Source organism: Streptomyces sp. NPDC050164 (assembly GCF_044459945.1).
Taxonomy (GTDB): Bacteria; Actinomycetota; Actinomycetes; order Streptomycetales; family Streptomycetaceae; genus Streptomyces; species Streptomyces coeruleorubidus_A.
On sequence record NZ_JBITJK010000027.1, the window covers coordinates 1 to 56,012 of the forward strand.

Genomic DNA, 56,012 nt, shown 5'->3' on the forward strand with positions numbered 1-56,012 from the left:
GCTCCGCGACGGCACCTTCTACGAACCCCGCCTCCCCGAAGCAGCCATCGCATGACCAACCCAGGCTTGACGAAGGACATAGAGGCACCCCCCCCCGACGAGGTGGCCGCCGTGCTGGCATGGTTCGAACGAAAATCCCTGCCCAGGTCCGCGCTGGCCGACCGTATGCAGGTACGCGCCGCCCTGGACGCCTTGACCAAGAAACTGGACGGCACCACGGCAGCGGCGTCGACCATCCGCCGGAAGCGGGCCATCTTTCACAACGCTCTCGGCTACGCCGTAGACGCCGGACGCCTGACGGACAACCCCCTGCCACAGGTGCAGTGGAAGTCTCCGGAGCAGGTAGCGGAGGAACTGGACCCCGCCTCAGCGCCGGACCCCCGACAGGCTCTCACCCTGCTCGATGCCGTGCGTACGCAGAGCCCCCGTGGGCGACGCCTGGTCGCGTTCTTCGGCTGCATGTACTACGCGGCGGCGCGGCCGGCGGAAGTCATCGGCCTCCGTCTCCAGGACTGCGACCTGCCCCGCCGGGGGTGGGGCACTCTGCGCCTCCGGGAGACTCGCCCGCGCTCAGGGTCGGCCTGGACGGACAGCGGTGAGGCGCACGATCGGCGAGGGCTCAAGCACCGGGCCCGGAAAGCAGTCCGCACCGTGCCGATCCCGCCCGATCTCGTGAACCTGCTCCGGTGGCACGTCACGGCGTACGGCGTCGCCCCCGACGGGCGGCTGTTCCGGACGCAACGGGGCGGGCTCATCCAGGACACCGGATACGGCGAGGTGTGGGCGGAAGCCCGTGCGCGTGCTCTCACACCCGCTCAATGCGCGTCGCTGCTGGCAAAGCGTCCATATGATCTTCGCCACGCCGCCGTGTCCACGTGGCTCAGCTCCGGCGTGGAACCACAGGAGGTGGCCGCGCGCGCCGGCCACAGTGTGGCCGTGCTGTTCCGCGTGTACGCGAAGTGCCTGGACGGCGGCGCCGCCACGGCGAACGCCCGGATCGAGCGGGCACTGAAGAACGGCAGCTAGGAGGGCCGGAAGCTGCCCCACACCTGCCCCACACGGACTGGTCAGCACCCGAATCAGGGTGAGACACACTGGGAAAAAGCACCCATAACGATCAGGTCGGGTCCGTGAACACCGAAAGGGCCTGCGATCAGCATTGCTGCTGGTCGCAGACCCTTTCGGTCTTGTGGCGGCGCCAGGATTCGAACCTGGGAAGGCTGAGCCGGCAGATTTACAGTCTGCTCCCTTTGGCCGCTCGGGCACACCGCCGGGGTTGCTGCCCGTCGAACCGCCTTCTTCGCGGTGCTCCGTGGCAACGACGTAAACAATACCTGATGTGGAGGGGTGCTTCGCCACCCGATTGATCGGCGCCCGGAGGGCGGGGGGTGGCTAGGCTTGTCCGGATGCGGCCCGGGATCTGAACAGACCCGGCGGCCGCCCACGTACGCCGGTACGCACGATACGCACCCCGATACAAGGAGCCACAGGACATGGCCGACTCCAGTTTCGACATCGTCTCGAAGGTCGAGCGGCAGGAGGTCGACAACGCACTCAACCAGGCCGCCAAGGAGATCTCGCAGCGCTACGACTTCAAGGGCGTGGGTGCCTCGATTTCGTGGTCCGGCGAGAACATCCTCATGGAGGCGAACTCCGAGGACCGGGTGAAGGCTGTCCTCGACGTCTTCCAGTCCAAGCTGATCAAGCGTGGCATCTCGCTGAAGGCTCTGGACGCGGGCGAGCCCCAGCTCTCGGGCAAGGAGTACAAGATCTTCGCGTCGATCAAGGAGGGCATCTCCCAGGAGAACGCGAAGAAGGTGGCGAAGATCATCCGCGACGAAGGCCCGAAGGGCGTGAAGGCGCAGGTGCAGGGCGAGGAGCTGCGGGTCAGCTCCAAGAGCCGTGACGATCTTCAGGCCGTCATCGCCCTGCTGAAGGGCAAGGACTTCGACTTCGCCATGCAGTTCGTGAACTACCGGTAGGTCCGGTCGGGTCCTCGGGGCTCCCGGTCTGCTCGGGTGGGCTCCCGGTCTGCATGGTTACGAGAAGGGTGGGCACCCTGCCGGGTACCCACCCTTCTCGCCTGCTGGCTGCGGTCCATGGGCGCGTGCCGGGCACGGGCCGTGTAGTGGCGCGTGCCGGCTGCGGGCGGTGGGTGCATACCGGTCGTGGCCGTGGGCGCATACCGGCCGTGGACCGTGGGTGCCGTCAGTTGCGTGAGTTGCCGAACAGAAGACGGTAGGCGATCAGGAGGACAAGCGATCCGCCGATCGCCGCGGCCCAGGTCGTGCCGTCGTAGAAGTCCTTGGTGATCGGGTGGTCCATCCAGCGGGCCGATATCCAGCCGCCGATGAACGCGCCCGCGATGCCGATCAGGGTCGTACCGATGAGGCCGCCCGGGTCGCGCCCCGGCAGCAGGAACTTCGCGATGGCTCCGGCCAACAGTCCCAGGATGATCCAGCTGATAATGGTCATGCCGTGAACCTGCCCTTTCACGCTGTGCCCGCACTTTCCGGCCATGTGATCTTGCTCCCGGCAGGCCGTGCTCGTGCGTTGTGCGTCGTACGCCGGGCGTACCGCGTGCGTCGTCCTTGTCGCACGCGTTCACGCCGTCTTGGTCGGGAAGACGCCCTGGCGGTGCCCGTCGGTTGCGCTGATCAGTAGGGTGCGACGCATGACAGCCTCCGCTTCCGAACTGCGCCGCACCCTCGGCGTCGGGGACGCCGTCGTCGTCGGACTCGGCTCGATGGTGGGAGCCGGGATCTTCGCCGCGCTCGCGCCCGCGGCGCACGCGGCCGGCTCCGGGCTGCTCCTGGGGCTCGCCGTCGCCGCCGTGGTCGCGTACTGCAACGCCATGTCGTCGGCGCGCCTCGCCGCCCTGTATCCGGCCTCGGGCGGTACCTACGTGTACGGGCGTGAGCGGCTAGGGGAGTTCTGGGGGTATCTCGCGGGCTGGTCGTTCGTGGTCGGGAAGACGGCCTCCTGTGCGGCGATGGCGCTCACCGTGGGCACGTACGTCTGGCCGGGGCAGGCGCACGCGGTGGCGGTCGCGGCCGTGGTGGCGCTGACCGCGGTGAACTACGGCGGTGTCCAGAAGTCCGCGTGGCTGACGCGGGTGATCGTGGCGGTGGTCCTGGCTGTCCTCGCTGCCGTGGTGGTCGGGTGTCTGATGTCGGGCGAGGCCGATGCCGGGCGGCTGGACATCGGGGCCTCGGACGGTGCGGGCGGTGTGCTTCAGGCGGCTGGCCTGCTGTTCTTCGCGTTCGCCGGGTACGCCCGGATCGCGACCCTCGGTGAGGAGGTACGGGACCCGGCGCGCACCATTCCGCGCGCGATCCCGCTGGCGCTGGGCATCGCGCTGGTGGTGTACGCGGGTGTGGCGGTGGCTGTCCTTTCGGTGCTGGGGTCGGATGGTCTCGGGGACGCGGCGGCGCCGCTGGCCGACGCGGCGCGGGCGGCCGGGATGCCCTGGCTCGTGCCGGTGGTACGGATCGGTGCGGCCGTGGCCGCGCTGGGGTCGCTCCTCGCCCTGATCCTGGGCGTCTCGCGGACGACACTGGCCATGGCCCGGGACCGGCATCTGCCGGGCGCGCTGGCGGCCGTGCATCCGCGCTTCCAGGTGCCCCACCGGGCGGAGCTGGCCGTGGGCGCGGTGGTCGCGGTCCTGGCCGCCACGGTGGATGTCCGGGGCGCGATCGGGTTCTCCTCCTTCGGGGTGCTGGCGTACTACGCCGTGGCCAACGCGTCGGCCTGGACGCTGGATTCGGCGCCGGCGGCACGGGTGGTGCCGGTGGTCGGGCTGGTCGGGTGTGCGGTACTGGCGTTCGCGCTGCCGGGTGTTTCCGTGGTCGTGGGCGCGGGTGTGCTGGCGGTGGGGGCGGTTGCGTACGGCGTGCGGCGGGTGGTGCGGGCGGGGGCTGGGAGGGCGTAGAGCTGCCCTCTTTGCCGTGGTCGGGGGGCTTTTGCTGCGGTCCCGGTTATTGGCTGCTGCCAGGGCCCGCTCGGTTGCTGTCGGTCAAGGGCCTCTCATCGGGTCGGCCCGCTCGGGATGTGAAGTCCAACTGCGGCGGCATGCGTTGTGAGACTTGGCCGTCGCTCGGCTCGGCAACTGCTCGATCGCGGTCATGGATTCATGATGCAGGCCGCCACCGACAGCCGGTCGGGCCTGTGGATAACCCGTGGTCTGTGGAAGCCGGACGGCGTCGCCCCGCCGTCAGCGCACCGCGAACGGCTCGTTCGTCCGGACGATGTCGCGGCCCAGCGGGAGCAGCGAGACCGGGATGAGCTTGAAGTTGGCCACGCCGAGCGGGATGCCGATGATCGTGACGCACAGCGCGATGCCGGTGACGATGTGGCCGAGGGCCAGCCACCAGCCCGCGAGTACCAGCCACAGCACGTTGCCGACGCAGGACGGCGCGCCCGCGTCGCGGCGCTCGACCGTCATGTACCCGAAGGGCCACAGGGCGTAGACGCCGATGCGGAAGGCCGCGATGCCGAACGGGATGCCGATGATGGTGATACAGAGGAGCAGGCCCGCGGCCATGTAGGCGAGGAAGAGCCAGAATCCGCTCAGGACGAGCCATATGACGTTCAGGACGGTCTTCACTGGTTCCCACCTGCCATCTTCTCGAGCCGGGCGATGCGGTCCGCCATCGGCGGGTGTGTGGAGAACATCTTCGAAAGACCCTGGCCGGGCCGGAACGGGTTCGCGATCATCATGTGGCTGGCGGTCTCGAGGCGCGGCTCGGGCGGCAGCGGGAGCTGCTTGGTGCCCAGTTCGAGCTTGCGCAGGGCGCTGGCCAGGGCGAGCGGGTCGCCGGTGAGCTGGGCTCCGGAGGCGTCCGCCTGGTATTCCCGGGAACGGCTGATGGCCAGTTGGATGACGGAGGCGGCCAGCGGGCCCAGGATCATGATCAGCAGCATGCCGAGCAGGCCGGGGCCGTCGTCGTCGTCCGAGCGTCCGATCGGGATCAGCCAGGCGAAGTTGACCAGGAACATGATCACGGAGGCGAGGGCGCCGGCGACCGACGAGATGAGGATGTCGCGGTTGTAGACATGGCTGAGCTCGTGGCCGATGACGCCGCGCAGCTCGCGCTCGTCCAGGAGGCGCAGGATGCCTTCGGTGCAGCACACGGCGGCGTTGCGCGGATTGCGGCCTGTGGCGAAGGCGTTGGGCGCCTCCGTCGGGGAGATGTACAGGCGCGGCATGGGCTGGCGCGCCTGTGTCGAGAGCTCGCGGACCATGCGGTAGAGCCCGGGGGCCTCGAACTCGCTCACCGGGCGGGCTCGCATCGCGCGGAGGGCCAGCTTGTCGCTGTTCCAGTACGCGTAAGCGTTGGTGGCCAGCGCTACCAGGACGGCGATGACGAGCCCCATGCGGCCGAAGAAGCTGCCGATGACGATGATGAGTGCGGACAGTCCCCCGAGGAGGACTGCTGTCCTGAGCCCGTTGTGCCGGCGGTGCACGGTACGCCCTCCAAGTGGTGCGGCAGGGGGACCCTTCCTTGCTGATCTGCGGTGCCACTGGTGCCGTGATGTTCACGTCCAGTGGACCTTCCCGTACTGGTCAACGCCAGGCGGGAGGCACTAGTTCCCTTGTGCGCGCGGCGGGCGCTGTGGACCGCCCGGGTGAACGGCGCCGGGAAAACGGCACGCGCGCGTGGAGGGCCGGGTGCCCCACGCGCGCGTGGCGAATGCGCCTGTTGTTCAGAACAGGGCGGTGTCGGTGAAGCGCAGGACCAGCTGGGGTGCGCCGGACAACACGATGCCGAGGACTCCGGTCAGGGCGATCGCGGCGGTGAGCGGGGCCGGGACGCGGTGCTTCTCGGGTTCGCCCTCGGGGGCGCGGAAGAGCAGGGCCGTCCACTGGAGGTAGTAGAACAGCGCGATGACGACGTTGACGGCCATGATCACGGCCAGCCAGCCGAGGCCTGCGTCGACGGCCGCCGAGAAGACGGTGACCTTGGCGAAGAGGCCGATGATGCCCGGCGGCAGCCCTGCGAGGCAGAGCAGGAAGAACGCCAGGAGCAGCGCGGACAGCGGGCTCGACGCGTACAGGCCGCGGTAGTCGGAGACGCGGTTGAGGGATTTCGTCCGGCCGACGAGGGCGGCCACGGCGAAGGCGCCGAGGTTCACGGCGCCGTACATCAGGGCGTAGGCGACGGTGGAGCCGATCGACTTCTCGGCGTCGCCGGAGTACGCGGCGGCCGCGATCGGCACCAGGAGGTAACCGGCCTGGCCGACGGACGACCAGGCGAGCAGGCGTACCGCGCTGTACGCGCGCGTGGCCTGCTGGCGGAGGGCTCCGACGTTGCCCACGGTCATGGTGAGCGCGGCCAGGGCCGCCAGGGCCGGGCCCCAGACGTCGGCGTACGACGGGAGGGCCACGACCGTGACGAGGATCAGGCCGCTGAAACCGACCGCCTTGCCGATGACCGACAGGTAGGCGGCGATGGGCAAGGGCGCCCCTACGTAGGTGTCCGGCACCCAGAAGTGGAAGGGCACGGCGGCCGTCTTGAAGGCGAAGCCGACGAGGGTGAGGACGACGCCGGTCTGGGCGAGCGTGTGGAGCTGCCCGTCGACGTTCTGGATGCGGTCGGCGACCTGGATGAGGTAGAGGGTGCCCGTGGAGGCGTACACGAAGCTGATGCCCATCAGGCTGACCGCGGTCGCGGTGACCGAGGACAGGAAGAACTTCAGGGCCGCTTCGGAGGACTTCCGGTCGCCGTACCTGAGGCCGACCAGCGCGAAGGCGGGCAGGGAGGCGACCTCCAGGGCGACGATGAGGGTCGCGAGGTCGCGGGAGGCGGGCAGGAGGGCGGCGCCGGCCGCGGAGGACAGCAGCAGGAACCAGTACTCCCCCTCGGGAAGCTCCTTGCGGGCGTCCTTCAGGGCCGTGACCGACAGGAGGGCGGCGAGGAGGGTGCCGCCGAGGACCAGGAACTGGATGACCAGGGTGAAGCGGTCGGCCGTGTAGCTGCACACGGTGGCGTCGCCGGTCAGGCAGAAGGTGCTGCGGTCGCCGGCCAGGAGGGGCAGCAGCATCAGCGTGGCGGCGGCCAGGCCGGCCACGGACGTCCAGCCGAGCAGCGTCTTGCGGTTCTCGGCGACGAACAGGTCGGCGACCAGGACGACGAGTCCGACGACCGCCGCGATGGTGGGCGGTGCGATCGCGAGCCAGTCGACGGACTGGACCAGCGACGCGGCCAGGGGCTGGGCCGGGGAGCTCATCGGGTGCCTCCTGCGAGGAGCTGCTGGACGGCCGGGTCGCTCAGGCCGAGGAGGGCCTTGGGCCACAGGCCCGCGACGACGGTGAGGACGACGAGCGGGGCCCAGGCCGCGAACTCGTACGAGCGGACGTCGGTGAGCTTCGGCGCGTCCTGGGGCAGGGCACCCATGCAGACGCGGCGGACCACGATCAGCAGGTAGGCGGCCGTCAGCAGTGTGCCGAACGCGCCGATCGCCATGAAGGTGAGGAACGCGGGACGGCTGAGGCCTGCCGCCGGCTGGAACGCGCCGAACAGGGCCAGCATCTCGCCCCAGAAGCCGGCCAGGCCCGGCAGACCGAGCGAGGCGACCGCGCCGAAGGCGAGCAGGCCGCCGAGGCGCGGGGCCTTGCCGTAGAGCGCGGCTCCGGTCTCCTCGGCGAGGGTGTCGAGGTCGGTGGTGCCGGTGCGGTCCTTCAGCGCGCCGACCAGGAAGAAGAGCAGGCCGGTGATCAGGCCGTGGGCGATGTTGGCGAACAGGGCGCCGTTCACGCCGGTCGGGGTCATCGTGGCGATGCCGAGCAGGACGAAACCCATGTGGCCGACGGAAGAGTAGGCGATGAGGCGCTTGAGGTCGCCCTTCGCGCCCTGCTTGGCGAGAGCCAGACAGGCCAGGGATCCGTAGATGATGCCGACGACGGCGAGCGCTGCGAGGTAGGGCGCGAAGGTGCGGAAGCCGTCCGGCGTGATGGGGAGGAGGATCCGGACGAACCCGTACGTACCCATCTTCAGCAGGACACCGGCCAGCAGGACCGAGCCGACGGTCGGCGCGGCGGTGTGGGCGTCGGGCAGCCAGCTGTGCAGCGGCCACATCGGCGTCTTGACCGCAAGGCCGATACCGATCGCCAGAACCGCGATGACCTGCACGGATGTGGTCAGCGACCGGCCGTTGTCAGTGGCGAGTGCCATCATGTCGAACGTGCCCGCCTTGATCCCGATCAGGAGCAGGCCGAGCAGCATGACCACGGAGCCGAGCAGTGTGTAGAGGATGAACCGCCACGCGGCCTGGCTCCGGCCCTCGCCGCCCCAGCGGGCGATGAGGAAGTACATCGGGATGAGGACCATCTCGAAGGCCAGGAAGAACAGCAGCAGGTCGAGGACGGCGAAGGTCGCGAGCGTGCCGGACTCGAGGACGAGCAGCAGGGCGACGAAGGCCTTCGGGGTCGGACCCGCGGGCATCTTGAAGTACGAGTAGAGCGCGCAGAGGAAGGTCAGCAGCGCGGTCAGGACCAGAAGGGGGAGGGAGATGCCGTCGATGCCGAGGTGGATGCGTACGTCGAGTGCGGGAATCCAGCTGATGTCCGTGCTGGCCTGCATCTTCGACGGCTGGTCGTGGTCGAAGCCGAGCGCGAGGACGATCGCCGCGATGAGGACGGCGCCGGTGACGGTGACGCCGTGCCGGAGCACGGCCTGCTCGGGTGACTTCCCCTTCAGCCCGGGCGGGGCCGGCAGGAGAGCCGCGGCCGCGCCGAGGAGCGGCCCGACGACGACGAACGCCAGAAGGAACTGCATCACGGACTCGTTGATATCGATCACGCCTGCTCACGCTCCCGTGGCGACGAGGACGACGGCGACCGCGAGGACGACGGTGCCGGCGAGCAGCGCGCTCACATAGGTCTGGACGTTGCCGGTCTGGGCGCGCCGTACGGCGGCGCCGAGCCAGCGGGGCAGCGCACCCGCGCCGCGTACGTAGGTCTCGACGACCTCCCGGTCCAGGAACCGGACGAGGCTCGCCCCGGCCTGGACCGGTCGGACGAAGAGGGCCCTGTACACGGCGTCCATGTGAAAGCCGGCGGCCGCGTGGCGGTGCAGCGGGCCGAGCAGGAGCCGTCCGGGGTCGGCGGGGTCGGGGGCGTAGGCGATGTCTCCGTAGGCCGGCTTGTGGGTGGCGATGGCTTCCGCCTCGACCTGGGCGGCGTCGCCCTCGGGGTGGGCCGCGACCGCGCCCAGCGGGACGCGTGCGGTGAGAGCGGTGGTGTGCCGCCAGGCGCCGTAGGTGACGATGCCGCCGACCAGGGCCACGCCCGTGCCGAGGACGGAGGTGGTGAGGGTCGGGCTGAGGTCGCGGCCGTCGAACCAGTCGGGCAGCAGGCGGAACGCGAATCCGCCGAGGGCCAGGGACGGGGCGGCGAGCACCCACAGCACAACGGTCATCGTCAGTGGCTGCCTGCCGTGGTCGGGGGCTTCGGCGCCCCGGCCGCGGAAGGCCAGCAGCCACAGGCGCATCGCGTAGGCGGCGGTGAGCACGGCCGTGAGCAGGCCGGCGACGAGGACGATCCAGCCCGCGGCGGCGGGGGCGTGCTCGGTGTGACCGGTGACGACGTGTTCGGCGACGCCGAGGACGGCCTCCTTGGAGAAGAAGCCGCTGAACGGCGGGATCGCGGCGAGCGCGAGGAGCGCCACGGTCATCGTCCAGTAGGCGTCGGGGACGCGGTCGCGCAGGTTCCGCATGCGGGACATGGCGGCCAGCGAGTTGGTGCCGGCGGCGTGGATGATCACGCCGGCCGCGAGGAACAGCAGCGCCTTGAAGGCGCCGTGGGACAGGAGGTGGAAGACGGCGGCTCCGCGGTCGCCGACGGCGAGGGCGCCGGACATGTAGCCGAGCTGGCCGATCGTCGAGTACGCGAGGACGCGCTTGATGTCGTCCTGGGCGAGCGCGGCGAGGGCCGAGCCGGCCATGGTGACGGCGGCCATGACGGCGAGGACGACCATCGCGGCCTGGGAGGCCTCGAACAGCGGCAGGAGACGGGCGATGAAGTAGACACCGGCGGCGACCATCGTCGCGGCGTGGATCAGCGCGGAGACGGGGGTCGGGCCCGCCATCGCGTCGGGGAGCCAGGTGTGCAGCGGGAACTGCGCGGACTTGCCCGCCACGCCCGCCAGGAGCAGCAGGGCGATCAGCGTCGGGTGGTCGAGCGAGCCGCTCGCGACGGCGCCGAGGACCTTGGTGATGCGGAACGAACCGGCGTCGGTGGCCAGGGCGAACAGGCCGATGAGGAAGGGGACGTCGCCGAGCTTGGTGACCAGGAAGGCCTTGAGGGAGGCGGCGCGGGCCTCCGGGGTCTCCCAGTAGTGGCCGACCAGGAAGTAGGAGCAGATGCCCATGACTTCCCAGCCGACCAGCAGCACGATCAGGTCGCCGGAGTAGACGACCAGGAGCATCGCGGAGGTGAACAGGGAGACGAGAGCGGCGTACGAGGGGTAGCGCGGGTCGTCGCGCAGGTAGCCCGTCGAGTAGATCTGCACGCAGGAGGCGACGAGGCCGACGAGGACGGCGACGAGGGCGGCGAAGCCGTCGATGTGCAGGGCGAGTTCGACCGGGACCGAGCCGGTGGGGGTGAGTTCCGTGGCCGCGTTGACGGCCGCGTCACCGCCCTGGCGTACGGCGACCAGCGCGGCGAGCACCAGGGAGGTGAGCGTCGGCAGGACGGCGAGCGGGCGGACGAAGCCGGGTGCCGTGCGGCCGAGGAGCAGGCCGGCGACGGCACCGAGGAACGGCAGGAGGGGGACGAGGACGGCGAGGGTGGTCGTGGTCACGCGGTGGCCTCAGCCTTCTGGGCCTTGTCGGACTGCTCGGCCGTGAGGGCGTCGTGGTCGGTGTCGTCGGGGTCGTGCCGTTCGGCGGTGTCGCGGAGCTTGTCGATGTCCGCGGTGCCGCGGTTGCGGTGGACGGCGAGGACGATGGCCAGGCCGATGCCGATCTCGGCGGCGGCGATGGCGATGGTGAACAAGGTCAGGGCCTGGCCGGAGTGCAGGGTCTCCTCGGCGGTCTTGCTGAGCCAGACGTCGAAGGCGACCAGGTTGAGGTTGACGGCGTTGAGCATCAGCTCGACCGACATCAGGACCAGGATCGCGTTGCGGCGGGCGAGGACGCCGTACAGGCCCGTGCAGAAGAGCAGGACGGAGAGGACGGCGGGATAGGCGAGGTGCATCAGCGGGCCCCTTCCTGCTCGCTCCGGGGGGCCGGGGTGCTCTCGGCCGCGGTCGCCGTGGCGGCCTTCGCCTTGCGGGACAGGACGATCGCGCCGACCAGGGCGGCGAGGAGGAGGACGGAGAGGGCCTCGAAGGGGAGGACCCAGTTCTGGAAGAGGCTCGCGCCGGTTGCCTTGGTGGAGCCGGCGGCGGGGCCGTCCAGGTCGATCCAGGTGGTGCGGAAGGCGTCGACGACGACCCAGACCAGGGCGGCAGCGGCGGCGACGGCCACGGTGAGGGCGGCCCAGCGGTTGCCGGAGTCGGCGTCCGGGGAGCGGCCGATGGGGGCCCTGGTGAGCATCAGACCGAACAGGAGGAGGACGACGACGGAACCGACGTAGATGAGGACCTGCACCCAGGCGATGAACTCGGCCGTGAGCAGGAGGTACTCGACGGCCAGACCGCCGAGGGTCACCACCAGCCACAAGGCGGCGTGCACCAGCTGCCGGGTGGTGACGGTGACGAGCGCGGCGCCGAAGGTGACCAGGCCGACGAGGAGGAAGGCGATCTCGACGCCCGTCGGGGAAAGGAAGCCGTGGGTTTCGGCCGCGGCGTCGGTGGCCGGGCCGGCCATGAGGAGGCCTGCGGCTGTGGCGAGGGTCATTCCCGGCCCTCCTGCCCCGGCCTGGGCTGATCGGTCTGCTGCTTGGAGTCGCCCTGCGGGCGGGTCGGTCGCTCGGCTGCCCGGGCCTGCTCGTCGGCGTGCGGTTCGGTGGCGGGCGGGGCCTGCTGGGCGGCCAGCTTGTCGGCGGTCTTGCGGGCGGTGGCGAGTTCCTTCGGTTCCTCCGCGCCGGGGTCGAGGGCCGGCGGGGCCGGGACGGTCCACATCCACTCGCGGAGCTTGTCGCGCTCGTGGGTGAGGTCGCGGATGTCGGTCTCGGCGTACTCGAACTCCGGGGACCAGAACAGGGCGTCGAAAGGACAGACCTCGATGCAGATACCGCAGTACATGCACAGGGAGAAGTCGATGGCGAAGCGGTCGAGGACGTTGCGGCTGCGTTCGCGGCCGCCGGGGGTCGCCGCCGGGACCGTCTCCTTGTGGGAGTCGATGTAGATGCACCAGTCCGGGCACTCGCGGGCGCACAGCATGCAGACCGTGCAGTTCTCCTCGAACAGGCCGATCACACCGCGGGTGCGGGGCGGGAGGTCGGGCTGGGCGTCCGGGTACTGCGCGGTGACGGACTTCTTCGTCATCGTGCGGAGGGTGACGGCCAGGCCCTTGGCCAGGCCACTGCCAGGGATGGGGGCCATGGTTACTGGATCACCACCTTGACGATGCCGGTGAGGGCGATCTGGGCGAGGGAAAGGGGGACGAGGAGGGTCCAGGACAGTTTCTGGAGCTGGTCCTCGCGCAGGCGGGGGTAGGTGACGCGGAGCCAGATCACGATGAAGGCGAGGACGGCGGTCTTCAGCAGGGTCCAGACCCAGCCGAGGCCGTCGGCGCCCCAGGGGCCGTGCCAGCCGCCCAGGAAGAGGACGGTGGTCAGGCCGCACAGGACGACGATTCCGGCGTACTCGGCGAGGAGGAACAGGGCGAAGCGGAGGCCGGTGTACTCGGTGTACGCGCCGAAGATGATCTCCGAGTCGGCGACGGGCATGTCGAAGGGCGGGCGCTGGAGTTCGGCGAGGCCGGCCACGAAGAAGACGATCGCGCCGACGATCTGCCAGGGCAGCCACCACCACTCGAAGGCGTCGAGGATGCCGGGGAGCGAGACGGTGCCGGCCGCCATCGCCACCGAGGCGGCGGTCAGGAGCATCGGCAGTTCGTAGGCGAGGAGCTGGGCGGCGGTGCGCAGGCCGCCGAGGAGGGAGAACTTGTTCGCGGACGCCCAGCCGGCCATGAGCGAGCCGAGGACGCCGACGCCCATGACGGCCAGGACGAAGAAGACGCCGGCGTCGATGACCTGGCCGACGGCTCCCTCGTCCGGGCCGATGGGGATGGCGAGCAGGACGAGGAGGTAGGGCAGGAGGGCGACGGCGGGGGCCAGTTGGAAGATACGGCGGTCCGCGCCCGCGGGGACGACGTCCTCCTTCTGCGCGAACTTCACGCCGTCGGCGATCAGCTGGGCCCAGCCGTGGAAGCCGCCGGCGTACATGGGGCCGAGGCGGCCCTGCATGTGGGCCATCACCTTGTGTTCGGTCTGGCCGATGATCAGGGGGAAGGTGAGGAAGACGACGAACACGATCAGGAGTCGCAGGATGACGTCGAGCACGTCGTTCACCGCGGGCCTCCTGTGGGGTCTTCGGGGTTGTCGGTGGGCTGCCGGTTGTTCGCCGGTTTCGGGGTGTCGGGGGTGTCCGAGGGCTCGGGAGACTCCGCAGGCTCGGGGTTATCCGGACTGCGCGATGTCTCCGTGCTGTCGGGCGCCTTCGCACCGTCCGTCGACTTCGGGGGGTCCGGTGACTCCGAGGTGCTGTTCGGGGTCTTCGGGTCACCCGACGGCTCGGGAGTCGGCAACGGTCCGGCCTCGGGCGACGGTTCGGGAGCCGGTTCTTCGAAGGCCGGGCGGGCGTGGTGCCAGGGGGCGTCCGTGCTGCGCGGGGGGCGCGATGCCCTGCCCGGCCGGCTGCCTCCGGGTTCGGACGCGGCCCGCTGGCTGGCGGAGCCCTCCGATGTGCGCGCACGGCGCGGGCCGGCAGAAGCACCTGGCTGTGTCCGCTGCGACGCCGAGCCGTCACTCGCGCTGCGCGCCCGGCGCGGCGCCGTCGAGGTGGCCGGGGTACCGGGCTCGGCGTCCGGCGACTCCGGCTCGGTGTCCGGCGACTCCGGCTCGGTGTCCGGTGGCTGGGAGCCGGTCGCGGTCGCCGCTGGTTCGGCTTCGGTGGCCTGGGATTCGGGACCGGAGGCGGTGGATTCAGGACCGGTGGACGTCTGGCTTACCGAGCCCTCCGCCGCCGTGCGGGTCCGCCGCGGGGCGGCCGGGGACGAGGGAGGCGTATCGCCCGTCGTCCCCTGACTCGCCGAGTCCTCCGTCACCGAGCGGTCGCGACGCGGCCCCGCCGAAGCCGGAGCAGCCGACTCCCCGGGCGCGGCCTGACTGGCCGAGCCCTCCGCCACCGAACGGCTGCGGCGCGAGGGCGTCGGAGACGGCGTACCCGCGTCACCGGCAGCGGCCTGGCTCGCCGAGCCCTCCGTCGCCGAGCGGGTTCGCCGGACCGGGCGTTCGCCCGCGGGGCGGGCGGTGGCTCGGGGCGGGCGGTCGGCTGGCGTGCGGCCGGGGCCGCGGGCCGGGGCTGGGGGGAGTTGGCCCTTCAGGGGGCCCCATTCGTTCGGGTCGGGGACGCCGGGGGGAAGCATCTGGCGGCGCTTGGGGCCGCCGTGTTCCGACTCGCCCGGTTCCTTCGCGCCGGGCCAGGCCTTGGCGACGCGTGCGGCCAGCACGAAGTCCTTGCGCAGGGGGTGGCCTTCGAAGTTCTCGGGGAGGAGCAGGTGGTCCAGTGCCGGGTGGCCTTCGAAGGTGATGCCGAACATCTCGTGCGTCTCGCGTTCGTGCCAGGCGGCGCCCGCGTAGACGCCGACCGCCGAGGGCAGGGCGGGGGCCTCGTGCGGGACGGTCGTACGCAGGAGAAGACGTCGGAGCGGGGACAGTGCCGCGACGTGGGCCGTGACGCGAAAGCCCGTGCCCGGTTCGTCGACCGCGCTCAGCCAGTCGAAGTACGTGCAGCCGAGGCGGTCGCGTGCGGTCTCCAGGGCGGAGATCCAGGTCGTCGGCGGTACGTCGACGGTCAGGACCTCGTACGACTCCTCGGCCGTGGCGTCCGTGCCGAAGAGTTCCTCGACGTCGGCGGGGAGCCAGCCGGCCGCGGTCATCGTCCCTCCTCCGATGCCGAGGGCGAAGGCGAGGGCGAAGGCGAGGGCGAAGGCGAGGGCGAAGGCGAGGACGGGGCCGGCGGTCGCACCAGGCCGCTCTGCAACGCCGCCGCCGAAGGCCGCCCCGCGCCCGTGCTGCCATAGCGCTCCCCCAGCGACTCGCGGGCGATCTTCTCCTGGAGCTTGAGGATGCCCTGGAGCAGCGCCTCGGGCCGGGGCGGGCAGCCGGGGACGTAGACGTCGACGGGGATGATCTGGTCGACGCCCTTGGTGACGGAGTACGAGTCCCAGTAGGGGCCGCCGCAGTTGCTGCACGCGCCGAAGGAGATGACGTACTTGGGTTCCGGCATCTGCTCGTAGAGGCGCTTCACCGCCGGCGCCATCTTGTCCGTGACCGTGCCGGACACCACCATCAGGTCGGCCTGGCGCGGGCCCGGCGCGAAGGGGATGACGCCGAGCCGGATGAAGTCGTGGCGGGCCATCGACGCCGCGATGAACTCGATCGCGCAGCAGGCGAGACCGAAGTTGAAGACCCAGAGCGAGTAGCGGCGGCCCCAGTTCAGGATCACCTTCATCGGCTCGGGCGCGAGTCGCGCGAGGGCGCCGAGCCGCTTCGGCTCCGGAAGCAGCACGGGCTCGGGGCTGGAGGGGGTCACGTCCATGCCAGCACGCCCTTCTTGTATGCGTAGAGCAGGCCCACGGCCAGGAAGCCGAGGAAGATGAACATCTCCACCAGGGTGGTCGCGCCGTAGCCGGGGGCTGCGAAGACGGTCGCCCAGGGGAACAGGAAGATCGAGTCGACGGCGAAGATCACGTACAGGAAGGCGTAGACGTAGTAGCGGACCTGGGTGTGGGCCCAGCCCTCGCCGACGGGGTCGACGCCGCACTCGTAGGTCAGGAGCTTCTCGGGTGTGGGGACGACGGGCCGCAGCAGGCGGCCGGCCCCGAAGGCGACGGCGACGAACAGCACACCGACGACGGCGAGCAGCCCGACGACCGAATAGGACTGGAAGTAGTCCGCCGCGACGACGGTCGTGGTGACGACGGTCGGTTCCGGCACGTCCGTCCCTCGCTCCCTGAAACTCGGACTGGATCCTGCGACGGTTCCGCGGCTCCGGGGCACGGCCGGGAACAACGGACGCCGCCGTTCGTCGAACAACGAACGCCGCCGTTCGACGATCTGTACGCACGGGAGTCTAGGCCCTGATAAAGGCAGGGTAAGCAGCCCGTCACGCCCTGGCATGCGGGGGTGGGGTTTACCTCAGTTGATGCTGGCGGTCTGCCTCATGGTGCGGCTGCCCGCCGCCGGGCACGCTAACGCATATGACCGAACGCATCCCGTCCTCCGGCACGAGCACGGCCACGTCGGCGGCCAGCCAGGACGACCGCCCGCCACCGCCCCGTCTCGCCTACGACCGGCACACCTGGAAGGAGATCGCGCACCTCCTGGCGAACCTCCCCGTCGCGCTGCTCGGATTCACCTACGTCGTGACGGTGCTGTTCACCGGCCTCGGGCTGACGATCACGGTGATCGGGTTCCCGCTGCTCGCGGCCGGGCTCATGGGCGCGCGGCTGCTGGGCCGGATGGAGCGGGCGAGGGCCAGGGCGCTGCTCGGGGTGCGGGTGGACGAACCGAGCCGGCTGCCGCTGCGGGGCTCGAGCGGTTTCCTCCCGCAGCTGTGGATGTTGCTGAAGGACCCGGTGGGCTGGCGCACGGTGCTGTACGAGTTCATACGGCTGCCGTGGGGCGTCCTCACCTTCGCCATCACGCTGACCTCGTTGTTCGTGCTGTGGCCGGTGCTGCCGTTCATCGCGCGGGGCCTGGCCAACGCCGACCGGGCCATGGTGCGCGCGCTGCTGTCGCCCTCCGACGAGCTGGAGCGGCGCATCGCCGAGCTGGAGTCGGACCGGGGGGTCGTGGTCGACACGGCCGCCGCCGACCTGCGGCGCATCGAGCGGGACCTGCACGACGGGGCGCAGGCCCGGCTGGTCAACCTGGCCATGGGGCTGGGCCTGGCGAAGGAGAAGGTCCTGGAGGACCCGGACGCGGCGGCGGCGATGGTCGAGGAGGCGCACGGCGAGGTGAAGCTGGCGCTCCAGGAGCTGCGCGACCTGGCCCGCGGCATCCACCCGGCGGTGCTGACCGACCGTGGTCTGGACGCGGCCCTGTCCGCGGTCTCCTCGCGCTGCACGGTCCCGGTCAAGGTGACGGTCGACCTGCCGGCGCGGCCGGCCGCGGCCATCGAGGGCATCGCCTACTTCACCGTCTCGGAGCTGCTCCAGAACGTCAGCAAGCACAGCGCGGCGAGGTCGGCGTCGGTGGATGTGTGGCGGAGGAACGACCGGCTGCTCATCCAGGTGTGGGACGACGGCCGCGGGGGCGCGAGTCTCGACGGCGGTACGGGGATGAAGGGCCTGGCCGAGCGCCTGGACGCCGTCGACGGGCTGTTCGTCCTGGAGTCCCCCGAGGGCGGCCCGACGACGGTCACGGCGGAACTCCCCTGGCGCGACCGCACGGACGCCTCCGGCGCGGACAACCGCTAGGTCCTGCCACCGACCAGGTGCTATCGCCACCAGGCGGCGGGGCCGGTGGCCGGAGGAGGCCGGACCGTGGCCGCAAGCGCGAGGCGAAGGCCGGGGCGGGGGGCGAAGCCCCGAGGCGGGGGCGAAGCCCGAGGCGCGGGCCCCCCTGGCAACAGCGCGGGGCCGTGCCCGCACACGCTGGGCCGAAGCCGGGGCGCGAGGCCAAGGCCGCGGACGCGGAGCCCCGGCAACAGCACGGGACCGCGGCCGCACACGCCGGGCCAAGGCCACACGCCCGAAGCCAAGGCCGGAGCGCGAAGCCAAGCCCACACGCGCGAGGTAGGGAAAACCCCCCGTCCAAGACGCCGACGGACTCCATGGTCCGCCGACCTGCGGCGGAGCAGGGTGGAGGTACGGGACCACAGCCGCAGGACGAGGAGAAGGACGACGCCGATGGCCACGGAGTACGGACAGGGGTACGGGCTCGACGGCAGGCCCGGGTTCCCCGGGAGCACCGAGCGGCGGCACCGGCTGCCCGCCGCGCTGCGGGCGCCGGTCGAGGGCCGCACCTGGCGCGAGCTCGGATATGTGCTGCTCAGCCTGCCGATCAGCATCCTGCTGTTCACCTACGCGGTCACGATGGTGTCGCTGGGGGCGGGACTGCTGGTGACGTTCCTCGGCATACCGGTGCTTGCGGCGGCGCTCGCCGGGTGCCGTGGCTTCGGGGCGCTGGAGCGGCTGCGGGCGCGGGCGCTGCTGGGCATGGAGGTGGCCGACCCGGAGCCGCTGCGGATGAAGAAGCCGGGCGCCATGGCGTGGATGGGGGCCGTCCTCAAGAGCGGCGCCTCGTGGCGGGCCCTGCTGTACGCGGTGCTGCATCTGCCATGGGCGGTGTTCTCGTTCGTCTTCGCCGTGAACGTCTGGGTGCTGGGCTGGGCGCTGCTGACGTACCCACTGTGGTTCTGGGTGTTCCCGATGTACGCCGGCCAGGACGGGATCCAGCTGTACGGCGACGAGACACACCGGGTCTACCTCGACAACCCCTTCGAGATCACGGTGACCGCGCTGGTGGGCCTGCTGCTGACGATCGCCACGCCGTGGATCGTGCGGGCGCTGACGATGGTGGACCGGCTGCTGGTGCACGGACTGCTCGGGCCGTCGCGGCTGGCCTCGCGGGTGGTGGAGCTGGAGTCGGACCGGGGGGTCGTGGTCGACACGGCGGCGGCCGACCTGCGGCGCATCGAGCGGGATCTGCACGACGGGGCGCAGGCGCGGCTGGTGGCGCTGGCCATGGATCTGGGGCTGGCGAAGGAGAAGCTCCAGGAGGATCCGGAGACGGCCGTGCGGATGGTGGACGAGGCGCACGGTGAGGTGAAGACGGCGCTCCAGGAGCTGCGGGACCTGGCCCGGGGGATCCACCCGGCGGTGCTGACGGACCGCGGGCTGGACGCGGCGCTGTCGGCGGTGGCGTCGCGGTGCACGGTGCCGGTGCAGGTCGAGGTCGACCTGGCGGAGCGGCCGGCGCCGGCGATCGAGGGGATCGCGTACTTCACCGTGTCGGAGCTGCTCCAGAACGTCAGCAAGCACGCGCGGGCGACCTGGGCCGGCGTGGAGGTGTGGCGGACGGAGAACCGGCTGATGCTCCAGGTCGTGGACAACGGCGTGGGCGGGGCCGACACGTCCCAGGGATCCGGGCTGGCGGGGCTGGCGGAACGGCTCGACGCGGTGGACGGGATCCTGGTGGTGGACTCGCCGGCGGGCGGGCCGACCCGGGTGACCGCGGAGCTGCCGTGGCGGGGCGCGCACGTGAGGTGACCTTCGGTCGAGGGGCCGGGGGGCGACGCCCCTCCCCCTGAGGGCTGTGCCCGGCCTGGGTCTCCGCCCCCTGGAGCCCGGCCTTCGCCCCCACCCGCAAGCCTTCCCGATCATCCACCAGCCTTCCCCACCACCCGAATCGGCCAGATCGGTCGGACAACAAGCCGGTCCAACCCCCATCCAGCGCCCGATCCTGAAATGCTGGACCCGTCGCACGGGTGGGCGCGGAGCCGTTGTGGGCTGCGGACGGGCGGCGTCGGGCTGCGGGGGGCCGAACATCGTGGAGGACAGGGTGCGGGTGGTCATCGCCGAGGATTCAGTGCTGCTGAGGGAGGGCCTGACCCGGCTGCTGACCGACCGTGGGCACGAGGTCGTCGCCGGGGTCGGTGACGGCGAGGCGCTGATCAAGACCATCACGGAGCTGGACGCGCAGGGCGATGTGCCGGACGTCGTGGTCGCCGACGTACGGATGCCGCCGACGCACACCGACGAGGGGGTGCGGGCGGCGGTGCAGTTACGCAAGGCGCACCCGGGGCTCGGCGTGCTGGTCCTGTCGCAGTACGTGGAGGAGCGCTACGCCACGGAGCTGCTCGCGGGGTCCAGCCGGGGTGTCGGCTATCTGCTGAAGGACCGGGTTGCCGAGGTGCGGGAGTTCGTGGACGCGGTGGTGCGGGTGGCCGAGGGCGGTACGGCGCTCGACCCGGAGGTCGTCGCGCAGTTGCTGGGCCGCAGCCGTAAGCAGGACGTGCTCGCGGGGCTGACCCCGCGGGAGCGGGAGGTGCTGGGGCTGATGGCCGAGGGGCGGACGAACTCGGCGATCGCCCGGCAGCTCGTGGTCAGCGACGGGGCGGTCGAGAAGCACGTCAGCAACATCTTCCTGAAGCTGGGCCTCTCCCAGAGCGAGGGGGACCACCGCCGGGTGCTGGCCGTGCTGACGTACCTCAATTCGTGAAAGTCCTGACATGCGAGTCAGAGTGCCCGATCGTCTCAAAGTCGTGTCCAACATGCGAATGACCCGCAGAAGGCGACCCTTGCGGTCGTAGTGTTGATCCTGGGAATGCCTGCGGGAAGGCCTTCCCGGACAGCCGCCTCGAAGGAGGTCCAGTTCAGTGACCAGCCAGGTCAGTAGCCCAGCGGAGCAGGCCGACGAAGCAGTCCTAGGAGAGCAGCGCAAAGCGGCGGGCGCGAAGGACGTTCGCCGCCTCGACCGGGTGATCATCAGGTTCGCGGGGGACTCGGGTGACGGTATGCAGCTCACCGGTGACCGTTTCACCTCGGAGACCGCGTCGTTCGGCAACGACCTGTCGACGCTGCCGAACTTCCCGGCCGAGATCAGGGCGCCCGCCGGGACCCTGCCGGGCGTGTCGTCCTTCCAGTTGCACTTCGCCGATCACGACATCCTCACGCCCGGCGACGCGCCGAACGTGCTGGTGGCGATGAACCCGGCCGCGCTGAAGGCGAACATCGGCGACCTGCCGCGCGGCGCCGAGGTGATCGTCAACACGGACGAGTTCACCAAGCGGGCGATGCAGAAGGTCGGCTACGAGACCAGTCCGCTGGAGGACGGGTCGCTGGACGGCTACCAGGTCCACCCCGTGCCGCTGACCACGCTCACCGTGGAGGCGCTGAAGGAGTTCGACCTCACCCGCAAGGAGGCCGAGCGCAGCAAGAACATGTTCGCGCTGGGCCTGCTGAGCTGGATGTACCACCGGCCCACCGAGGGCACGGAAAGATTCCTCAAATCGAAGTTCGCGAAGAAGCCCGACATCGCGGCGGCCAACATCGCCGCCTTCCGGGCGGGCTGGAACTTCGGCGAGACCACCGAGGACTTCGCCGTCTCCTACGAGGTCGCCCCGGCGGCCACGGCGTTCCCGCCGGGTGTCTACCGCAACATCTCCGGCAACCTCGCCCTGTCGTACGGGCTGGTCGCCGCGAGCCGGCAGGCGGATCTGCCGCTGTACCTGGGGTCGTACCCGATCACTCCGGCGTCGGACATCCTGCACGAGCTGAGCAAGCACAAGAACTTCGGGGTGCGGACCTTCCAGGCCGAGGATGAGATCGCCGGTATCGGGGCGGCGCTGGGCGCGGCCTTCGGCGGTTCGCTGGCCGTGACCACGACGAGCGGCCCGGGTGTGGCGCTGAAGTCGGAGACGATCGGTCTCGCCGTCTCGCTGGAGCTGCCGCTGCTGATCGTGGACATCCAGCGCGGTGGTCCGTCGACCGGTCTGCCCACCAAGACCGAGCAGGCGGACCTGCTGCAGGCGATGTACGGGCGCAACGGCGAGGCTCCGGTCCCGGTGGTCGCGCCGCGTACGCCGGCGGACTGCTTCGACGCCGCGCTGGAGGCCGCCCGGATCGCGCTGACGTACCGCACGCCGGTGTTCCTGCTGTCCGACGGTTACCTGGCCAACGGCTCCGAGCCGTGGCGCATCCCGGACCTGGAGGAGCTGCCGGACCTGCGGGTGCAGTTCGCGCAGGGCCCGAACCACACGCTCGACGACGGCACCGAGGTGTTCTGGCCGTACAAGCGCGACCCGCAGACCCTGGCCCGCTCCTGGGCGATCCCGGGCACGCCGGGTCTGGAGCACCGGATCGGCGGCATCGAGAAGGAGGACGGCACGGGCAACATCTCCTACGCCCCGGCCAACCACGACTTCATGGTGCGCACCCGGCAGGCGAAGGTGGACGGCATCGAGGTCCCGGACCTCGACGTGGACGATCCGCACGGAGCCAGGACCCTCGTCCTCGGGTGGGGCTCGACGTACGGGCCGATCACGGCCGCGGTGCGGCGGCTGCGCCGGGCCGGGGAGTCGATCGCGCAGGCGCATCTGCGCCACCTCAACCCCTTCCCGCGGAATCTGGGCTCCGTACTGGAGCGCTACGACAAGGTGGTGATCCCCGAGATGAACCTCGGGCAGCTCGCCACGCTCATCCGGGCGAAGTACCTGGTGGACGCCCACTCGTACAACCAGGTCAACGGCATGCCGTTCAAGGCGGAGCAGCTCGCCGCGGCGCTGAAGGAGGCCATCGATGGCTGAGACGTCCACACAAGGCACGGGCACCATCGAGGCGCTTTCCCTCGTCCCCAAGGCCGAGGGCAGGCAGTCGATGAAGGACTTCAAGTCCGATCAGGAAGTGCGCTGGTGCCCCGGCTGCGGCGACTACGCCATCCTCGCCGCGGTGCAGGGCTTCATGCCCGAGCTGGGGCTGGCGAAGGAGAACATCGTCTTCGTCTCGGGCATCGGCTGCTCCTCCCGCTTCCCGTACTACATGAACACGTACGGGATGCACTCCATCCACGGCCGCGCCCCGGCCATCGCCACCGGTCTGGCCAGCTCCCGCCGCGATCTGTCGGTGTGGGTCGTCACGGGTGACGGCGACGCGCTGTCCATCGGCGGCAACCACCTGATCCACGCGCTGCGGCGCAACGTCAACCTCAAGATCCTGCTGTTCAACAACCGGATCTACGGTCTGACCAAGGGCCAGTACTCGCCGACCTCCGAGGTCGGCAAGATCACCAAGTCGACGCCGATGGGCTCGCTGGACGCGCCCTTCAACCCGGTGTCGCTGGCGATCGGCGCGGAGGCGTCGTTCGTGGCGCGGACGGTCGACTCCGACCGCAAGCACCTGACGGAGGTGCTGCGGCAGGCCTCCGCCCACCAGGGCACGGCCCTGATCGAGATCTACCAGAACTGCAACATCTTCAACGACGGCGCCTTCGACGCCCTCAAGGACAAGCAGCAGGCCGAGGACGCCGTGATCCGGCTGGAGCACGGCAAGCCGATCCGCTTCGGCAGCGACCTGGCCAAGGGTGTCGTACGGGACCAGGTGACCGGTGATCTGAAGGTGGTCGCGGTGACGCCGGACAACGAGGACCAGGTGCTCGTCCACGACGCGCACGCCGAGTCCCCGACCACGGCGTTCGCGCTGTCCCGCCTCGCCGACCCGGACACCCTGCACCACACGCCGATCGGTGTGCTGCGCTCCGTCGACCGGCCCGTCTACGACACGCAGATGGCCGACCAGCTGGACAACGCGATCGAGCAGCACGGCAAGGGCGACCTGGCCGCGCTGCTGGCGGGCGGCGACACCTGGACGGTCGTCGGCTGAGCACGACCACGCCGTACGGCATCGAGGCCCGGGACTGCTAGGAGGCGGCCCGGGTCTCGTCGTACGCCCGGCGGGCCTTCTCCACGTCGTCCATGCGCCGGTGCGTCCACTGCGAGAGGGCCCGCACCTGCTCGGCGGCCTCGCGGCCCAGGTCGGTGAGGGAGTAGTCGACGCGGGGCGGGATCACCGGCTTGGCGTCGCGGTGGACGAGGCCGTCGCGCTCCAGGGTCTGGAGCGTCTGCGTGAGCATCTTCTCGCTGACGCCCCGGCCCCCGTAGTCGCTGATCGCCCGGCGCAGCTCGCTGAACCGGTACGGCCGGTCCAGAAGCTCGATCAGCACGAGCACGCCCCAGCGGCTGGTGACGTGCTCCAGCACCAGCCGGTACGGGCACAGGGCCTCACCATCACTTACTGCCATGCCAGTACCTTACTTCAAAGTGGGCACTTTCCAGAAGTTGGCGCCTCTCGTAGGGTTAGTGCCATCGCACCCCACAAGGAGAGCCATCACCATGAGCATCGTCGTCACCGGAGCCACCGGAAACCTCGGCCGTCACGTCGTGGAGCAGCTGCTGGAGAAGGTCCCCGCCGAGCAGATCACCGCGGTCGTGCGCAACGCCGAGAAGGCCGCCGACTTCGCGGACCGCGGGGTACGGATCGCGCTGGCCGACTACAGCGCGCCCGCCTCCTTCGACGGCCTGTTCTCCGCCGGTGACAAGGTGCTGCTGATCTCCGGCAACGAGTTCGACAAGGGCCGTGTACAGCAGCACAAGGTCGTCATCGACGCCGTCAAGGCGGCCGGTGTGGCCCTGCTCGCCTACACCAGCGCCCCGGGCACGCTGACCGCCGCGCTCGCCGACGACCACCGCGGCACCGAGGAGCTGCTGCTGGACTCCGGCGTGCCCTACACGCTGCTGCGCAACGGCTGGTACCACGAGAACTACACCGAGAACCTCGCCCCGGTGCTGGAGCACAACGCGGTCGTGGCCGCCGCCGGCGAGGGCAAGGTCTCCTCCGCCGCCCGCGCCGACTACGCCGCTGCCGCCGTCGCCGTGCTGACCGGCGAGGGGCACGAGAACAAGACGTACGAGCTGGGCGGCGACACCCCGTGGAGCTTCGCCGAGTACGCGGCCGAGCTGAGCCGCCAGACCGGCAGGGAGATCACCTACAACCCGGTCTCGACCGAGGTGCTCACCGGGATCCTGACCGGCGCCGGCCTGCCCGAGCCGCTGGCGCAGACGCTGGCGGGCGTGGACGCCTCCATCGAGAAGGGCGAGCTGGTCGTCTCCACCGGCGATCTGTCCCGGCTGACCGGCCGCCCGACCACTCCGTTCTCCGAGGCCATCGCCGCGGCGCTCAAGGGCTGAACTCCCCCCGGCGGGCCCTTGAGCCGCCCCACCCCCGGCTGTCATGACCGTATGCCGATACGGGCATGACAGCCGAGGGCGCTCGGCGTTACCGTCGTGCGCGGAACACCACGTACGGAGGCGGAGGAGGAGCCCGTGAGCGGCAAGCCGAGGGGTGAGCGGCACATAGGAGTGCTGAACGGCTTCGCGGCCTACGGGATGTGGGGACTCGTCCCGCTGTTCTGGCCCCTGCTGAAGCCCGCCGGTGCGGGGGAGATCCTGGCCCACCGGATGGTGTGGTCGCTGGTCTTCGTGGGCGCCGCCCTGCTCGTGCTGCGCCGCTGGGCCTGGGCCGGCGAGCTGCTGCGGCAGCCGCGCAGGCTGGGCCTCGTCACGGTCGCCGCGACCTTCATCACCCTCAACTGGGGCCTGTACATCTGGTCCGTGAACTCCGGCCACGTCGTCGAGGCCTCACTCGGGTACTTCATCAACCCGCTGGTCACCATCGCGATCGGTGTACTGCTGCTGAAGGAGCGGCTGCGGCCGGTGCAGTGGCTGGCGGTCGGGACCGGCGCCGCGGCGGTCGTCGTGCTGACCGTCGGCTACGGCCGGCCCCCGTGGATCTCCCTCGGCCTCGCCTTCTCCTTCGCCACGTACGGGCTGGTGAAGAAGAAGCTGAACCTCGGCGGCGTGGAGTCGCTGGCCGCCGAGACCGTGATCCAGTTCCTGCCCGCGCTCGGCTTCCTGGTGTGGCTGACCGCACGGGGCGACTCCACCTTCACCACCGAGGGCGCGGGGCACGCGGCGCTGCTCGCCTCGGCCGGGATCGTCACCGCCCTGCCCCTGGTCTGCTTCGGCGCGGCGGCCATCCGTGTGCCCCTGTCCACGATCGGTCTGTTGCAGTACCTGACGCCGGTCTTCCAGTTCGTGCTCGGCGTCTTCTACTTCCACGAGGCGATGCCGCCGGAGCGCTGGGCCGGGTTCGCGCTGGTGTGGCTGGCACTGACACTGCTCACCTGGGACGCCCTGCGCACCGCCCGCCGGGCCTCCCGCGCACTCACCAGCGAGATCAGCGCGCCCAGCGCCACCAACGCCACCGGCACGATCAGCGCCGCCCGGAACGCCGACAGCGTGGCCTCGGGGCCGGACCCGGTGGACGCCAGGCCGTAGACCGCGGTCACCGCCGCGATGCCGATGGCGGAGCCGAACTGCGTGGCGGTGGTCAGCAGCCCGCCGGCCAGGCCCTGCTCCGACTCGGCGACCCCGTCCGTCGCGGCGATCGTCAACGGCCCGTAGGCCAGGGCGAACGCGAGGCCGGACAGCAGCAGCGTCGGGAACATCATCGCGTAGGACCAGTCCATGCCCACCGGCAGGAACAGGGCGTAGGCGGGCACCGCCAGGAGGAATCCGCCGAGGATCACCCGGGCGTTGCCGAAGCGGGCGACCAGTCGCGGGGTGAGCGTCGGCGCGAGGACCGCGTCGACACCCATGACGATCAGGGCGACGGCGGTCTGGAGGGACGACCAGCCACGCAGTTCCTGCAGGTAGAGCGTGACGACGAACTGGAAGCCGAAGAAGGCGCCGAGGAAGAGCAGCGCACCCAGGTCGGCGCGCACGACCGGGCCCTGCCGCAGGATCCCGAGGCGGACGAGCGGGTCCGGGCAGCGACGCTCGAACGCGACGAAGGCACCGGCCAGGAGCAGGGCCGCGAGCCCCGAGACCAGGGTGAGCGGCCAATCGTGCAGGCCGTGTTCCAGGCGTACGACGGTGTAGGCGGCCAGCAGCATGGCGCCGGCGGCGGTAATCGCGCCGGGCAGGTCGAAGGTGCGTCCCCGCGCGGGTGGGGCGTCCTGCCGGGGCACCAGGCGCACCGCCGCGACGAGCAGGGCGGCGGTCAGCAGCACAGGCGCGAAAAACACCCAGCGCCAGCCGAGCTCGGTGAGCAGGCCGCCGATGACCAGGCCGAGGGAGAAGCCGGCCGCGCCGGTCCCGGCGAAGACCAGCACGGCCTTGTTGCGCTTCGGCCCCTCCTCGTAGGACGTGGTGATCAGGGAGAGCGCGGCCGGGGTCATGAACGCGGCGGCGACGCCGGTGACGAACCGGGCGACGATCAGCATCCAGTCGTCCGTCGCGAGGCCGCCGAGTCCGGAGAAGGCGAGGAAGACGGTCAGCCAGAGCAGGAACATCCGCCGCCGGCCGAGCAGGTCGGCGGCCCGGCCGCCGAGGAGGGTGAAGCCGGCGTATCCGAGCACGTAGGCGCTCAGCACCCAGGCCGCCGTGCCGGTGGCAAGGCCCAGATCGGAGCGGATGGCCGGGATCGCCACCGCCATCATCGCGACGTCGGCGCCCTCAAGGAAGATCGTCCCGCACAGGACGAGCAGCAACGCCCAGGCACGCGTGCCCATCGGTCAACACTCCTCTGGTCAAGTTCGGTTACGCAAATGAGGGTCGGTTCCCTCTTGTAACCACGACCACCCTGCGGCAGCATCGACAGATATGGAAGAAGGCACTTCGAAGTCACCGAGTAACTGCGAGAGCACCGTGGACCACGGCGACGCGGATCCCTTCCAGTGGGACACCCGCGAGGACTGCCAGGTCCGGCAGATCCTCGACCGGATCGCCGACAAGTGGTCGCTGCTCGTCATCGCGCTGCTGGAGAACCGGCGGCTGCGCTTCACCGAGCTGCGCCGGGAGATCGACGGGGTCAGCCAGCGGATGCTGACGGTGACCCTGCGGTCGCTGGAGCGCGACGGCCTGGTGAAGCGGACGGTGCACCCGGTGGTGCCGCCGCGGGTCGAGTACGAACTGACCTCCCTCGGCAGGACGCTGCACACCACCATCCAGTCCCTGGTGACCTGGACGGAACGGCACCAGGAGGAGATCGCGGCGGCCCGCAGCGCGTACGACGCCCGCGAGGCGCGGGCTACGGCTTCCTAGGGAGGGCCCGGGCCCGGTGTGCCCGGGCCTTCTCCCGGTTGCCGCAGTGCTCCATCGCGCACCAGCGGCGGCGGCCCGGGCGAGAGGTGTCGACGAAGAGCAGGTAGCAGTCGTGCGCGCCGCACTCGCGGACGCGGTGTGCGTAGGGGCCGGTGAACAGGTCGATCGCGTCCCGGGCGATCGTGGAGAGCAGGTGGGCTCCGGTGGCGCCCGGGGCCCAGGCGCGGGTGCCGTCCGGCTCGATGCGGGCGGCGAGCGGGGGCCCGGCCGCGGCGGCGTTGACGACGCCCAGGTGGTCGGCTCGCAGCGGGCGGCCGTGGGCGCGGTCGGCGGCGAGCTGGAACACGGCGTCGCGCAGGGCGCGGACGCGCTCCAGCTCGTCCTCGGTGACGGTGATGTCCAGGCCGTCCGGGAGGCGGCTGCGTGCGGTCCAGGCGACCAGGTCGGCGGGCTCGTGCAGCACCTCGTACCGCGCGAACTCCCCGGGGCCGCCCGTCGTCAGCAGTTCCAGGCACAGGGCGCCGGGGTCGAAGCGGAAGGTTCTTCCCTCGTACGAAGTCAGCGTCAGTCCCGGCGTTTCCGTTGCGCGCTCATTCACGTAACCAGTATAAGTGGTTACATGGCAGACAACGCTCCGCACCCCCTCCACTGGAAGATCGTCATCGACGCGAACGACCCGCACGCACAGGCCGACTTCTGGGCCGCCGCGCTGCGCTACGAGGTCGAGGACAACAACGCGCTCATCGAGAGACTCCTGGGCTCCGGCGCCGTACCGGCCGAGCTCACCGTCGAGTTCCACGGTCGGCACGCCTTCCGGGACGTGGTCGCCGTACGGCATCCCGACGACCCGTACGACAAGGAGAGCGGGACCGGACTGGGACGGCGGCTGCTGTTCCAGCGCGTACCGGAGCCGAAGACGGTCAAGAACCGGCTCCACCTGGACTTGCACCCCGATCAAGGGACGCGCGAGGACGAGGTCGTACGCCTGGAGGGGCTCGGGGCGAGCGTGCTGCGGCGGGTGGCGGACCAGGGCACGGCATGGGTCGTGATGGAGGATCCGGAGGGAAACGAGTTCTGCGTGCACTAGTGCGGCGACAACCCAACTATCTGGCCGCTTAGCGCTCTTGACGGTAATTCAGCCGGGGCTTCACCATCCAGGCACCCCATTCACCTGTGAATCCGGAGCCCCCACATGAAGCTCTCCGTTTCCGCGCGTGCCGTGGCGGCCGGTGCCGTGGCGACCGCCATGCTCCTGACCGGCGGTGCCGTGGCGGACGCCGCGTCCGCTCCCCCGAGACCGGCCGCCGCGCCCGACCTACCCCTGGCGGGCGTCAAGGCCCACCTGTCCCAGCTCCAGTCCATTGCCACCGCCAACGGCGGCAACCGCGCGCACGGCCGCCCCGGCTACAAGGCCTCGCTCGACCACATCAAGGCCAAGCTGGACGCGGCCGGGTACACCACCACGGTCCAGCAGTTCACCGCCTCCGGCCGCACCGGCTACAACCTGATCGCCGACTGGCCCGGCGGCGACGCCAACCAGGTCGTGATGGCCGGCTCGCACCTCGACAGCGTCTCCTCCGGGCCCGGCATCAACGACAACGGCTCCGGCTCGGCCGCCGTCCTGGAGACCGCCCTCGCCGTGTCACGGGCGCAGTACAAGCCCACCAGGCACCTGCGGTTCGCCTGGTGGGGTGCGGAGGAAGTCGGCCTGGTCGGCTCCCGCCACTACGTCAACCGGCTGGCCACCGGGGACCGTTCGAGGATCAGCGCCTACCTGAACTTCGACATGATCGGCTCCCCGAACCCCGGCTACTTCGTCTACGACGACGACCCGGCGATCGAGAAGACCTTCAAGGAGTACTTCGCCGGCCTCGGCGTCCCGACCGAGATCGAGACCGAGGGCGACGGCCGCTCCGACCACGCGCCCTTCAAGAGCGCGGGTGTGCCGGTGGGCGGCCTGTACACCGGGGCGAGCCGGACGAAGACGGCGGCGCAGGCGGACAAGTGGGGCGGCACGGCCGGGCGGGCCTTCGACCGCTGCTACCACTCCTCCTGCGACACCACCGCCAACATCGACGACACCGCCCTCGACCGCAACAGCGACGCCGTCGCGTACGCGGTGTGGGAGCTGTCGCGGTAACGGCGCCTACTGGTTGCGGGCGCGTTCGGTCAGGCGGCCCATGCGGGCGCGGGCCGACTCCAGTTGCTCGATCTCCTCGGCTGCGGGGCCGTCCTCGGCGGCGAGTTCGGTCCACAGGCCGATCAGGTCCCGGCCCAGCTCCAGTCCCACCACGGGGTCGCGCACCGCGCGCCAGGCGGTGGCCGCGCTCTGCACGTTGCCGTAGGCGGCCTCCGCGTCGCCCGTGCGGCGGCGGGCACCGGCCAGGTCGAGGGACAGCCGGAAGGCCCGGACCGGGTCACCCGCCAAGTAGGCGATGTACGCGGTGAGTTCGCCCAGCCGGAGCACCTCGGGGTGCTCCGGCCCGAGCGTCCCGGACGCCTCCGCGACGGTCCGGTCCGCCAGCCCGGCCGCCGTGTCGATCCGGCCTTCCTTGACGGCCTCGTTGATCCGCGCGATCGGCTCCGCGAGGAGGGCGGGGGCGGCGGGATCGCCCGGGGCGCCGAGGGGCTCGTCGCCGAGCACGGCCTCCGCGACGGCGTCGAAGCCCCGGGCGGGAGTCGGCTTGGCGTCGGCTTCGGCCGCGAGCAGCTCCGCTTCGGACATCGGCTCGGGCTCCCGCCTGCGGTGGGGTACCGGGCCGGTTCCGGGGAGGGGGAGCGGCCTGGCGTCCATGAGCGGGGGCGGCCCGAACTCGCCGGTGGGGGGTGTGACGGTGCCGGGAGGGGTGACCGGGCCCGGGGGCGTGGAGGTGCCCGAAGGCGTGGATGTGCCGGGCGGCTGGGGCGTGTCGGGGGGCGTGGGCCAGGCCGGTGGTGCGTCTTCCGGTTCGGTCTGCAGCGACTCCGGTACGGGTCGCGGCTCGAACGTCGGTGGGAGCTGATCGTCCGGCTGCGGTTCGGGCACCGCCCGCAGCGGGAACGTCGGTGGCGTGCCACGGCCCGGCTCCGGTACGGGGCGCAGGACGTGCGTGGCCCTGTCGCCGCGCGGGTGCTGCCGCTCCGGCGCGGGCGGCGTCGGTCCGGGCGGCGGAACGGGCGACTCCGTCACCGCGCCGGCCGCAGGAGTTTCCGTGGCGACGGCGTCCTTTGGCGGGGCCGTGCGGACCGGCTCGGCGGTGAAGCGGCTGGAGCCGTCCGGGTCGACCTGGAGCGGCACGACGTAGCCGATGCGCTCGTCGTGGACCGTGGCGAGGACGGGATGGCCGGTGGCGAGGGCGATGTGGTGGAGGCGGTTCAGAACGGCCTGCTGGATCTCCTCGCCGGGGGCCGCGAAGACGGGGACACCGCCGACCGACGCACCGTCACAGACACCCCCCGCGCCTGCTCCCGACCCCGCTCCCGCCGGGTCCGTTCCGGCCCCGGGGACACGGACGTCGATCGGCGCCGCCGGGGTCGCCGCGCGTGCGGCCTGCTTCTGTTCCCGCTTCTTCTCGCGGCTGAGTCGAGACATCGTCCCCTCAATCGGCGTCGTACCTACTGTCGAGTGTGTCCGCTCGCATCCGTTTCTCACGTCACCGCGGTGTCACAGGCTCGTCCCAAGGGTTCCGGGACCCGGCATGGATCGTTCCGGTTGGCATGAGGATCGAGAGTACGAGGGAGGAGAGGGGCATGCAGACAGGCATGCGGCAGGGACCGGAGATCTGGATCCGCGGCCCGGTGACGACCACGCAGGAGCCGGGGCCGCCAGGGCCCGCTCACACCCATGCCGCCACGCGGCGTTTCTCCTGGGTCGGCACACACGGCGGCGCGGGGGTCTCCACCCTCGCCGCGGTCTACGGCGGCCATGACAGCGGCCGCGCCTGGCCCGGGCCGGGCGACCCGCCGTCCGTGCTGCTGGTCGCGCGGACGCACGCGGCCGGGCTGGACACGATCGCCGGGGCGGTGGAGATCTTCCGGCGCGGTCAGGCGCCGCCCGGCCTCGACCTCGACGCCGTCGTCCTCGTGGCGGACGCTCCTGGCCGGCTGCCGCGTCCGCTGGCCCAGCGGGTCAGGTCCCTGGAGTCGGTCATCGACGTGTACCGCGTGCCGTGGGTGCCGGCCTGGCGGCTGGGCGAGCTGGGGCATCCGCCGCGCGAGACATCGGCCCTGGTCCGGCTGACGGGAGCGGCGCGCTGACGGCGGTGTCCCTGTCGGCCGGGGAGATCGCGGCGGGCGTACGGGCCCGGGAGCTGCGCGCGGTCGACGTGGTCGCGGCGGCGCTGGAGCGGATCGAGCGGGCCGATCCGGAGCTGTGCGCGTTCGTGGAGGTGTGGCGCGAGGAGGCGTTGCGGCGGGCGGGCGAGGTGGACGCGCGACTCGGCCGGCGTGCCCGGGATGTCCCCCGAAAGGAGGAAGCGCTGCCGCTCGCCGGGGTGCCGATCGCCGTGAAGGGGCGGCACGGGCTGCGTGCGGCGGGGCCGCTGCTCGCGGCCGGGTGTGTCGCCGTGGGTGCGACCTCCGTGCCCGGGTCGGGGACGCCCTGGCAGACCTGGGGTCTCGGCGCCCGGGGCCGGACCGTCAACCCGTGGCGGGCGGACCGTACGCCGGGCGGTTCGTCGGCCGGGGCCGCGGTGGCGGTGGCGGCCGGGCTGGTGCCGCTGGCGACGGGCGGCGACGGGGCCGGGTCGGTGCGGATCCCGGCGGCGTGGTGCGGGGTGACCGGCCTGAAGACCACGGCCGGACGGCTGCCCTCCGCCGACCGCACGGGGCTCGCCGTCCCCGGCGTGCTCGCCCGTTCGGCGTCGGACGCGGCGAGCTGGTGGCGGGTGGTGTCGAAGGAGCCGGTGCTCGCCGGCGCGCCTCTGCCCGTCACCGCCGTCTGGTCGTCCGACCTGGGCTTCGCCGGGCCCGACCCGGAGCCCGTCGCGCTCGCCCGGGCGGCGGTCGACCGGCTCGTGGCGGCGGGTGTCGTACGGCCCGTACGGCCGCGGGTGCCGTTGCGGCTCGCGGACCCCGGGCCCGCCTGGCTCGCCCTGCGCACACCCGGCGCCGATCCGGGCGAGGCCCACCGCGTCCGGGCGGAGAACGACCGGCGGCTTGCCGGACTGTTCGCCGAAGCGCAGCTGCTGCTGACGCCGACCACGCCCACCGCACCGCACGGGCACGACGGCCCGGGAGACCGCTACTCCACCTCCCTCACCTGGGCGTTCAACCTCAGCGGACACCCGGCGCTGAGCCTCCCGGCGGGCTTCGGCGGTGACGGCTGCCCGGCCGGGGTGCAACTGGTGGCGCCACACGGCCGGGAGGCGCTGCTGCTGGGCGTGGCGCGGGCGGCGGAGGTACACATCGGGAGCTGACGGCGACCTTCCTCTTCGTCCTGGGTAGCGCCCGTTCCGACGGCAACACCGAGCTGCTGGCCCGACAGGCAGCCGAGCAACTCCCCCCGGACGTCGAACAGCAGTGGATCGACCTCACCGAGCACCCGGTGCCCGTTCGGGGACCTGCGGCACGACAGCGACCACGTCCGCCCGGCCGAGGGCAACCTGGCCCTGCTGCTCGACGCCACCCTCGCGGCCACGGACATCGTGATCGCCTCGCCCCTGTACTGGTACTCGGTCTCCGCGCACCCCAAGCGCTACCTGGACCACTGGTCGGGCTGGCTGCTCACGCCCGGCATCGACTTCAAGGCGACCCCGGCCGGACGCACCCTGTGGGGCGTCACCGCGCTCGCGCACCCGCAGCCGGAGATGGCCGACCCGCTGGTCGGGACGCTCAACAACTCGGCCGCGTACATGGGGATGCGGTTCGGCGGAGTGCTGCTCGGCAACGGCAGCAAGCCCGGTGACGTGCTGAACGACACCGAGGCGCTGACCCGGGCGAAGACGTTCTTCGAGCAGGAGGCGCCACTGGCCCGGCTCGTGTACGAGTACTGAGCGCTGCCAGGACTGGCCCTGCGCGGGGACTGTGCGCTAGGCGGTGATGTCCTTCGTCGTGAAGCGGGCCCAGGCCGCCGAGCCGAACACCGCCGCGTACAGGGCCTGGAGGCCCAGGTTCTTCGCCAGGTCGTCCCAGTAGACGGGCTCGCGCATGAGGTCGGCGAAGGACAGCCAGTAGTGCGAGAAGAAGTACGGCTGGAGGGCGTGCAGTTGCGGGATCTGGTCGAGGATCTGGACCGTGATCAGCAGGCCGACGGTGGTCGCCATCGCCGCGATGCCGCTGCCCGTGAGCGTCGAGACGAACAGCCCGAGCGCGGCGACGCCGATCAGTGACGCGGCGACGACCAGGGCGATCAGCAGGGCTCTGCCCAGGCCTTCGGCGAAACTGATCCGGGTGCCGGAGATGGTCGTCAGATCGCCGAGCGGGAACAGCAGCGCGCCGACCGTCAGCGCCGAGACGGCCACGACGAGGGTGGCGGTCAGGCAGAAGATGACGACGGTCGCGTACTTGGTGAGCAGCAGACGGCCGCGGCCGGCCGGGGCGACCAGCAGATAGCGGAGCGTGCCGGCGTGTCCCTCGCCGGCGATCGCGTCGCCCGCGACGACACCGATGGCCATCGGCAGGAAGAACGGGAGGGTGGCGGCCAGCGCGGTGAAGACGAGGAACAGGCCGTTGTTGGTGATCTGCGAGATGAAGGCCGGCCCTCCCCCGCCGCCACCGCCGGGCGACGAACCGTCGCTCGTCTCGATCTTGATGGCGATGCCGACCAGGACGGGCACGCCCGCCAGCACGGCCAGCAGCGCGAGGGTGCGCCAGCGCCGGAAGGTGGTGGTGAGCTCGCTGCGCAGCAGCCCGAAGGTCCACAGCGGGCTCACCGGCCGTACGGTCCGACCGACTTCAGCCCGCGACATCGAAGCCCTCCCCGGTCAGCGCGACGAACGCGTCCTCCAGCGAGGCCCGTTCGACCGTGAAGCCGCGTACGCGCACACCGGCCGTCACCAGCGCGGTGTTCACGTCGGCGAGGTCGCTCTCCGGTGGTTCGCCGGTCACCCGGTCGTCCGTGACGACGACGTCGCCGACGCCCTGCTCCTTCAGCACCCGGGCCGCCTCCGCCGGGTCCGGCGTGGTCACCACCAGCCGGCCGCGCGCCCCGGCGGACAGCTCGGCGACCGCGCCCTGGGTGATCAGACGGCCCTGCGTCATCACGGCCGCGTGCGTGCAGACCTGCTCGATCTCGTCGAGCAGGTGGGAGGAGAGGAAGACGGTCGTGCCGTCCGAGGCCAGCTCCCGTATCAGGGTGCGGATCTCGCGCATGCCCTGCGGGTCGAGGCCGTTGGTCGGCTCGTCGAGCACGAGCAGCCGGCGCGGCTGGAGCAGCGCGGCCGCGAGGCCCAGACGCTGTTTCATGCCCAGCGAGTACGCCTTGGCCTTCTTGCCCGCGGCGGCCGTCAGGCCCACCCGGTCCAGCGCGGCGGCGACCCGGGCCTTGCGGGTGCGCGGATCGGCGGCCGGGTCGGCGCAGTCGTAGCGGATCAGGTTGTCGCGGCCGGAGAGGAAGCCGTACGGGGCCGGGCCCTCGATGAGGGCGCCGACGTGCGGCAGCACGGCGCGGGTGGCCCGGGGCATGGGCTGCCCGAGCACCCGTGCCGTGCCGGAGGTGGGTTCGATGAGGCCCATCAGCATGCGGATGGTGGTGGTCTTGCCGGAGCCGTTGGGTCCGAGGAAGCCGAAGACGCTGCCCGCCGGGACGGTCAGGTCGAGGCCGTCGACGGCGAGTTGTCCGCCGCGGTAGCGCTTGGTGAGCGCGCGGGTGGCGATGACCGGTTCCCCGGCCTCGGCCCGCACGTCGCTGTGCTCCCGCTCCGCGGCGGACGGTTCACCCATCGGCTTCCTCGTTCTCTCCGAGTCCCGTAGGAGTACTGGACTTAACTCCCGGCGTCGGCCGCCTTCACGAGCGCGTCCTTGGTGACCATGCCCACGTAGACCTTGCCGTCGTCCGTCATCAGGGCGTTGACCAGGCGGGTGGAGAAGACCGTGCCCGAGCCGAACTTGCCGGTGACCTTGTCGCCGAGCGAGTTCACGAAGCCGCCGAGGTCGCCGCCGGCCTCGCCGGAGGGCATGCCCTCGCCGCCGGTGTCGAAGGTGGCTATGGAGTTCCAGCCCTCGCCGATGGTCTTCATTCCGTCGAGGCCCTTGCCGAGGTTCTCCTCGGACTTCGGGGCGTGCTTGCGCGCCTCGCCCTTGTCGAAGCCCTTGCCAGAGGCCTTGTCGGAGGCCTTGTCGGAGGCCTTGTCGGAGGCCTTCTCCTCGGTGACCTTCGCGCCCTTGGGCGGGGTGAAGTCGAAGGTCGACGCGGCCGGCTTGGCGAAGCTGACCTGGGTGAAGCCCGCGTCGACGACGGCGGCGCCGCCGCTCGCCGGGGTCAGCGTGAACTTCAGCGGCATGCCGGTCTTCGCGTCCACGGCCACGGTGACCGCACCGACCGTCGTGCCGGACTGCTTCGGCTTGATGAGCAGCTTGTAGGCGTCCCGGCCGGCGACCTGGGCGGTGCCGTCCACGGTCACGGAGGTCGTGTCGTCGACGGCCTTCAGGGCCTCCTCGGCGAAGTCCTTCGGCGTGGCCGGCGGCTGCTCCTTCTCGTGCCCCGGGCTGTCGGAGGCGGTGCCGTGGTAGACCTCGTTCGACTTGCTGTCGTAGCCCCAGACGTCCTTGCCGTTGTGGACGATGCTGTACTCGGCGGCGTTCTCCAGCAGCGACAGCTTCTGCTTGTCCGGGCCGTCGGCCGCGACGCGCAGGGTGTGCGTGCCGGAGGCCAGTTCCGTGAGCTTGGCCGTCGGGTCGGCGGAGGAGGCGCCCTCGCCCTGGCCCGCGGCACCGGACATCAGGCTGCTCTCCAGCCCGCCGAGGTCCGGCAGGCCGAGGTCCGTGCTGATCTTCACCGTGCCGGACAGCTGCTGGACGTCCGACTTGGCCATCTTCTCGATGAGCTGCTGTGCGGTGATCTTCGGGAGGTCGGGGTCACCGGAGTCGGCGAGTGCGGGGACCAGCCCGATCGTCGCGGCCGCCACCCCCATCACCGTGACCGGGACGACGTACCGCGCGGCTTTGCGCCGCCCGGAGCGCTGCTCGTCGACCTCCCCGCCGGTCGTGCTGTCGTCGGATGCGTACGGTGCCATGTGTGCCCTACCTCCGTGGTCGGCGGCGGCTGTCCGTGTCGTCCACGCACTCGTCCCTGAGCCGCCATTCTCACCCGAAGTGGTGAGGAGTGGTGTTTTCCGTGGTGTCCATCTGACCAAATCGGCCAGGGAGATACGTCAGACCCCGGGCTCAACTCCACGTACTGCTGCGGTATGACACGAGAGGGCGACTTCTCCCCCGACCCGTAGGGGTCGTACGGGGAAGAGGCGCTAGCCGGCCCGGTGCACCACCGCGTCGGACAGCTCCACCAGCGCCGTCTTCGCGGTGCACTCGGGCAGCGGCGCGAGCGCCGAGCGGGCGGCCTGGGCGTAGCGGATGGTGTCCTGGCGGGCCTGTTCCAGCGCCGGGTGGGCGCGCAGCAGGCGCAGGGCCTCGGCGTGCCGGTCGTCGTCGGTGAGGTCGGAGTCCAGCAGCTCGCACAGGGCGATGTCGTCCGCGAGCCCGAGCCGGGCGGCCCGCTCGCGCAGCCGCAGCACCGGCAGTGTGGGGATGCCCTCGCGCAGGTCGGTGCCGGGGGTCTTGCCGGACTCGTGGGAGTCGGAGGCGATGTCCAGGACGTCGTCCGCGAGCTGGAAGGCGACGCCGAGCCGCTCGCCGTACTGGGTCAGCACGTCCACGACCGTCTCGTCGGCGCCGGACATCATCGCGCCGAACCGGCACGACACCGCCACCAGCGAGCCGGTCTTGCCGCCCAGCACGTCCAGGTAGTGCTCGACCGGGTCGCGGCCGTCCTGCGGTCCGGCCGTCTCCAGGATCTGCCCGGTCACCAGCCGTTCGAACGCCTCGGCCTGCACCCGCACCGCCTCCGGGCCGAGGTCGGCCAGGATGTGCGAGGCGCGGGCGAAGAGGAAGTCGCCGGTGAGGACCGCGACGGAGTTGCCCCAGCGGGCGTTCGCGCTCGCCACCCCGCGGCGCACGGCGGCCTCGTCCATCACGTCGTCGTGGTACAGCGTGGCGAGGTGGGTCAGCTCCACGACGACGGCCGACGGCACGATCCCGGGCGCGTGCCGGTCGCCGAACTGGGCGGAGAGCATCACGAGCAGCGGACGGAACCGCTTGCCGCCGGCCCGGACCAGGTGCTGGGCGGCCTCCGTGATGAAGGGCACCTCACTCTTGGTGGCCTCGAGCAAGCCTTCCTCGACAGCCGCCAACCCGGCCTGGACATCGGCTTCCAGAGCCTGGTCCCGCACGCTCAGCCCGAACGGCCCGACGTCGGTCACGAGGGGTCTCCTGTCTGCTGGTGTCTGCCGGTGATTACGCGGTTTGTCGATAGGTCGCTGCCATCACTCGAGTCAGCGTATCCGGTCACGTTTCGATCACCACCAGCGCCCATGGTTACAGGCCGGGTGGTATCCGATCACGACCGCAATGTTTTCGATCGGCTCATAAGAACAGACATTTATCGACTTACCAGGAGATAGTGGGCTATGCATGATTTGCCGCGTTGAGTAACTGAATTCCCGTTGGTGGAAATTGCCCCATGGACTCGTGATCAGTGAGTTGAATCACGTTATCCCCCGTGACGCCCCACTCCGACACCGGCCCGTACCTCCTTCCGCCGAACGCCAGTTGAGCCTTGGCTCTCGCAAAGGATCAAGCGGCTCATATGCCCCTGACCAAGGTCGACCGGCGCAATGTGTGACTCCGGTGCTTGTTCCCGACATGTGCTCTCGCATACGTTCCGGGCCTGTCCGGCGGACGCCGAATCCTGCCACCGCCCGGACTCCCCACAAACCCACTCACTCACGCAGGGCAGGAGCGGGGGACCCAGGTAAGTCGCCGGTCCGCGCAGCGGAACGGCTCGGGGTGAAGCCGCGTACGGCACACAGTGCCGTGGGCGGCCGGGCACCTCCCGGCCCGAACCCGACAGCTCACCTCGCAGGCGCCGGAGAGGAACATCCCCATGCCCCGAGGCAAGCACCGCCGCCCCAGAACCAATCCGCTCACCCGTCGTGTCGTAGCCGCAGGCACCGGCGGAGCGGCACTCACCCTCCCGCTCCTCGGCGCGACGCACGCCAGCGCCGCCCAGCCGGCCCAGAGCGCGCCCGCCGCCGCACAGTCCGTGCCGCAGGCGGCCCAGCCCGCCAAGTCCCTCACGTATACGGTGTCCAAGGGCGACACGCTCTACCGCATCGCGGACAAGTACGACGTATCGGGCGGCTGGAAGCAGCTCTACAAGGACAACCGCGCCGCCGTCGGCGACAAGCCGCAGCTGATCCACCCGGGTCTGAAGCTGAAGGTGAAGACGGCCAAGGCGGACGCCGCGAAGAAGACGGCGACCAAGTCCTCCGCCCCCGCCAAGCCGGCCGCGAAGCCCGCCGGCGGCGTCGCCGAGGCCACCCAGGCCTCCGCGAAGACCTACGCCAACAACCTGGACGGCTGGATCCGCGAGGCGCTGGACATCATGGCGCAGAAGGGGATTCCGGGCTCGTACGACGGCATCTACCGCAACATCATGCGCGAGTCGTCCGGCAACCCCCAGGCGATCAACAACTGGGACTCGAACGCCGCCAAGGGCACCCCGTCCAAGGGCCTCCTCCAGACCATCGACCCGACCTTCCAGGCCTACCACGTGGACGGCACGTCGTGGGACCCGTACGACCCGGTCGCCAACATCACCGCTGCCTGCAACTACGCGGCCGACCGCTACGGCTCGATCGACAACGTCAACGGCCCGTACTGAGCCGTCTGAGCCGTCCCGCCCAGCAGTCGTTCGAGGACGACGGCGATGCCGTCGTCCTCGTTCGACAGGGTGACCTCGTCGGCCACGGCCTTGAGTTCGGGATGGGCGTTGGCCATCGCCACGCCGTGGGCGGACCAGTCGAACATCGGGATGTCGTTGGGCATGTCGCCGAAGGCGACGGTGTCCGCCGGCCGCAGCCCCAGGTGCTCGGCGGCCAGCGCCAGGCCCGTCGCCTTGGTGACGCCGCACGGCTGGAGCTCGACCGTGCCGGGCCCCGACATCGTCACCGTCGCCAGCGACCCGACCACCGAGCGGGCCGTCGCCGCCAACTCGTCGTCGCTCAGGTAGGGGTGGCGCAGCAGCACCTTGCTGATGGGCTCGCCCCACAGCTCGTCGCGCCGGTCGACCCGCACGGCGGGCAGGGTCGGGTGCGGCATGAGATAGCCAGGCTCGATGAGCGTGAGCCCGTCGACCCCGTCCTGGTCGACCGCGGCGTACACCTGCCCCACCTCGGCCTCGATCTTGCCGAGGGCGGTCTCGGCCAGCTCCCGGTCCAGGGTGATGGACCACAGCAGCCGGTCCGCGCCGGCGTCGTACACCTGCGCGCCCTGCCCGCACACCGCGAGCCCCGTACAGCCGAGGTCGTCCAGGAGCGGCCGCACTCTCGGCGCCGGCCGGCCCGTCACCACGAGGTGCTGGGCACCGGCGTCCGCCACCCGCGCGAGCGCGGCGAGGGACCGGTCGGACAGGGTGTCGTCGCCGCGCAGCAGCGTCCCGTCCAGGTCGGTGGCGATGAGTGAATATGCGATGGGTGCGGCCATGATCAGAGAATACGGACAGCGCGCCCTTTCGTTTCACCGTGCGGCGGACGCCGATTGCCCGGTTGAAGGCCTCTGCACCAGTTGGCAACAACATGGTCCGCTACCTACCCGTGGGGCCGTCTCGGGCGGTACCTTCCAAGTGTCCAGGGGGGACTTGATCGGGGGGTCAGGTTGAGCAGTGGGCGCATACGTGTGGCTCGGCCCGGGGAGCTCGGCGAGGGGGAGAAGGAGCGCTGGCGCGCGCTGCGCGCGGCGTCGGAGACACCGCGCAACCCCTTCATGGAACCGGAGTTCACCGAAGCCGTCGGCCTGGTGAGGCCGCAGGCGCGGGTCGCGGTGGTGTACGAGGGGCTGGAGCCGGGCGGCTTCCTGCCCCATGAGCGGGGCCCGTTGGGGCAGGGCCGGGCGATCGGGCTCGGCGTCTCGGACGCGCAGGGCGCGATCCTGCGGCCCGGACTCGATCCGGACACGGGTGAACTGCTGCGGGCCTGCGCGCTGTCGAGCTTCGCCTTCGACAACCTCGAGGCCGAGCAGCGGCTGTTCGTCCGGTACGCGGCCGAGGAGCACGCCACCTACGTCATCGACGTGGAGAAGGGTTACGAGACGTACGAGTCGGTGCTGCGCGCCCAGTCGCCGAAGTTCCTGAAGACCACCCTGGCCAAGGAGCGCAGGCTGGGCCGGCAGGTCGGCGAGCTGCGGTTCGTCTTCGACGAGCGCGATCCGGCCGCGCTGCGCACGCTGATGGAGTGGAAGTCGGCGCAGTACCGCAGGACGGGCCGCCGTGACCGGTTCGCCCGGGAGTGGATCACCCGGCTCGTGGGGCGGCTGGCCCAGACCCGGGCGCCGGAGTGCAGCGGCACGCTGTCCGTGCTGTACGCCGGGCAGCGGCCGCTGGCCGCGCACTTCGGGCTGCGCTCCGCCTCGGTCCTGGCCTGCTGGTTCCCGGCCTACGACCCGGAATTCGCGAAGTACTCACCGGGTCTGGTGCTGCACCTGCGCATGGCCGAGGCGGCGGCCGCCGAGGGCATCGGCATGCTCGACCTGGGGCGGGGCGCGGCCGAGTACAAGGACGCGCTGAAGACGGGCGAACTGCCCGTGTACGAGGGTGCGGTGACGCGTCCGGGAGTGGGCGCGGCACTGCACTGGCTGAGCCGCGAGCCGGCGCGCCGCGCGCACAGCTTCGTCCGCGGCAGGCCACGGCTCGCGTCGCTGGCCACGCGGACCCTGAAGGGCGCGGCTCGGCTGCGCCGTACCTGACGACGAGGGGGGAGGGCGCATGACCCGTTCGGCACGTGCGCAGGAGGAGATACGGCGGTTCCTGGACATCGGGGCGGTGCAGGTCGCCGAGTTGGACCTCGACGGTGACGAGGCGGTGCTCAGACCGGGCCCGGGGAGTCCGCCGGTGACGCACGGCGAGGTGTTCGTGCTGGTCAGACAGGGTGGGCGGCCCGTGGGGACGCTGCTCGGGCGGGTGCCGGAGGGGGCGGATGCGAAGTCCGTGCTCGCGGCGCGGGCGCGGGCGGAGTGTGCGCCGGGGCCCGCGCAGGCTCGTGGACCCGGAGCAGCCGGTGAACCGCCGTACACGAGTGTCGTCATCGCCACCCGGGAGCGTGCCGGACAGCTGGCCCGGGCGCTGGACTCGCTGCTGGAACAGGACCATCCGCGGTTCGAGATCGTCGTCGTGGACAACGCTCCCGTGACGAGCGAGACGCGGGAGTTGGTCGAGCGGAAGTACGCCGAGCGCGTGCGGTACGTCTGCGAGGCGGTGCCCGGCCTCGCGGTCGCGCACAACACGGGGCTCGCGGCCGTGCGGGGCGAGGTGGTCGCCTTCACCGACGACGACGTGGTCGCCGACCCGCGCTGGCTGAGCGAGCTGACCGCGCCCTTCGCCGCCGACCCGGGACTCGGGTGCAGCACCGGGCTGATCCTGCCCGCGCGGCTGACCACCCCGGCCCAGGTGCTGCTGGAGAGCCACGGCGGCTTCGCGAAAGGCTTCACTCCAAGGACGTACGACCCGGCGCGTCCGCCGGGAGACGAACCGCTGTTCCCGTTCACGGCGGGGCGGTTCGGCTCCGGTGCCAACATGGCCTTCCGGACGGCCGCCCTGCGGTCCGTCGGCGGTTTCGACCCGGCCACCGGTGCCGGCACGGCCGCCCGGGGCGGCGACGACCTCTACGGCTTCGTCCGCGTCCTCGCCGAGGGCCACCGGCTGCGCTACACCCCGTACGCCCTGGTGTGGCACCACCACCGGGAGACCTGGCGGGACCTGGAGACCCAGGCGTACGGCTACGGCGCAGGACTCACCGCCTATCTCACCGCGGTGCTCGTGAACCGCCCCGCGCTGCTGCCGGCGTTCCTCGCGCGGCTGCCCCGGGGCCTCGCCCACGCCCGCACGCTGACCGCCGTGCGCGAGACGGAGGGCGGCGGGGCGCCGGGCGACCACGACGTGCGGACGCATCCGTGGCCGCGGCGGCTGTCGCGGTTGCAGCGCAGGGGGATGGTCTACGGGCCCGTCGGCTATCTGCGTGCGCGGCGGGCGCTGCGCGCGCGTGTTGAGGGGGCGAGATGAGGACGTCTGCACGTACGCGTGGTGAGGGGCAGGGGGACGGCAGAGGCCGGGCGGAGCGGGGTACGCGGGACGGTGAGGGGCCGATATCGCCCCCGGGTCCGGTCCGCTCCCCGGCCATCCCGGTCTTCCTGTACCACTCCGTGATGGACGATCCGCCCAGCTGGATCGCCGAGTTCACGGTCACGCCGAAGCAGTTCGCCGCGCATCTCGACGCCGTGGTCCGCAGCGGCCGTACGCCCGTCACGATCAGCACGATCGCCGATCATCTGGCCGGGCGCGCACCGTTGCCGCCCCGCCCCGTGCTGCTCACCTTCGACGACGGCTTCGCCGATCTGCCCGGCCCCACCGCCGAGGCGCTGGCCGAGCGGGCGCTGCCCGCCACCGCCTATCTCACCACCGGCGCCATCGCCCCGGGCGGCCGCAGTCTGCTGCCGCCCGCGCCGATGATGACCCTGGACCGGGCGGCGGAGCTGGAACGTTACGGCATGGAGATCGGCAGCCACACGGTCACGCACGCGCAGCTCGACACCCTGTCCGGCAAGGACCTGGCGTACGAACTGCGCTCGTCGAAGGCCGTGCTGGAGGACGCCCTCGGGCACGAGGTCCGCCATCTCGCCTATCCGCACGGTTACAACAGCCCGCGTGTGCGGGCGATGTCGGCCCGGGCCGGCTACGAGACGGCGACCGCCGTACGGCACGCGCTCAGCTCCGACCGCGACGAGCGCTACCGCCTCGCCCGGCTCATCGTCCGGCGTACCCACACCGTCGCCGACGTCGAGGGCTGGCTGGCGGGTGCGGGCGCGCGGGTCGCGCCGTACCGGGACGGGCCGAAGACGATCGCGTGGCGGTGGTACCGGCGGGCCCGCGCGGTGGTGCGCGGGCCCGAGTTCGCGGGCTGATCCCTGCCCGAGTTACTTGAGCGGCTGGTTGAAGTACGGGTCGGCGACCGCCTTGCGCAGGCTGTCCCAGGCCGCGTCGTTCGCCAGGGCCAGGTTGCAGTGCGGTCCGGGGTCGCGGTAGTTCCACTGGAGGGCGGCCTTGACGCCCTTGAGGCCCTTCAGCACGCCGGGCACCTGCGCGTACCACTCGGCCTGCCGCTGCGGGCGGGCCGAGTCCGCGGCGGTGCCGAACTCGGAGAGCATCAGCGGCTTGTCGTCGGAGATGTTCTTACGGATCCAGTCGTGCGCGGCGTGCTGTGTCTGCGCGAACGTGAGCCAGCCGGTTTTGTGGCAGCGGTAGTAGTTGTACTGGTTGTAGCCGATCCAGTCGACATACTCGTCGCCGGGATACATCCGCTTCATCTCGTCGGCGTGGTCGAGGTAGCCGGTGGTGATCCACGTCCACACCACGTTGCCGACGCCCAGTTCGCGGAACCGGTCGTGGATGTGCCGGTAGGCCTTCACGTACTCGGCGGGGGTGCCGTTGTCCGGGGTGCGGGTGTCCATCTCCAGGTCGAAGGAGAGGAACACCTTCTTGCCGTAGTCCTTGATGCGCCTCGCCTGGACGTCGATGACGGCCTCGTCCAGCTCGCCGGAGGCGATCTGCTTCCAGGTCGGCTGCTGCTGCTTCGTGCCGCCCCACCACTTGCTCTCCCAGGACAGCAGCAGCAGGTGGTCCTCGCCGACGCGCTGTTCCTCCGGGGTGAGCAGCTGGCCCTCCCGGCGGGTGCCCTCGGGCAGGGACATGTCGTGGTACGTGTACACGATGTCGAGCTCCCGGCCGACGCGCTTCTCGTAGGCGCGGACCTTCTCCGGCAGGTCGTCCCGCTCGTGCGGCACGAACGCCCCGAACCAGGCGCCGCAGGGCGGTTCCAGGAGCGCCGTGGGGCGGCAGTCCGCCTTGGAACCGGCGGCTCCCGGGTCCGGCCCGGAGGCGTTCCGGAGGGTGAGTCCGGCGACCAGGACGGCGCTGACGATCGTGGCGGATGTGATCAGCAGACGGCGCCGGCTCGATGCGAACGGGCCGGCGGACGGCTGCCCCTCGTGCGGCTGTGGCCTCCTGCGGTGCTGTCCGGTCGTGGTCGGCTTGCGGCGAAAGGGACGGTGGGGACGGTTGAACCTCACTGAGCAGAACCCTTCGGTGTCCTCGGAGTCGTCCTCGGCGGCGGGGAGGCGCGCAGCGGCGGACAGAACGCGGCGAGTGTGGTCAGCAGCGCCAGCGTCAGCAGCACCCGCTGCGCGCTGAAGGTGTGCGTGGCGATCAGCACGGTCGCGACGAGCATCACGGCGCCGATGCTCAGGAACAGCATCAGCATCAGCCGCTCCAGCAGGTCGGAGTGGCGGGCGAAGTCCGGGTCCCGGCGCTCGACGGGCCCTTCGGCGGGCCGCGCCCTGAGCGCGGGGGCGCAGACTCTGACCACGGCCGCGCCCGGGCCCGCCGCCAGGAAGAGGGCGACGGCGGCGCCCCGCAGCGGCGATCCGCCGGGCAGCGCGAGCGCGGCGAGAGCGAGCCAGCCGCCGAACGGCGGCAGCATCCGGACCACGAGTTCCTGCGGTGTCATCGCTGCGCTCCCTGCGCCTGCTTCAGTACGTAGAGCCATCCGGCGCTGTTCTCCGCCACGAGCTGGAACCGTGGTGAGGCGGCGACGGACTTCTGGATGCGGTCCAGCTGCGTCTTGTCGAGCTGTCCGTTCATCTCGGAGTTGGCCAACTGCCCCTGCGTGAGCAGGAAGTAGGCCCGGGCCGGCCGCTCCACCCCGGCCATGTCACTGGCGAGGGTGCCGGCCGGGTTCTTGACGATCCGGTCGACGTGGCTGCGGGCGTCGTCGAGGAACCAGTAGTGGTCGACGCTCCAGTAGGAGGCGTACGCCAGCGGGTAGTTGCGGTTGGCGGCCACGACGAGCGAGCCGTCGGGCGCCTGGTCGAAGAGCTGTCGTACGAGGGCCACTTCCTGCGGCGGGAAGTAGTTGATCCGGTCCTTGCCCGAGTAGGCCGGGACGAAAGCCAGGGTTCCGCCGAGCAGTGCGGCCAGCCCCACCCACGCGCCGAGCCCTCGTCCGCGGGCCTTCACGGGGGCGGCCTGCCGGCTGCCGGCCTCCTTCGCCGCGGCGTCGGCGGCCAGCGTACGGACCTTGGGCAGCAGCGCGGCGGCGGCGAAGAACGCGGCGCCGGGCAGCATGAACAACAGCACCCGGAAGATCATCTCGCTGCCGTAGCTGCTCGCCGCGAACATCGGCAGCGGGGCCGCCGCGATCAGCACCAGGGGCCGGGCCCGGTGCCGCAGCACCCGCTGGCGCAGGACGCCGACGGCCGCGAGCAGCAGGACGGAGCCGGACAGCAGCCGGGCCGCCCAGGAGGTCGCTATCGCTCCGGCGCCGGTCGGCGTGGCGCCGTATCCCGTCTCCACATTGGCGCCGACGTCACCGACGGAGCGGATCATGTCCGGCATCGCCGCGGACAGGAAGGGCAGCGCGGCCGTGAGACACCAGGCCAGGAAGATCACGACGGTCGTGACCGCCGGGACCCAGTCGCGGTAGCGGCGGCTGAGGCACAGGGCGATCAGGCAGACGACCAGCATGCCCGGGGTGAGCTGGTGGGAGATGACGATCGCCACGAGCATGACGGTGAGCACCACCGTCCACACCGCCTGCCGGGGCCGCCCACGTCGCCCGGCGGACCGGCCGAAGCGGCGCAGGACCAGGGCCAGGACGCCGACGTGCAGCGCGTAGGCCACGGACTGGGGGGAGAAATAGTCCTGCCCGACCCAGTTGGCGACGTAGAAGAGCCAGACGGCGGTCCAGATCAGCCGCCGGTCCTCCGTGAAGGTGCGGTAGATCAGCAGCAGCGGGAGCAGCAGCATCAGGCTGGAGGCCAAGGGCCACCAGGCCATGAACATCGCCGCCGAGTCCACGCCCAGCAGCCGCATCAGGGCGGCCTGCGCGGCGAAGAAGCCGGGCCACTGGTCGTACACCGCCATGTCGCCGACCTGGTCGGCCGTTTGCAGACCGCCTGCCGTCAGCAGATGGTCGATGACCGCCTCGTGCTTCCACGCCCAGGCGTACAGCGGGGTCGGGTAGAGCACGGCCTGCGTGGCCCGCTCCATCACCAGCAGCCCGAGGACGTACGCAGCCGCCCAGGCACCCGGCCGGCGCGGATCGCGGACCGTGAACCAGAAGCCGGTGGTGAGCGCCACGAGGCCGGCCCAGAAGGTCGGGTGCAGCGCGGTGACCAGCCCGTAGTCGTCGAGCCGCGAGACGTCGGTGTGCCGCATGGCGTACGCCCACAGGGCGAGCGCGACGAGCAGCGGAACGCCGGGCCAGGCCGGCGCGCGCCGCCCCGACCGGGCAGGGGGCAGGTCGGACAGGTCCGTCACGGGCTCATGGGCGGGGCTCGACGACTCCGAGGAGGAGGGGCTGGCGGACTGGCTGGAGGCTTCGGGGCTGCTGCCGGGGGTGCTCGCGCCGTCCCGTGCGGGTGTGGGTTCTGGCGTGGATCTCTCCCTCGGAGTTACTGGCGGACGCACGGTGGTTCCCCCCTGGCGGTTCGGCTCTGGTGGCTCTGTTCGGCTCTGGAGCTTGATCAGGCGCTGGGTCGGCCGTTCGGACTTCTGCGGTGCGCCAGCCCCATGGCCGACGCGGCGCGGCGGCAGACCGGCAGGAGCAGGACGAGTACGACAAGTACGGCGAGCAGGGGCGGCGCGACCGGTGCGAGCGCCGCACGCCACACCCAGCCGCCGACCGCGACGAGATACAGAACCCCCCAGCGCCCCGGCCACGTCAGCCGTCCGCCCGCGCTCGCGAGCAGCAGCCACAGCGGTACGAGACACAGCAGCTGGCAGACCGGCGGCGCCCAGCGAAGCAGCGGCTCGGGCCCGTCGAGCCCCACCGCGTCCGCGAGGAAGCCGGCCGTCTTCACATACAACGCCCCGTCCACCGGCCGCGGTTCCCGACCGAGCGCGACCGGTGCGGCGTACAGGGCGAGCAGGGCGGCGTACAGCGCCGTGCCGGGCAGCCACGGGTCGCGCCGGGTGCACAGCGTGATGGCGGCGACGAACACCACGAGCAGCAGGCCTCCCGCGGTGAGCGACGGCAACGGCAGGCCCTCCAGCAGCTGACGCCCCGTCAGTGCCGCTTGGGTGGCACCGTCGAGCCAGGGCAGGTCGCGCAACGGCGCCCAGAAGAAGACGGTGGCGACGCCGAGCAGGCTCCAGAGGGCGCCTCTCAGCCGCCGCTCCCGGGTTTCGTCCTCGGCCTCGGCGGTTCTCTCGTACCCGGCGGTGTCCTCGTAGTCGGCGGTTCCCGCGCGCTGGGGTGCTCTCGGCTCCCCGTGACTGTCTCGGTCCTCGCTCGTATCCGCCGTCTCGACGGCCTCGGCGCTCGCCCCCTTCTCCGCGGCGTCCGGATGCTGCTGCCCGTCCGGGTGATGCGGCCGCACGATCAGCGCCAGCGTGTCCGCCTGGAGCGCCTCGCGTTCGTATCCGGGGCACCCTATGAACAACGTGACCGTGTCCTCGTCGCCGTCCTTGGGCTGGTGCGCGGCCCGTCGGGCCCAGGTCGTGCCGTACCCGGCGGTGGCGTTCAGTTTCGCCCAGCGGGTGCCGTAGGAGGGATGGGAGGAATCGGCGGGCGTACGGGCCGCGGGAGCGCTGCCGTCGTGCCGCAGTGCCACTCGCAGCCCGGCCGTGGAGACCACGGCGATCAGCGTCATGCTCAGCAGCACCGCCCAGCCGGCGCCCGCGATCCCGGCCGGGGTGAACAGCACGGCCGCGCTGCCCAGCACCAGGGCGCACATGGCGCCTTGGAGGGCGGCGAGCACACCAGTGCGCCCCTGCACGCGCAGTACGCCGATGTACAACTCCACCACGACCCGCGGCAGCGCGCCGAGGGCGAGCAGCCGCAGCACGGTCGAGCCGTGCTCGGCGTAGTCCGGACTGAAGGGCGTGAGGATGTAGGGGGCGAAGAGGACCAGCACCAGCACGACCGGGACCAGCAGCAGCGTCATGCGCCGCAGGGCGCCCCGGACGCCGTCGGCGAGCTGTCGCGGGTCGTGGGAGGCGTGCGCGGTGAGGGACGAGGCCATGTTGATGGCCATGAACTCCATCGTGCCGCCGACGGTGTACGCCACGTAGAAGTAGCCGTTCTCCGCGGCGCTGAAGCGGACCGCGACCATCACCGGCAGCAGGTTGATCATCGCCAGGCTGAACAGCGCGCCCAGCGAGTCCCCCGCCAGGAAGCGGCCCATGTCGCGGAGTTTCGGGGGCTCCTTCTCGCGCTCGAGTTCGGCCTGGCGCGGGATGAGCCGGCGGAAGATCAGCCAGCCCAGCGGCAGGGTGGAGAAGGCGATCGCCACCGCCCAGGAGACGAAGATGCCGAGGACGGGCAGCGTGCCGGCGAAGACGGCCAGGAGGGCCAGTTTCCCGACCGAGAACACCGCGTTCCCGGCCGGCACCCACTCCGCCTTGCGCAAACCGGTGAGCACCCCGTCCTGGAGCGTGAGCAGCGCCCAGGCCACGCACGCCGCGACGAACACCGCGCCCGCCATGGGCGTGCCCAGGGGGGCGTACGACGCTCCCCAGGCGTCGAGCGTGAGCAGGAAGACGGCGGCGGCGAGCGCCACGATCAGCGAACTGGCCGCGTACGTGCCCCACACCAGGCGTCCGGTCTCCCGTCCCGCGCGCGGGACGAAACGGACCACGGCGCCGATCATCGTCGTCGCCGTGATGCTGGCGAGCAGCCGCATCGCGGCGATGGCGGCGGAACCCTGGCCGACGGCCTCCTCGGAGTAGTAGCGGGCGGCCACCAGCCAGAATCCCAGGCCCAGTACGGCGGAGACGCCGGTGCTGAGCATGAGGAAGTAGGCGTTCTTGAACAGCGAGTCGTGCGTGTGCTCGTCGGCGGCGGCAGGCTTCGGTCCGCCGCCGTCGGCGCGCGTGGTGGCGGGCTCGTGCACCTGGATCTCAGCCACGGGACTGACCCAGCCCTCCCGGTTCCGGCCTGCTGCGGGGTGGTTCTCCCGGTGCCTCGACCGGCCGTGCCCCAAACCGCTGAAGCACCTCGACGACCGTCCGGGCCCGCAGCGGGTCCACGGGCAGCGCGTGCCGCGCGAACCAGCGGGCCGCTTCGGGGGCCGGTGAGGGGTCGGTGAACTCCGCGCCGGCGTAGTCGTCCAGGGGCGGGTCGTAGAGGTAGCCGACGACGACGCCCTGCCGTGCCAGTGCCGCGATCGCCGCGTCCCGGTCCGCCACGAACAGCGGGACGCGGAACAACGGCTGGGTGCCGTACGCGTCACGCGGCTTGGCCCAGGGCGTGGACAGCAGCAGTTCCGTGCCCGCCCGGCAGGCGTCCAGCACGTCGTCCAGCCGGTCGAGCTTGCGCCCGATGCGACGCAGCCGCAGCCGGCCGGACTCCTGGCGGTAGTCGTGCATGTCGACGCGTACCCAGGGGTGGTGGGCGTCGAGCCCGGGCACCCGGCGGGCGGCCCGCGCGAGTTCGTCCGGGCGCAGCGGCATCCGGATCTCCTCGCGGTCGGCCAGCCCCAGCAGCCGGATCGCGGCCCAGGCGGCGCGCCGCAGCCGCAGCCCTCGCACCGCCGCCTCCGCGTACGGCCGGATCGCGTAGGCGAGTTCGGAGCCCGGTCGGCGCGACGTGAGCAGTCCCGCGCAGGTCTTCTCCACCGCGTCCCGCAGCCCCGGGTCGGCGAGGGAGAGCATGCCCCCGGCCTTCGCCCCGACGTGCTTGGACAGGCTGAACGCGGAGGCCTCGCCCCACGCCCCGACCGGCCGGTCCCCCACGCGGCTGCCGATGGCGTGCGCCGCGTCCTCGAACAGCGGGATCCCCAGCGCGTCGCACTTCTGCCTGAGGCGCGGCGCCGGGTCAGGATTCCCGTACAGGTTCGTCGTGAGCACGGCCGACACCGATCTCCAGGTCTCGTCCGGCACGGCATCGATGTCGATGGACGCGTCGAGCGGGTTCAACGGCGCCTGCACCGGACGCAGTCCGGCCGCGAGCACGACGAAGAAGATGACGTCGTCGTTGACCGGCGACATCAGCACCCGGCCGCCGGGCGGGCACCAGTGGCGCAGCGCCACGTACAGCCCGAAACGGCACGACGGTACATACACACATTCCCGGCCGAGCCGCACGCGCATGGTCTCTTCCAGCCGCTTGAGCTGCGAACCACGCCGTACCGAGCCCGGACCGGCCTCCCCAATGGCCATCCGCCCCCCTGGTGTGCCGTCGGAACGCCCCCTCCCCGAGGCCTTCCGGCACCCGCCCAGAGTCGCCCCGTTCGCACCGCTCCGTCAAGATTGCGTCGCGTCCTGTGGATAACTTCCGGCACGCACGAATGCGGCGTCCCGTCCGCCGCGCCGGAGTCGCACCGTCCGGTCCCACCCGGGCCCACCTGCCCCGTTCGCCCGTATCGCCTCCTCGGACACTGCCCAGGACCGGTGTGCCACCCGTAACGTGTGGCACGACCACGAACACGTGGCGACGACACGGCACACCCGAAAGCGAGGCAGCACCCGATGCCCCCCTTCGATGTCCCCGAGGGCGACCCCTTCGGTCCGCACAACCTGCCGTACGGCGTGTTCTCCCTCCCCGGCTCCTCCCACCGGACCGTAGGCGTCCGGCTCGGCGACCACGTACTGGACGCCGGCGCGGCGGCCCACGCGCTCGGCTCCCCGTACGCCTCCCTGCTCGCGCGGCCGACCCTCAACCCGCTGCTGGCCGCGGGCCGCACGGCCTGGTCGGACGTACGCCGGGCGCTGACGGCATGGGTGACCGTGCCGTCCCACCGCGAGACCGTCGCACCGATGTTCCACCCCCTGTCCTCGGTGACCCTGCACCTCCCCTTCGAGGTCGCGGACTACGTCGACTTCTACGCGTCCGAGAACCACGCCCGGAACGTCGGCCGGATCTTCCGCCCCGACGCCGAGGACTCCCTGACCCCCAACTGGAAGCACCTGCCGATCGGCTACCACGGCCGCTCCGGCACGGTCGTCGTCTCGGGCACGGACGTCGTACGCCCCGCGGGCCAGCGCAAGGCGCCCACGGACCCGGCTCCCGTCTTCGGCCCGTCCGTCCGCCTGGACATCGAGGCGGAGGTCGGCTTCGTGGTCGGCGTGCCGTCCCGGATGGGCGAGCCGGTGTCCCTCGACGGCTTCCGCGAGCACGTCTTCGGACTCTGCCTCCTCAACGACTGGTCCGCGCGCGACATCCAGGCCTGGGAGTACGTCCCGCTCGGCCCGTTCCTCGGCAAGTCCTTCGCCACGTCGGTGTCGGCGTGGATCACCCCGCTGGACGCCCTGGAGGACGCCCGGGTGGCCCCGCCGGCCCGGACGCACGAGCTGCTGCCCTACGTGGACGACGGCGACGAGGAACCCGGCGGCTACGACCTGCGGATCACCGTCGCCGTGAACGGCCACGTCGTCTCCGAGCCGCCCTTCTCCACCATGTACTGGACGGCCGCCCAGCAGCTGGCCCACATGACCGTCAACGGCGCCTCCCTGCGCACCGGCGACCTGTACGGCTCGGGCACGGTCAGCGGCCCGGCGGATCGCGAGCGCGGCTCCCTCCTGGAACTGACCTGGAACGGCCGCGACCCGCTCGAACTCCCCGACGGCAAGCGGACGTTCCTGGAGGACGGCGACGTGGTGACCCTGTCGGCCTGGGCGCCGGGGCCGGACGGTGTGCGAGTGGGACTGGGCGAGGTGACGGGGCGGGTGGTGCCGGCCTGACGGCGCTCCACGACCCGGATCTGGCCGACACTCGCCCCTCCCGGCGCTTCCGATGCCGCTGGAACCCTGACTCACACCGCCCGGCACCGTCATACTGGGCGTCGGGCGGTGTGCCCGCACGCGCGCTGTGCACGGCACGTTCGGCGCGTTCGTCGGTGCGTACGTCAACCGCGTCACCGGTGCGCACATCAGCCGCCCTCCCCCGCACGACCCGTAGCCGCCCTTCTTCCGACCAGGAACCGGAGCCCGTGGCAATGACCGTCTGCCTGCTCCTGCTGAGCGTTGTCGCCGTGACGGCCGCCGTACCCGTTCCCCGTGCGCTCACCCGGGCCGCCTGGCCCGAGCGGGAGCCGGTGGTCGCGCTGTGGGTGTGGCAGTGCCTGGTCGCCACGGTCCTGCTGTGCTGCGTGACGGCACTCGCCCTGGGCGCCGCCGCCGTCTTCGGCACGGTCCGCGCCCAGCTCTTCGCGCCGGCTCCGCCCGCGGTGACGGCGGCGTACGACCTGTCCACCACCCCGCCGTGGGCCGCCGCCCTCACCCTGCTGCTGGCCTGCGGTGCCGCCTGGACGACCGCGATGCTCGCGCGTGAACTCGTCGAGGCGCGCCGGCGTCGCGGCCAGGCTCGCGCCCACCTCCGCGAACGCGCCCCCGACCTGCCGGCCGGACTGCCCGCCGCCCGCGGCCCCCTCCTGGTCCTGGAGGACGAATACCCCGACGCCTGGTGGATGCCCGGCAACCCGCCCCAGCTGATCGTCACCACGGGCGCGCTGCACCGCCTCACGGACCACCAGCTCGACGCCGTCCTCACCCACGAGCGCGGCCACGCCCGCGCCCGCCACGACTGGCTACTGCACCTGTCCACCGCCCTGGCCACCGGTTTCCCCCGCATCCCGCTGTTCGCCCACTTCTGCGACCAGACGCACCGCCTGGTCGAACTGGCCGCCGACGACACGGCCTCCCGCCGCTGCGGCCACCTGACCACGGCCCTGGCCCTGATCGAGCTCAACCAGCACCGCGGCGTCCTGTCCTGCGCCTCCAGCCACCGGCTGCTGGGCGAGCGGGTCGACCGGCTCCTGGAACCGCCGCCCCGGCTGGGCCGCCGGCACCGGGCCCTGACGACCACCACGGCCGCGCTGGTACCGCTGCTGCCCCTGCTGATCGTGTTCGCGCCGGGGCTGACCGCCCTGTCGTAGCCCTACCGGCCCGGGCGGCCGGTGGCGCCGGCATGGTCACCGTCGGCGGGCTCGGCTGGGCCGCGCCTCCGCGGTCGTGGAGCTGCGGGGCCGCCCCCTCACCCGCCGGCTGCCCCGCACCGCGCGTTTTCCCGGCGCCGGGCTCCCAGGCCCGTACGGCTACGACAGGGCGTACGCGGCACGGCACTGTGGCGACCCGCTGCGCGGCACGGCCGGGAGCGCAGGCCGACGCCCAGGCCAGGCGGGCGGACGCCCAGCCCTGCCGATGCCCCGGCCGGGAGCGCAGGCCAATGCCCAGGCCGGACCAACGCCCAGCTCTGCCGATGCCCTGCCCCTGCCCCAGCGGGAGCTCGGCCCTATATCCAGTCGGGCTCCGGCTCCCCGTCCAGCTCCGGCCAATCCTCCGGTCCGCCCGGGTCCTGGCCGGGCGCCTCAGCCACCGTCGAGCCGGCCACCGCAGCCGAGCCGGCCACCGGAGCCGCGCCCTGCGGCCCGCCCAGTGACGCGAGGACCTCCAGCACACCCTCCCCGTACGTCGCGAGCTTCTTCTCGCCCACCCCGCTGATCCCACCGAGCTCGGCCACCGAGTTCGGCCACACCGTGGCGATCTCCCGCAGCGTGGCGTCGTGGAAGATGACGTACGCCGGGACGCCCTGCTCGCGAGCCTGCTCGGCGCGCCAGGCGCGCAGCGCCTCGAAGGCCGGCAGCAGTTCCTCGGGCAGCTCTGCCGCAGCCGTCTTGGCCTTGCGCTCGCCCCGCCCGGAGCCCGACGATCCCGACGCCCCCGACCGGGAGGTCACCGGCTTCTTCGGCTCCTTCCGCAGTGGCACTTCCCGCTCCCGCCGCAGCACCTCTCCGCTCGCCTCGGTCAGCACCAGCGTGCCGTACTCGCCCTCGACCGCGAGCAGCCCCTGGGCCAGCAACTGCCGGATCACACCGCGCCATTCGCCCTCGGTCAGCTCGTCGCCGATGCCGAACACCGACAGCTGGTCGTGGTCGAACTGAATCACCTTGCCGGTCCGCTTGCCCAGCAGGATGTCGACGATCTGCACCGCGCCGAACTTCTGCCCGCGCTCCCGCTGCAGCCGGACCACCGTCGACAGCGCCTTCTGCGCCGCGATGGTGCCGTCCCAGGTCTCCGGCGGGGTCAGGCAGGTGTCGCAGTTGCCGCAACCGGACGGGTCCGGGTCCTGGCCGAAGTAGGCGAGGAGCTGGCCCCGGCGGCACTGGGCCGTCTCGCACAGCGCCAGCATCGAGTCCAGGTGGGCCTGGGCCCGGCGCCGGAAGGCCTCGTCGCCCTCGCCGGACTGGATCAGCTTGCGCTGCTGGATGACGTCGTTCAGCCCGTAGGCCATCCAGGCCGTCGAGGGCAGCCCGTCGCGGCCGGCCCGGCCCGTCTCCTGGTAGTAGCCCTCGACCGACTTGGGCAGGTCGAGGTGGGCGACGAAGCGTACGTCCGGCTTGTCGATGCCCATGCCGAAGGCGATGGTCGCCACCACGACCAGGCCGTCCTCCCGCAGGAAGCGGGACTGGTGGGCCGCGCGCGTACCCGAGTCCAGGCCCGCGTGGTACGGCACCGCCTCGATGCCGTTGCGGCTGAGGAACTCGGCGGTCTTCTCGACCGAGTTGCGCGACAGGCAGTAGACGATGCCCGCGTCGCCCGCGTGCTCCTCGCGCAGGAAGCTCAGCAGCTGCTTCTTCGGGTCCGCCTTCGGCACGATCCGGTACTGGATGTTGGGCCGGTCGAAGCTCGCCACGAAGTGCCGGGCCGACGGCATGTTCAGCCGCTCGGTGATCTCCTGGTGCGTGGCGTGCGTGGCCGTCGCCGTGAGCGCGATCCGCGGTACCTCCGGCCAGCGCTCGCCGAGCAGCGACAGCGACAGGTAGTCGGGCCGGAAGTCGTGGCCCCACTGGGAGACGCAGTGCGCCTCGTCGATCGCGAAGACGGAGATCTTCCCGCGTGAGAGCAGGTCGAGGGTGTTCTGAAGCCGCAGCCGCTCCGGCGCCAGGTACAGCAGGTCCAGCTCCCCGGCGAGGAACTCGGCCTCCACCATCCGCCGCTCGTCGAAGTCCTGCGTGGAGTTCATGAACCCGGCTCGTACGCCGAGCGCCCGCAGCGCG

Annotated in this window: 47 protein-coding genes, 1 tRNA gene, 3 pseudogenes and 1 riboswitch (1 of these 52 running past the window's edge); of the genes and pseudogenes, 22 read left to right on the forward strand and 29 right to left on the reverse strand. The window is 71.7% G+C overall.

What is annotated here, in order from left to right; translation table 11 throughout:
- Positions 1-90: 90 nt before the first annotated feature.
- A pseudogene (locus ACIBNA_RS29415) lies at positions 91-1,026 on the forward strand (tyrosine-type recombinase/integrase); the annotation flags it as partial.
- A gap of 164 nt (positions 1,027-1,190) precedes the next feature.
- Here the strand turns inward: ACIBNA_RS29415 and ACIBNA_RS29420 are convergent.
- Positions 1,191-1,272: transfer RNA gene (locus tag ACIBNA_RS29420), tRNA-Tyr, on the reverse strand.
- Positions 1,273-1,493: 221 nt separating this feature from the next.
- Between ACIBNA_RS29420 and ACIBNA_RS29425 the strand changes: the two genes are divergently transcribed.
- Positions 1,494-1,982, forward strand: coding sequence for a YajQ family cyclic di-GMP-binding protein (locus tag ACIBNA_RS29425; protein ID WP_338782509.1), 489 nt, complete (start codon positions 1,494-1,496; stop codon positions 1,980-1,982).
- A 226-nt stretch (positions 1,983-2,208) separates the two neighbouring features.
- On the opposite strand, the gene ACIBNA_RS29430 is transcribed toward ACIBNA_RS29425, so the two are convergent.
- A complete protein-coding gene (locus ACIBNA_RS29430; protein WP_274818387.1) occupies positions 2,209-2,475 on the reverse strand; it encodes a GlsB/YeaQ/YmgE family stress response membrane protein in 267 nt (88 codons plus the stop codon).
- A 199-nt stretch (positions 2,476-2,674) separates the two neighbouring features.
- Between ACIBNA_RS29430 and ACIBNA_RS29435 the strand changes: the two genes are divergently transcribed.
- Positions 2,675-3,931 carry an APC family permease gene (locus ACIBNA_RS29435; protein ID WP_399168208.1) on the forward strand — a complete coding sequence of 419 codons (1,257 nt, stop codon included), beginning with the start codon at positions 2,675-2,677 and terminating at the stop codon, positions 3,929-3,931.
- Between the two features lie 282 nt (positions 3,932-4,213).
- On the opposite strand, the gene ACIBNA_RS29440 is transcribed toward ACIBNA_RS29435, so the two are convergent.
- The 12 genes from ACIBNA_RS29440 to ACIBNA_RS29495 form a co-directional block, all read right to left on the reverse strand.
- The gene (locus ACIBNA_RS29440; RefSeq protein ID WP_399168209.1) at positions 4,214-4,606 is read right to left on the reverse strand and encodes a YccF domain-containing protein; all 393 of its coding nucleotides are present in this window, start codon (positions 4,604-4,606) and stop codon (positions 4,214-4,216) included.
- A complete protein-coding gene (htpX, locus tag ACIBNA_RS29445) occupies positions 4,603-5,466 on the reverse strand; it encodes a zinc metalloprotease HtpX (RefSeq protein WP_399168210.1) in 864 nt (287 codons plus the stop codon). Before htpX ends, ACIBNA_RS29440 begins: the two co-directional genes overlap by 4 nt.
- A gap of 240 nt (positions 5,467-5,706) precedes the next feature.
- Positions 5,707-7,230 carry an NADH-quinone oxidoreductase subunit N gene (locus ACIBNA_RS29450; RefSeq protein ID WP_399168211.1) on the reverse strand — a complete coding sequence of 508 codons (1,524 nt, stop codon included), beginning with the start codon at positions 7,228-7,230 and terminating at the stop codon, positions 5,707-5,709.
- On the reverse strand, positions 7,227-8,801 hold the full coding sequence (locus tag ACIBNA_RS29455) for a NuoM family protein (RefSeq protein WP_399168212.1): 1,575 nt from the start codon (positions 8,799-8,801) through the stop codon (positions 7,227-7,229). The genes ACIBNA_RS29450 and ACIBNA_RS29455 overlap by 4 nt, the downstream gene beginning before the upstream one ends.
- 6 nt (positions 8,802-8,807) lie before the next feature.
- Positions 8,808-10,802 (reverse strand): NADH-quinone oxidoreductase subunit L, encoded by a 1,995-nt coding sequence (locus ACIBNA_RS29460; RefSeq protein WP_399168213.1) that lies wholly within the window; start codon positions 10,800-10,802, stop codon positions 8,808-8,810.
- Positions 10,799-11,197 carry an NADH-quinone oxidoreductase subunit NuoK gene (gene nuoK, locus ACIBNA_RS29465; protein WP_399168214.1) on the reverse strand — a complete coding sequence of 133 codons (399 nt, stop codon included), beginning with the start codon at positions 11,195-11,197 and terminating at the stop codon, positions 10,799-10,801. Before nuoK ends, ACIBNA_RS29460 begins: the two co-directional genes overlap by 4 nt.
- A complete protein-coding gene (locus ACIBNA_RS29470; RefSeq protein ID WP_399168215.1) occupies positions 11,197-11,841 on the reverse strand; it encodes an NADH-quinone oxidoreductase subunit J in 645 nt (214 codons plus the stop codon). Before ACIBNA_RS29470 ends, nuoK begins: the two co-directional genes overlap by 1 nt.
- Positions 11,838-12,488, reverse strand: a complete 651-nt coding sequence (locus ACIBNA_RS29475) for a 4Fe-4S binding protein (RefSeq protein WP_020275041.1) — start codon at positions 12,486-12,488, stop codon at positions 11,838-11,840. The genes ACIBNA_RS29470 and ACIBNA_RS29475 overlap by 4 nt, the downstream gene beginning before the upstream one ends.
- A 2-nt stretch (positions 12,489-12,490) precedes the next feature.
- A complete protein-coding gene (locus ACIBNA_RS29480) occupies positions 12,491-13,459 on the reverse strand; it encodes an NADH-quinone oxidoreductase subunit H (protein ID WP_399168216.1) in 969 nt (322 codons plus the stop codon).
- Positions 13,456-15,048 (reverse strand): NADH-quinone oxidoreductase subunit C, encoded by a 1,593-nt coding sequence (locus ACIBNA_RS29485; protein ID WP_399168217.1) that lies wholly within the window; start codon positions 15,046-15,048, stop codon positions 13,456-13,458. The genes ACIBNA_RS29480 and ACIBNA_RS29485 overlap by 4 nt, the downstream gene beginning before the upstream one ends.
- The gene (locus ACIBNA_RS29490; RefSeq protein ID WP_399168218.1) at positions 15,045-15,710 is read right to left on the reverse strand and encodes an NADH-quinone oxidoreductase subunit B; all 666 of its coding nucleotides are present in this window, start codon (positions 15,708-15,710) and stop codon (positions 15,045-15,047) included. The genes ACIBNA_RS29485 and ACIBNA_RS29490 overlap by 4 nt, the downstream gene beginning before the upstream one ends.
- Positions 15,701-16,108 carry an NADH-quinone oxidoreductase subunit A gene (locus ACIBNA_RS29495; protein ID WP_010041427.1) on the reverse strand — a complete coding sequence of 136 codons (408 nt, stop codon included), beginning with the start codon at positions 16,106-16,108 and terminating at the stop codon, positions 15,701-15,703. Before ACIBNA_RS29495 ends, ACIBNA_RS29490 begins: the two co-directional genes overlap by 10 nt.
- A 263-nt stretch (positions 16,109-16,371) precedes the next feature.
- On the opposite strand from ACIBNA_RS29495, the gene ACIBNA_RS29500 reads away from it, so the two are divergent.
- The 5 genes from ACIBNA_RS29500 (at position 16,372) to ACIBNA_RS29520 (ending at position 23,496) form a co-directional block, all read left to right on the forward strand.
- Complete coding sequence (locus tag ACIBNA_RS29500; protein WP_399168219.1) at positions 16,372-17,592, forward strand: sensor histidine kinase; 1,221 nt, start codon at positions 16,372-16,374, stop codon at positions 17,590-17,592.
- 432 nt (positions 17,593-18,024) lie between these two features.
- The gene (locus ACIBNA_RS29505) at positions 18,025-19,386 is read left to right on the forward strand and encodes a sensor histidine kinase (protein WP_399168220.1); all 1,362 of its coding nucleotides are present in this window, start codon (positions 18,025-18,027) and stop codon (positions 19,384-19,386) included.
- A 280-nt stretch (positions 19,387-19,666) separates the two neighbouring features.
- Positions 19,667-20,338, forward strand: a complete 672-nt coding sequence (locus tag ACIBNA_RS29510; RefSeq protein ID WP_399168221.1) for a LuxR C-terminal-related transcriptional regulator — start codon at positions 19,667-19,669, stop codon at positions 20,336-20,338.
- 157 nt (positions 20,339-20,495) lie between these two features.
- Positions 20,496-22,424 carry a 2-oxoacid:acceptor oxidoreductase subunit alpha gene (locus tag ACIBNA_RS29515; RefSeq protein WP_399168222.1) on the forward strand — a complete coding sequence of 643 codons (1,929 nt, stop codon included), beginning with the start codon at positions 20,496-20,498 and terminating at the stop codon, positions 22,422-22,424.
- The gene (locus ACIBNA_RS29520; RefSeq protein ID WP_399168224.1) at positions 22,417-23,496 is read left to right on the forward strand and encodes a 2-oxoacid:ferredoxin oxidoreductase subunit beta; all 1,080 of its coding nucleotides are present in this window, start codon (positions 22,417-22,419) and stop codon (positions 23,494-23,496) included. Before ACIBNA_RS29515 ends, ACIBNA_RS29520 begins: the two co-directional genes overlap by 8 nt.
- Before the next feature lie 37 nt (positions 23,497-23,533).
- On the opposite strand, the gene ACIBNA_RS29525 is transcribed toward ACIBNA_RS29520, so the two are convergent.
- A complete protein-coding gene (locus ACIBNA_RS29525; RefSeq protein WP_274818358.1) occupies positions 23,534-23,914 on the reverse strand; it encodes a helix-turn-helix domain-containing protein in 381 nt (126 codons plus the stop codon).
- 91 nt (positions 23,915-24,005) lie between these two features.
- On the opposite strand from ACIBNA_RS29525, the gene ACIBNA_RS29530 reads away from it, so the two are divergent.
- A complete protein-coding gene (locus tag ACIBNA_RS29530; RefSeq protein ID WP_399168225.1) occupies positions 24,006-24,860 on the forward strand; it encodes an SDR family oxidoreductase in 855 nt (284 codons plus the stop codon).
- A 198-nt stretch (positions 24,861-25,058) separates the two neighbouring features.
- Positions 25,059-25,796: pseudogene (rarD, locus tag ACIBNA_RS29535) on the forward strand (EamA family transporter RarD); the annotation flags it as partial.
- Here the strand turns inward: rarD and ACIBNA_RS29540 are convergent.
- The gene (locus ACIBNA_RS29540) at positions 25,781-27,244 is read right to left on the reverse strand and encodes an MFS transporter (protein WP_399168226.1); all 1,464 of its coding nucleotides are present in this window, start codon (positions 27,242-27,244) and stop codon (positions 25,781-25,783) included. The pseudogene rarD and the gene ACIBNA_RS29540 sit on opposite strands and share 16 nt — an antisense overlap.
- Positions 27,245-27,335: 91 nt before the next feature.
- On the opposite strand from ACIBNA_RS29540, the gene ACIBNA_RS29545 reads away from it, so the two are divergent.
- Positions 27,336-27,776 carry a winged helix-turn-helix transcriptional regulator gene (locus ACIBNA_RS29545; protein WP_399168227.1) on the forward strand — a complete coding sequence of 147 codons (441 nt, stop codon included), beginning with the start codon at positions 27,336-27,338 and terminating at the stop codon, positions 27,774-27,776.
- Here ACIBNA_RS29545 and ACIBNA_RS29550 read toward each other — a convergent pair.
- Positions 27,763-28,374 (reverse strand): CGNR zinc finger domain-containing protein, encoded by a 612-nt coding sequence (locus tag ACIBNA_RS29550; protein ID WP_399168228.1) that lies wholly within the window; start codon positions 28,372-28,374, stop codon positions 27,763-27,765. The genes ACIBNA_RS29545 and ACIBNA_RS29550 overlap by 14 nt on opposite strands.
- Before the next feature lie 21 nt (positions 28,375-28,395).
- Between ACIBNA_RS29550 and ACIBNA_RS29555 the strand changes: the two genes are divergently transcribed.
- Both ACIBNA_RS29555 and ACIBNA_RS29560 read left to right on the forward strand, forming a co-directional pair.
- Positions 28,396-28,863, forward strand: coding sequence for a VOC family protein (locus ACIBNA_RS29555; protein WP_399168229.1), 468 nt, complete (start codon positions 28,396-28,398; stop codon positions 28,861-28,863).
- 105 nt (positions 28,864-28,968) lie between these two features.
- Entirely contained in the window at positions 28,969-29,916 is a 948-nt protein-coding gene (locus ACIBNA_RS29560; protein WP_399168230.1) for a M28 family metallopeptidase, read from the forward strand.
- 6 nt (positions 29,917-29,922) lie between these two features.
- Here ACIBNA_RS29560 and ACIBNA_RS29565 read toward each other — a convergent pair whose 3' ends face one another.
- On the reverse strand, positions 29,923-31,347 hold the full coding sequence (locus ACIBNA_RS29565) for a tetratricopeptide repeat protein (RefSeq protein ID WP_399168231.1): 1,425 nt from the start codon (positions 31,345-31,347) through the stop codon (positions 29,923-29,925).
- Positions 31,348-31,505: 158 nt separating this feature from the next.
- Here ACIBNA_RS29565 and ACIBNA_RS29570 point away from each other — a divergent pair, with 158 nt between their 5' ends.
- The 3 genes and pseudogenes from ACIBNA_RS29570 to ACIBNA_RS29580 all read left to right on the forward strand — a co-directional run bounded on the left by ACIBNA_RS29570 (position 31,506) and on the right by ACIBNA_RS29580 (position 33,748).
- Positions 31,506-32,012, forward strand: coding sequence for a DUF6668 family protein (locus tag ACIBNA_RS29570; protein WP_399168232.1), 507 nt, complete (start codon positions 31,506-31,508; stop codon positions 32,010-32,012).
- A gap of 5 nt (positions 32,013-32,017) precedes the next feature.
- Positions 32,018-33,172 (forward strand): amidase, encoded by a 1,155-nt coding sequence (locus tag ACIBNA_RS29575; protein WP_399168233.1) that lies wholly within the window; start codon positions 32,018-32,020, stop codon positions 33,170-33,172.
- Positions 33,169-33,748, forward strand: a pseudogene (locus ACIBNA_RS29580) (flavodoxin family protein). Before ACIBNA_RS29575 ends, ACIBNA_RS29580 begins: the two are co-directional and overlap by 4 nt.
- Positions 33,749-33,784: 36 nt before the next feature.
- Here the strand turns inward: ACIBNA_RS29580 and ACIBNA_RS29585 are convergent.
- From ACIBNA_RS29585 to ACIBNA_RS29600, 4 genes are all read right to left on the reverse strand, one after another.
- Complete coding sequence (locus tag ACIBNA_RS29585; protein WP_399168234.1) at positions 33,785-34,663, reverse strand: ABC transporter permease; 879 nt, start codon at positions 34,661-34,663, stop codon at positions 33,785-33,787.
- Positions 34,650-35,636, reverse strand: coding sequence for an ATP-binding cassette domain-containing protein (locus ACIBNA_RS29590; RefSeq protein WP_399168235.1), 987 nt, complete (start codon positions 35,634-35,636; stop codon positions 34,650-34,652). Before ACIBNA_RS29590 ends, ACIBNA_RS29585 begins: the two co-directional genes overlap by 14 nt.
- A gap of 41 nt (positions 35,637-35,677) precedes the next feature.
- On the reverse strand, positions 35,678-36,928 hold the full coding sequence (locus ACIBNA_RS29595) for an outer membrane lipoprotein carrier protein LolA (RefSeq protein ID WP_399168236.1): 1,251 nt from the start codon (positions 36,926-36,928) through the stop codon (positions 35,678-35,680).
- Positions 36,929-37,159: 231 nt separating this feature from the next.
- On the reverse strand, positions 37,160-38,170 hold the full coding sequence (locus ACIBNA_RS29600; protein ID WP_399168237.1) for a polyprenyl synthetase family protein: 1,011 nt from the start codon (positions 38,168-38,170) through the stop codon (positions 37,160-37,162).
- A 502-nt stretch (positions 38,171-38,672) separates the two neighbouring features.
- A riboswitch (cyclic di-AMP (ydaO/yuaA leader) is annotated at positions 38,673-38,848 on the forward strand.
- Between the two features lie 5 nt (positions 38,849-38,853).
- Here ACIBNA_RS29600 and ACIBNA_RS29605 point away from each other — a divergent pair.
- A complete protein-coding gene (locus ACIBNA_RS29605; RefSeq protein ID WP_399168238.1) occupies positions 38,854-39,633 on the forward strand; it encodes a transglycosylase SLT domain-containing protein in 780 nt (259 codons plus the stop codon).
- On the opposite strand, the gene ACIBNA_RS29610 is transcribed toward ACIBNA_RS29605, so the two are convergent.
- On the reverse strand, positions 39,597-40,454 hold the full coding sequence (locus ACIBNA_RS29610) for an HAD family hydrolase (RefSeq protein ID WP_399168239.1): 858 nt from the start codon (positions 40,452-40,454) through the stop codon (positions 39,597-39,599). The genes ACIBNA_RS29605 and ACIBNA_RS29610 overlap by 37 nt on opposite strands.
- Before the next feature lie 192 nt (positions 40,455-40,646).
- Between ACIBNA_RS29610 and ACIBNA_RS29615 the strand changes: the two genes are divergently transcribed.
- The 3 genes from ACIBNA_RS29615 (at position 40,647) to ACIBNA_RS29625 (ending at position 43,922) form a co-directional block, all read left to right on the forward strand.
- A complete protein-coding gene (locus ACIBNA_RS29615; protein WP_399168240.1) occupies positions 40,647-41,711 on the forward strand; it encodes a GNAT family N-acetyltransferase in 1,065 nt (354 codons plus the stop codon).
- Positions 41,712-41,730: 19 nt separating this feature from the next.
- The gene (locus tag ACIBNA_RS29620; protein ID WP_399168241.1) at positions 41,731-43,023 is read left to right on the forward strand and encodes a glycosyltransferase; all 1,293 of its coding nucleotides are present in this window, start codon (positions 41,731-41,733) and stop codon (positions 43,021-43,023) included.
- Positions 43,024-43,166: 143 nt separating this feature from the next.
- Complete coding sequence (locus ACIBNA_RS29625) at positions 43,167-43,922, forward strand: polysaccharide deacetylase family protein (protein WP_399168242.1); 756 nt, start codon at positions 43,167-43,169, stop codon at positions 43,920-43,922.
- Between the two features lie 12 nt (positions 43,923-43,934).
- On the opposite strand, the gene ACIBNA_RS29630 is transcribed toward ACIBNA_RS29625, so the two are convergent.
- The 5 genes from ACIBNA_RS29630 to ACIBNA_RS29650 all read right to left on the reverse strand — a co-directional run bounded on the left by ACIBNA_RS29630 (position 43,935) and on the right by ACIBNA_RS29650 (position 51,177).
- A complete protein-coding gene (locus ACIBNA_RS29630) occupies positions 43,935-45,086 on the reverse strand; it encodes a glycosyl hydrolase (protein WP_399168243.1) in 1,152 nt (383 codons plus the stop codon).
- Positions 45,083-45,523 (reverse strand): hypothetical protein, encoded by a 441-nt coding sequence (locus ACIBNA_RS29635; protein ID WP_399168244.1) that lies wholly within the window; start codon positions 45,521-45,523, stop codon positions 45,083-45,085. Before ACIBNA_RS29635 ends, ACIBNA_RS29630 begins: the two co-directional genes overlap by 4 nt.
- The gene (locus tag ACIBNA_RS29640; protein ID WP_399168245.1) at positions 45,520-47,334 is read right to left on the reverse strand and encodes a glycosyltransferase; all 1,815 of its coding nucleotides are present in this window, start codon (positions 47,332-47,334) and stop codon (positions 45,520-45,522) included. Before ACIBNA_RS29640 ends, ACIBNA_RS29635 begins: the two co-directional genes overlap by 4 nt.
- Positions 47,335-47,540: 206 nt before the next feature.
- Positions 47,541-49,925, reverse strand: coding sequence for a lipopolysaccharide biosynthesis protein (locus ACIBNA_RS29645; RefSeq protein WP_399168246.1), 2,385 nt, complete (start codon positions 49,923-49,925; stop codon positions 47,541-47,543).
- Positions 49,918-51,177, reverse strand: coding sequence for a DegT/DnrJ/EryC1/StrS family aminotransferase (locus ACIBNA_RS29650; RefSeq protein WP_399168247.1), 1,260 nt, complete (start codon positions 51,175-51,177; stop codon positions 49,918-49,920). The genes ACIBNA_RS29645 and ACIBNA_RS29650 overlap by 8 nt, the downstream gene beginning before the upstream one ends.
- 309 nt (positions 51,178-51,486) lie before the next feature.
- On the opposite strand from ACIBNA_RS29650, the gene fahA reads away from it, so the two are divergent.
- Both fahA and ACIBNA_RS29660 read left to right on the forward strand, forming a co-directional pair.
- Positions 51,487-52,698 carry a fumarylacetoacetase gene (fahA, locus tag ACIBNA_RS29655; RefSeq protein ID WP_399168248.1) on the forward strand — a complete coding sequence of 404 codons (1,212 nt, stop codon included), beginning with the start codon at positions 51,487-51,489 and terminating at the stop codon, positions 52,696-52,698.
- Between the two features lie 254 nt (positions 52,699-52,952).
- Complete coding sequence (locus ACIBNA_RS29660) at positions 52,953-53,891, forward strand: M56 family metallopeptidase (protein ID WP_399168310.1); 939 nt, start codon at positions 52,953-52,955, stop codon at positions 53,889-53,891.
- Positions 53,892-54,247: 356 nt separating this feature from the next.
- Here the strand turns inward: ACIBNA_RS29660 and recQ are convergent, their stop codons facing one another.
- Positions 54,248-56,012, reverse strand: partial view of a DNA helicase RecQ gene (gene recQ, locus ACIBNA_RS29665; protein WP_399168249.1) — the 3' portion only. Its footprint extends 296 nt past the window's final position; 1,765 of the gene's 2,061 nt are visible here — the last part of the coding sequence; the start codon falls outside the window, past its right edge; its stop codon occupies positions 54,248-54,250.

What these genes read in the sequence shown, in the direction of transcription:
- ACIBNA_RS29425 (WP_338782509.1), top strand. Translation starts at nt 1,494, where the DNA reads ATGGCCGACTCCAGTTTCGACATCGTCTCGAAGGTCGAGCGGCAGGAG.
- ACIBNA_RS29430 (WP_274818387.1), bottom strand. Translation starts at nt 2,475, where the DNA reads ATGACCATTATCAGCTGGATCATCCTGGGACTGTTGGCCGGAGCCATC.
- ACIBNA_RS29435 (WP_399168208.1), top strand. Translation starts at nt 2,675, where the DNA reads ATGACAGCCTCCGCTTCCGAACTGCGCCGCACCCTCGGCGTCGGGGAC.
- ACIBNA_RS29450 (WP_399168211.1), bottom strand. Translation starts at nt 7,230, where the DNA reads ATGAGCTCCCCGGCCCAGCCCCTGGCCGCGTCGCTGGTCCAGTCCGTC.
- nuoK (WP_399168214.1), bottom strand. Translation starts at nt 11,197, where the DNA reads ATGCACCTCGCCTATCCCGCCGTCCTCTCCGTCCTGCTCTTCTGCACG.
- ACIBNA_RS29470 (WP_399168215.1), bottom strand. Translation starts at nt 11,841, where the DNA reads ATGACCCTCGCCACAGCCGCAGGCCTCCTCATGGCCGGCCCGGCCACC.
- ACIBNA_RS29475 (WP_020275041.1), bottom strand. Translation starts at nt 12,488, where the DNA reads ATGGCCCCCATCCCTGGCAGTGGCCTGGCCAAGGGCCTGGCCGTCACC.
- ACIBNA_RS29485 (WP_399168217.1), bottom strand. Translation starts at nt 15,048, where the DNA reads ATGACCGCGGCCGGCTGGCTCCCCGCCGACGTCGAGGAACTCTTCGGC.
- ACIBNA_RS29490 (WP_399168218.1), bottom strand. Translation starts at nt 15,710, where the DNA reads ATGGACGTGACCCCCTCCAGCCCCGAGCCCGTGCTGCTTCCGGAGCCG.
- ACIBNA_RS29500 (WP_399168219.1), top strand. Translation starts at nt 16,372, where the DNA reads ATGACCGAACGCATCCCGTCCTCCGGCACGAGCACGGCCACGTCGGCG.
- ACIBNA_RS29505 (WP_399168220.1), top strand. Translation starts at nt 18,025, where the DNA reads ATGGCCACGGAGTACGGACAGGGGTACGGGCTCGACGGCAGGCCCGGG.
- ACIBNA_RS29520 (WP_399168224.1), top strand. Translation starts at nt 22,417, where the DNA reads ATGGCTGAGACGTCCACACAAGGCACGGGCACCATCGAGGCGCTTTCC.
- ACIBNA_RS29525 (WP_274818358.1), bottom strand. Translation starts at nt 23,914, where the DNA reads ATGGCAGTAAGTGATGGTGAGGCCCTGTGCCCGTACCGGCTGGTGCTG.
- ACIBNA_RS29530 (WP_399168225.1), top strand. Translation starts at nt 24,006, where the DNA reads ATGAGCATCGTCGTCACCGGAGCCACCGGAAACCTCGGCCGTCACGTC.
- ACIBNA_RS29540 (WP_399168226.1), bottom strand. Translation starts at nt 27,244, where the DNA reads ATGGGCACGCGTGCCTGGGCGTTGCTGCTCGTCCTGTGCGGGACGATC.
- ACIBNA_RS29545 (WP_399168227.1), top strand. Translation starts at nt 27,336, where the DNA reads ATGGAAGAAGGCACTTCGAAGTCACCGAGTAACTGCGAGAGCACCGTG.
- ACIBNA_RS29555 (WP_399168229.1), top strand. Translation starts at nt 28,396, where the DNA reads ATGGCAGACAACGCTCCGCACCCCCTCCACTGGAAGATCGTCATCGAC.
- ACIBNA_RS29560 (WP_399168230.1), top strand. Translation starts at nt 28,969, where the DNA reads ATGAAGCTCTCCGTTTCCGCGCGTGCCGTGGCGGCCGGTGCCGTGGCG.
- ACIBNA_RS29565 (WP_399168231.1), bottom strand. Translation starts at nt 31,347, where the DNA reads ATGTCTCGACTCAGCCGCGAGAAGAAGCGGGAACAGAAGCAGGCCGCA.
- ACIBNA_RS29570 (WP_399168232.1), top strand. Translation starts at nt 31,506, where the DNA reads ATGCAGACAGGCATGCGGCAGGGACCGGAGATCTGGATCCGCGGCCCG.
- ACIBNA_RS29585 (WP_399168234.1), bottom strand. Translation starts at nt 34,663, where the DNA reads ATGTCGCGGGCTGAAGTCGGTCGGACCGTACGGCCGGTGAGCCCGCTG.
- ACIBNA_RS29590 (WP_399168235.1), bottom strand. Translation starts at nt 35,636, where the DNA reads ATGGGTGAACCGTCCGCCGCGGAGCGGGAGCACAGCGACGTGCGGGCC.
- ACIBNA_RS29595 (WP_399168236.1), bottom strand. Translation starts at nt 36,928, where the DNA reads ATGGCACCGTACGCATCCGACGACAGCACGACCGGCGGGGAGGTCGAC.
- ACIBNA_RS29605 (WP_399168238.1), top strand. Translation starts at nt 38,854, where the DNA reads ATGCCCCGAGGCAAGCACCGCCGCCCCAGAACCAATCCGCTCACCCGT.
- ACIBNA_RS29610 (WP_399168239.1), bottom strand. Translation starts at nt 40,454, where the DNA reads ATGGCCGCACCCATCGCATATTCACTCATCGCCACCGACCTGGACGGG.
- ACIBNA_RS29620 (WP_399168241.1), top strand. Translation starts at nt 41,731, where the DNA reads ATGACCCGTTCGGCACGTGCGCAGGAGGAGATACGGCGGTTCCTGGAC.
- ACIBNA_RS29625 (WP_399168242.1), top strand. Translation starts at nt 43,167, where the DNA reads ATGGACGATCCGCCCAGCTGGATCGCCGAGTTCACGGTCACGCCGAAG.
- ACIBNA_RS29635 (WP_399168244.1), bottom strand. Translation starts at nt 45,523, where the DNA reads ATGACACCGCAGGAACTCGTGGTCCGGATGCTGCCGCCGTTCGGCGGC.
- ACIBNA_RS29650 (WP_399168247.1), bottom strand. Translation starts at nt 51,177, where the DNA reads ATGGCCATTGGGGAGGCCGGTCCGGGCTCGGTACGGCGTGGTTCGCAG.
- fahA (WP_399168248.1), top strand. Translation starts at nt 51,487, where the DNA reads ATGCCCCCCTTCGATGTCCCCGAGGGCGACCCCTTCGGTCCGCACAAC.
- ACIBNA_RS29660 (WP_399168310.1), top strand. Translation starts at nt 52,953, where the DNA reads ATGACCGTCTGCCTGCTCCTGCTGAGCGTTGTCGCCGTGACGGCCGCC.